The sequence below is a fragment of the Rathayibacter sp. AY2B9 genome (assembly GCF_002931595.1).
Classification (GTDB): domain Bacteria; phylum Actinomycetota; class Actinomycetes; order Actinomycetales; family Microbacteriaceae; genus Rathayibacter.
In genome coordinates this window covers 1-53,861 of sequence record NZ_PSUB01000012.1, presented here as the reverse complement: position 1 = coordinate 53,861, position 53,861 = coordinate 1, and the positions used below count along the sequence as shown (strand labels likewise).

Below are 53,861 nucleotides of genomic sequence, written 5' to 3'. Positions count from 1 at the left end.
TTGTCCGGCGCCCAGCAGATCGGGATCTGGCCGATCGTGCGCGAGGGGGCGGCGTCCGCACCGCGGACCGCGGTCCACTGCGAGATCAGATCCGCGTCGGGCTCGGTCGTGATGAGGTGGTCGCCGATCGGCGCGAAGCGGGCGATCGACTTCTCCCCCGAGACCGCCAGGCCGATCTCGACCGGCTTGTCCGGCAGGTCCCAGATGCGGGCGGAGTCGACGCGGAAGTACTCGCCCTCCCAGGTCACCAGCTCGCCGGTGTGCAGCTCGCGGATGAGGTGGACGGCCTCCTCGAGCATGTCCTGGCGCACGGCGACCGAGGGCCAGCCCTCGCCGACGACGTGCTCGTTGAGGTTCTCGCCCGAGCCGAGGCCGAGCGTGAAGCGGTCGTCGGAGAGGATCGCGAGCGTCGCGGCCTTCTGCGCGACCACGGCCGGGTGGTAGCGGATGGTCGGCGCGGTGACGTAGGTCGTGAGGTCGATGGTCGACGTGGCCTGCGCGACCGCTCCGAGCAGCGTCCAGGCGTAGGAGGCGTGCCCCTGCTCGGTCAGCCACGGCGAGTAGTGGTCGCTCGAGACCGCGAACTCGAAGCCGAGCCTCTCGGCGTCGACCGCGTAGCCCACCAGCTGCTTGGGTCCGCTCTGCTCGGTCATCAGGGTGTATCCGAATCGCACCATCGTCCGTCCTCGTTCCGCTCGTCGTGGATGCCCGGGGGCACGTCCCATGGTGGGCGGGGCGCCGGATGCGCGCTAACCCCTTGCCGCGGTCGCGAGCGGCGGCTAGCGCGGCGTCAGACGAAGCGGATGCGGTTCTGCACGCGGGTGCGGACCTCGAACGACTCGCCGTACCCGCCGAGCCGCGGGTCGTCCGTGCCGGAGCGCAGCAGCTGCGGCAGCAGCGAGCGGCGGATGACGACGGCGCCCTGGTGCCTGCCGCGCTCGACCTGCTCGAACGGCTGCTCCAGCGCGTCGTCCGGCACGACCACGACGCTCGTCGAGAAGCGGACGCCCAGCTCGCGGCCGAGACGGCGCGCGGCCTTCGCGAGCGAGGCGATCGGCTTCTCGTCCTCGGCGATTCCGGGGCCCTCGAGCTCGCCCTTCCTCAGACGGACCGGGTCGCCCCAGTCGGCGGAGGTCAGCGCGAGCAGGCCGGCCGGCCCGAGCACGAGGTGGTCGATCTTGAGCCCGCCGTCGCCGACCGCGACGTCGTTCCAGATCGTGTAGGCGATGCCGAGCGCGCCGACGAGCGCGGCCGTCGCCTCCTCGGCCTGAGCCTTCGCGAGCCAGGAGCGGACCTCGCGAGGAGCGGAGCGGACGATCGCCGGGTCGAAGGGGTCCTCGGTCTCGACGCCGCGGCCGAGCCACTCGCGCACCAGGCGCAGGTAGTACTCGCGCGCCGCGCCTCCCGGGTGACCGTAGGAGCGGGCGCGCACGGCCGAGGCGGTCTGCGGGCGCGGTGAGCCGGTGTACGGCGACTGCGGGGAGGACCTCCCGGGGGCGGGAGCGCCTCGGTCGTAGTCGCCGCGGGCGGAGGCGCTGCCGATCCGCTCCCAGGCGAGCTGCACCGCGTGGAACGACGCGGCGTCGCCTCCCGTGTCCGGATGGGTCTCGCGGAGGCGGAGCCGGTACGCCCGGCGGAGCTCGTCGTCGGACGCGGTGGCGGCGACGCCCAGCACCTCGTAGGGGGTGCGGGCGGCGTGGCTGTCGGGCATGTGCTTCCGGGAGGGTCGGGGCGGGGGGTTCCGAGTGTATCGACGCGGGCCGGGCGCCCGGTGGGAGCGCGCACCGCGTCGGCTCGGAACGCGCCGAGCGCCCAGCGGGGGAACGGGCGCCCGGCGGGGGTCAGTGCGCGAGCAGCTCGCGCACCCGCGGGATGACCTGCGTGCCGTAGAGCTCGATGTTGCGCATGATCGCCGGGTGCGGCAGCGTCCCGGCGCTGTACTTGAGGTCGAAGCGGTCGATGCCCAGGGCCTCGACCGTTCGCGCGATCTTCCGGGCGACCGTCTCGGGCGAGCCGAGGTGGATGGCGCCGTCGGGGCCGGCCTCCTCCTCGAAGCGCTCGCGGGTCATCGGGGACCAGCCGCGCTCGCGGCCGATGGCGTCCATCATCGCCTTGTGGTGCGGGAAGTACAGCTCGCGCGCCTCCTCGTCGGTGTCGGCGACGAAGCCGGGCGAGTGCACGGCGACCGGGAGGCGGGGCTGCTCGAGCTGGTCGAGCGCGCGGCCGAAGAGGTCGACGTAGGGGCGGAAGCGGGCCGGCGAGCCGCCGATGATCGCCAGGACGAGCGGGAAGCCGTACCGGGCGGCGCGGACGACCGACTCGGGGCTGCCGCCGACGCCGATCCAGGTGCGGAGGGTGCCGTTGTCGAGGGTCGGGTAGACGCTCTGCTCGGTGAGCGCGGGGCGGGTCGTGCCCTGCCAGGTGACCGGGCCGCCCTGGATCAGGGCGTGGAAGAGGTCGAGCTTCTCCTCGAAGAGGACCTCGTACTGCGCGAGGTCGTAGCCGAAGAGCGGGAAGGACTCGGTGAAGGAGCCGCGGCCGAGGATGACCTCGGCCCGGCCGCCGGAGAGTCCGTCGAGGGTGGCGAAGCGCTGGTAGACGCGCACCGGGTCGTCCGAGGAGAGGACCGTCACGGCGGAGCCGAGGTGGATGCGCTCGGTGCGGGCCGCGATGGCGGCGAGCACGACGTCCGGTGCGCTCACGGCGAAGTCGGCGCGGTGGTGCTCGCCGATCCCGAAGAAGTCGATGCCGACGCGGTCGGCCAGGACTCCCTCCTCGACCACGTCGCGGAGGACCTGGCCGTGCGGCAGCGGGGCGCCGTCCGGGCCGGCGGTGACGTCGCCGAACGTGTCGACGCCGAACTTGACTTCATGCATACTCATGGACTTCTGCAACCTCCGGGGGTCGACGGCTATTCCTGCGGGCGGGGTCCGACGTCCCCGGGCAGGAGCTCGTCGGAAGAGACGATCCCCGCCTCGAGCGCCGGCTCGCGGTAGGCGCGCCCGAGCGAGGCGACGGTGTCGTGCGCGTTCAGGCCGCTCGGGTTCGGCAGCACCCAGAGCGGCGCGCCCGCCACGTCCTCCTTCTGCCTGCCCTGCACCGCCCTGCGGCGTCCGAACGCGATCCGGTAGGCGGTGATGCCGACGACCGCGACGGCCCGGGGCCGCACCCGCTCCACGGTGGCGACCAGCCGCTGAGCGCCCTCGCGCAGCTCCTCCGCGGTCAGCTCGTCGGCACGGGCGGTCGCCCGGGAGGCGAGATTGGTGATGCCGACGCCGCGGGAGACGAGCTCCGCGCGGTCCGCGGCGCTCATCCCCTCGGACACGCGCGGCGCGCGCTCGAGGATCCCGGCCGCGACGAGCGCCGGGTAGAAGCGGTTGCCGGGGTGGGCGAAGTGCGCGCCGGTGGCGGCGGTCCACAGCCCCGGGTTGATGCCGACGAAGAGGAGCCGGACGTCGTCGCCCAGCAGGTCCTCGACGGTGCGGTCCTGGAACGCTGCGAGCTCGGCGCGGGTGAACGGCATGCGACCATCCTGCCGCGGCGCAAGTCCTCTCGGCTCGGGGTCGCCGGTGCCAGCATGGAGGTATGACGAACGCATCCCAGGACCACCCGATCCAGCACGGCAGCGACGACGCGCAGCTCGACGAGAAATTGCGCGGCGTGCTGCTGCAGGTCGCCGGCGACGCCGAGCTGCGACCGGAGGAGGACGTCGAGACCCTGCTGCGCCAGCGCCTGCGCGACACGCGGATCTCGATCTCGGACGAGGCGATCCCGGGGCTCGCCAAGCGCATCCCCGGCCTCATGCAGCGCGGGGGCGGCGACGTGAACCCCGGGGCGCACTAGCCCCGAGGGACGGGCGCGGGCCGAGCGGCCGCTCGGGCCCGCGCCGGCTCGCGCTACTCGGGGACCGCCGGGCCCTTGCGGTGGTGGTCGAACACCAGGCTCGTGCGCGTCGAGGCCACCGCCGGGTTCGCCGAGAGGTTCGAGACCACGAAGTCCCGCACGTCGCTGGAGTCGCGGACCGCGACGTGGATGATGAAGTCCTCCGACCCGCCGAGGAAGAACACCTGGACCACCTCGGGCAGCGCGCGGATCTCCTCCGCGAAGCGCGTGATCGCCTGGCGCTGGCCGACACGGATGCTGACGCTGATCAGCGCCTGCAGGGTCAGGCCGAGCGCCGCCGGGTCGAGCTCGGCGGTGAAGCCGGTGATGACGCCGCGCTCGACGAGGCCCCGGACGCGTGCGACACAGGTCGACGGGGCGATGCCGGCGCGCTCGGCGAGCCGGCTGTTGGGCGTCCGCGCGTCGGCGCGGAGGAGGCGCACCAGGGTCCGGTCGACCGGATCCAGGTCGTCGAGGTCGTGCAGATCCTTCGGTGGCATGCGCCCGCTCCCTCACTCCGGCGACGAACCTTCGGCCCGTGCGGTGACTTCCGACCGATCCTGCGGAGTTCCCCCGCTCCGGGCACGATCTTCGCACGATGGGGGCAGAGCCGGTGCAGGATCGGCGCCCACCGCCCGCCCCGCGGGCCGCAGCGAAGGAGCCGCCGTGCGCGTCGGGATCCCCACCGAGATCAAGAACAACGAGAACCGGGTCGCCGCCACTCCGGCCGGCGTCCACGAGCTGGTGCGCCGCGGCCACGAGGTCCTCGTCGAGGCCGGCGCGGGCCTGGGCTCGCGCGTGTCGGACGACGACTTCCGCCGCGCCGGCGCCCTCGTCGTCGACGGGCCCGATGAGGTCTGGGGCGAGTCCGAGCTGGTCCTCAAGGTCAAGGAGCCGATCGAGGCCGAGTACCCGCGGATGCGCCGTGACCAGGTGCTCTTCACCTACCTCCACCTCGCCGCCTCCCGCCCGTGCACCGATGCGCTGCTCGCGGCGGGGACGACCTCCATCGCCTACGAGACGGTCCAGCTGGACGACCGGCGGCTGCCGCTGCTCTCGCCGATGAGCGAGGTCGCCGGGCGCCTGTCGATCACGGTCGGCGCCTACCACCTCATGAGTGCCGTCGGCGGACGGGGCACGCTGCTCGGCGGGGTCCCCGGCACTCCGAAGGCGAAGGTCGTCGTGATCGGCGGCGGCACGGCCGGCGAGCACGCCGCGGCCAACGCCCTCGGCATGGGGGCCGACGTCACGATCGTCGACCTCTCGCTCCCCCGCCTCGCGCAGCTCGAGAACCGCTTCCAGGGCGCGATCCAGACCCGCGCCTCCTCGGCCTACGAGATCGCCGCGCAGCTGGCCGACGCCGACCTCGTGATCGGATCCGTCCTCATCCCGGGCGCCAAGGCGCCCAAGCTGGTGACCGACGAGATGGTCGCCACGATGAAGCCGGGCTCGGTGCTGGTCGACATCGCGATCGACCAGGGCGGCTGCTTCGAGGGCTCGCGTCCGACCACGCACGACGACCCGGTGTTCCCCGTGCACCGGAGCGTCTACTACTGCGTCGCGAACATGCCCGGCGCTGTCCCCGAGACCTCGACCCGCGCGCTCACCAACGCGACGCTCCCGTACGCGCTCGCGCTGGCCGACCGCGGGTGGCGTGCCGCCCTGGCCGCCGACCCGGCGCTCGCCCGCGGCCTGAGCACCCACGACGGCCGGGTGACGAACACCGCCGTCGCCGCGGCCTTCGACCTCCCGGCCGTGCCGGTGGAGTCGCTGCTGCTCTAGGCGCCCGCGGGCGCGAGGCCGAGCCCCCCGAGGATCTCGGCGATCTCCTCCTCCGGAGCGCCGCCCACGTCGACCGTGACGTGGAGCTCGTCGTCGCCGAGGGGCTCGAGCGCCTCGAACTGCGAGTCGAGCAGCGTGGTCGGCATGAAGTGGCCGACCCGCGAGGCGAGCCGCCCGGCGATACGGTCCCTCGATCCCGCGAGGTGCGCGAAGACGAGGTCGTCGCGGCGCAGGACGTCGCGGTAGCGGCGGCGCAGGGCCGAGCAGGTCACGACGACCGAGCCGCCCGCGGCGATCCGCTGGTCCACCACGCGGGCGATCTCGGCCAGCCAGGGCGCCCGGTCCTCGTCGGTCAGCGGGATGCCGGCGTGCATCTTGTCGACGTTCGCCTGCGGGTGCAGGTCGTCCCCCTCGAGGAACTCCCAGCCCAGTCGGCGCGCCAGGAGCGACGCGACGGTCGACTTGCCGCTGCCGGAGACGCCCATGACGACGACGGCGCGGACGGGGACGGTGGGAAGAGCGGTCATCAGATACCTCCTACGAAGAGACCGATCAGGAGGACCCCGGCGAGCCCGGTCACCGAGACCAGGCACTCCATCACGGTCCAGGTCTTGAGCGTCTGGCCGATGCTGAGCCCGAGGTACTCCTTCACCAGCCAGAACCCGGCGTCGTTGACGTGCGACAGGAACACCGAGCCGGCGCCGATCGCGAGCACCATGAGGGCGACCATCGGCCCGTCCATGGTCTCGGTCAGCGGCTGGAGGATCCCTGCGGCGGTCACGGTGGCGACGGTCGCGGAGCCGGTGGCGACGCGGATCACGACGGCCACGAGCCAGGCGAGCAGCAGCGCCGAGGCGCCGCTCCCCTCCGCGAGCTGGGCGACCACCCCGCCGATCCCGGTGTCGACGAGGACCTGCTTGAAACCGCCGCCCGCACCGACGATGAGCAGGATGCCCGCGATCGGCGGCAGCGAGCTCGAGAGCGAGGCCTGCAGCTCGGTGCGGTTCATCCGGCCGCCGTGGCCGAGCAGGACCAGACCGGCCAGGAGCGCGATCCCCAGCGCGATGGTCGGCGTGCCGAGGAAGTCGAGGGCGCCCTTCCAGGCGTCCGTGGAGCCCGGGGCCGCGATGTCGGCGATCGCCTTGCCCAGCATCAGCACGACCGGCAGCAGGATGCTCGCGACGGCGGCGGCGAAGCCCGGGCGGTGCTCGCGCGTCTCGCCCGCGCCCTCGCCGAAGAGCGGCGGCGTCTCCACCGGCGCCCAGCGGGCGGCGACCCGGCCGAAGAGCGGGCCGGCGACGACGACGGTGGGGACCGCGACCAGGACGCCGAACGCGAGGGTCACGCCGAGGTTCGCGCCGAGTGCGTCGATCGCGACCAGCGGTCCGGGGTGGGGCGGGACGAGGCCGTGCATCACCGAGAGGCCGGCGAGCGTCGGGATCGCCACCTTCATCAGCGGCAGACCGCTCCGGCGGGCGACCAGGATCACGACCGGGATCAGCAGCACGAGCCCGACCTCGAAGAACATCGGCAGCCCGATCAGCGCGCCGACGAAGCCCATCATCCAGGGCAGCGCGCGAGTGCTCGAGCGGGCGATGAGGGTGTCCACAATGCGGTCCGCGCCGCCCGAGTCGGCGAGGAGCTTGCCGTACATCGCGCCGAGGCCGATGAGGATGCCGACGCCGCCCATGGTGTTGCCGAACCCCAGCGCGAAGCTGGCGACCGCGTCCGCCGCCGCCAGCCCCGCGATCAGGCCCGTCGTCAGCGCTCCGATCAGCAGGGAGACGAAGGGGTGCAGCTTCAGCCAGGTGATCAGCACGACGATCACGGCGATGCCGACGACGGCGGCGAGGATCAGCTGCCCCTGCCCGGCGGTGGTGGCGGGGGCGTCCCCGGCGGCGGCGCGGAGGGCGGGGAGGAGGGTCGGTGTCATGAGCGTCCTTGGTCGAGCCGACGGCCAGCGGCCGGCTTTTGTCCGACATAACCTGCGTGTGTCCCGATCATGCCCGAAGATCGGCCGGGGCGCGACTCCGGCGATGGCAGGATGACCGCATGCCCGCGCCGACGCCCTCGCTGCACCACTCGGTGCTGGACGAGCTCGGTTCGCAGATCGTGCGCGGCGAGCTCGCGCCGGGCACCACCTTCAGCGCCGACGAGCGTGCGGAGCGGCGCGGGGTCTCCCGCTCGGTGATGCGGGAGGCGGTGCGCGTCCTCGAGACGCTCGGGCTCGTGACGTCCCGCCGCCGCGCGGGGACGCGGGTCCAGCCTCCGGAGTGCTGGAACGCCCTGGACACGCGAGTCGTCGCATGGGGACTGGACGGCCCGGACCGGCGGCGCCAGCTGCACCAGCTCAGCGAGCTCCGACTCGGGGTGGAGCCGCTCGCCGCCCGGCTCGCCGCGGCGAACGCGACCGAGGAGCAGCGGCGGGCGCTCACGGAGGCGGGCGACGCCCTCTCCACCCACTCCCGCGCAGCCGACCAGTCCGCCTACCTCGCCGCCGACACCGCCTTCCACCGCTCCCTCCTGGCCGCGTCCGGCAACCGGATGCTCGCGCAGCTGGGCGATCTGGTCGCCGAGGTCCTCGCCGGCCGCACCCGCAACGCGCTCATGCCGCGCGAGGCCGACTCCACCGCGGTGCGGCTGCACCGGGCGGTGGCCGCCGCCGTCGCCTCGGGCGACGCGGACGCTGCGGAGGCCGCGATGCGGGCGATCGTCGAGGAGTCGGACCGGGCGGTGCAGGAGAGCTGACGGGGTTGCACGCCCGCAGCGCCGCGCGCACAGTGGAGCGCATGGTCGAGGGATACACGTCCGCGCAGGTGCGGGCCGCCGAGGCTCCGCACCTGGCCCGGCGGGAGCCGCTGATGCAGCGCGCCGCCGACGGCCTCGCCCGCGAGCTGCGTCTCGTGCTCGCCGGGCGCTCCGACCGCTCCCGTCCGGCCTCGGTGCTCGTCCTGGTCGGTCCGGGCGACAACGGCGGTGACGCGCTCTACGCGGCCGCCGAGCTCTCCTCCTCCGGAACCGACGTCGTCCTCGTCCTCACGGCCGAGCGGGTGCACCGCCGGGGCCTCGCCGTGGCGCTCGACGAGGGCTGCGGGCAGGTGCCGGCCGACGACGCGCCCGGCCTCGCCGCGGCGGTGGCGCGGGCGGACGTCCTGGTCGACGGGATCCTCGGCATCGGAGCGACGGAGCCCGCGCTGCGGGGGCGGCCGCGCGTCGTCGTCGAGGCGGTGCTCGACGCGCTGGAGCGGCGGGCCGAGCGCCCGGTGGTCGTCGCGGTCGACCTGCCGAGCGGCATCCATCCCGACGACGGGTCGGTCCCCGATCCCACCGTGCTGCGCGCCGATGTGACGGTCGCCTTCGGCGCGATCAAGGCCGGTCTGCTGCTGCCTCCGGGCGACTCCTACGCGGGCCGTCTGCGCCTGGTCGACATCGGCCTCGGCCCGGACCTGGCCGGAGTGGAGCCCGCGGTCCGCGAGTGAGTGAGCGGCTCAGGAGGGAGCGAGGAGGTGCGCCTTCTCGGGGTGCTGCTCGAACCACTGTCCGACGTACCAGCACATCGGCACGACGCTCCGCCCGCCGGCGGCCTCGATGTCGTCGACGGCGAAGGAGACCAGCTCGCCGGCGAGCCCGCGGCCTCGGAAGGGCGGGGTCGTGAAGGAGCGGACGAGGGAGACGCTGCCGGGCGCCTCGCGGTAGTCGAGGACGCCCACCAGGGCGCCGTCGAGGTGGAGCTCGTAGCGCGACGCGTCGTCCGCCCGGCGGAAGTCCTTGGCCATGCCTCCAGAGTAGGACGGCCCGGACGGATCAGGCCTCGTCGCCGAGCATCTCGCCGTCGACGTAGAGCCAGCGACCGTCCTCGCGCAGGAAGCGGCTGCGCTCGTGCACGAGGCCGGGGCCGGCGGGCGAGCGGTAGGAGGCGCGGAACTCGACCAGGCCCTCCTCGTCGCCCTCCCCGCCGAACGAGGTGTCGACGATCTGGAGCCGGCGCCACTGCACGTCGGGATCGAGGTCGATGCGGCGCGGCCGGGTCGAGGGGTGCCAGCTCGCGAGCAGGTAGGGAGCGCTGCCGAGGACGTTCGCGCTGTAGCGGCTGCGCATCAGGCGCTCCGCCGTCGGCGAGGGCTCCTCGCCGAGGTGGGCGGGGCGGCAGCAGTCGGCGTAGTGGCGGCGGCTTCCGCAGGGGCAGGAGTCGGCGGGGTGCATCCGGCCAGTGTGGCAGGCGATGCGGCGCCCCCGGCCCGGCGCGGCTCCGGCGAGCGCCGCGACTCCCCGGGCCGTCCAGGTGTGCATCCCCTCCACATCCGCTCCGCCGCCTTGAGGGTGCCGCCGGATCCCGGCAACGTGGCCCCCTCATCGACCACGGACGGAAGGAACGACCCGATGCTCACGCTCACCGACAACGCCAGCACCGTCGTCAAGACCATCACCGGGCAGACCGAGACCCCCGTCGAGGGAGGCCTGCGCATCAGCGGCACCGATCTCGACGCCCGCAACTTCGCTGTCGCGGTCGCCGCGGCCCCCGAGACGACGGACGCCGTCGTGGAGCAGGACGGAGCGCGCGTGTTCCTCGACGTCGCCGCCTCCGTCGCTCTCGGCGACAAGGTCCTCGACGCGCAGGTGGACGAGGGCGGCTCCGTCAGCTTCGGGATCGCTCCCCAGGACTGACCCCGTCGACATCGGAGGCCGCCCCCACCGCAGTGCGGGAGGGCGGCCTCCGTCGTCCCAGGATCAGGAGAGGACGTCGCGGGTGGTGAAGCGGCCGATCGCGAGGGACCCGAACACGGCGACGTAGGCGAGCTGGAGCAGCGCGTTCTCGCCGAAGGAGCTCCACGCGATCGGGTCGCGCAGGAGGTCGGCGAAGTCGAACCACCGGTCGGTCAGCAGGAACGGGTGGAGGGCGTCCAGCTGCGAGAGCGAGCCGACGATCTGCGCCGCGATGGAGACGACGACGGTGGCCGCCATGGCGCCGACCGGCACATCGGTCAGCGTCGAGATGAAGAGGCCGATCGCCGAGAGCCCGACCAGCGAGAGCGCCGCGTACACGGCGATCGCCAGGGCCCGGCCGATCGCGTCGCCGAGCGGGACGGTGCTGCCGGAGAGCAGCGTCACCGGTCCCGCCGGGAAGAGCGCCAGGCCGATCAGGATCCCGACCACCATGACGGTGAGTGCTGCGGCGAGGCAGAAGGCGAGGGAGGCGGCGAACTTCACCGCGAGCAGCCGCACGCGGCCGACGGGGCTGACCAGCAGGTAGCGCAGCGTCCCGAGCGAGGCCTCGCCCGCGATCGCGTCGCCGGCGACGACCCCGACCGTGAGCGGGAGGAACAGCGGGACGGCGACCGTGATGGCCGCGAAGCCGGTGAAGAGGCCGTTGCCGGCGATCGCGCCCACGAAGGACGGCCCGCCTCCGTCACCGCCCGAGAGCCGCACTGCGACGGCGAGCAGGATCGGGATGGCGGCGAGGGCCGCGAGCAGCGCCCAGGTACGGCGCCGGCGGAAGAGCAGGGCGAGCTCGGAGGCGAGCAGGGACCCGATCCCCGCGCGGCGGACGGTCGCGTCAGCGCTCGACATCGAAGCCCTCCCCGGTCAGCTCGACGAAGCGCTCCTCGAGCGAGGGGCGGCGGACGGCGAACCCGCGGACGCGGACGTCGGCCCGCACGAGGTCGGCCACCAGCGTCTCGGCCGCGAGCCTGGGCGGCAGAGCGGCGACGACCAGCGGCGGATCGGCGGGGTGCGGGCCCGGCGCGGTGCGCGGCTCCAGACCCCGGGTGTGCAGGGCCACGATCGCGCGCTCGCGGTCGGGCGTCAGCAGCTCGACCGAGGCGGCGTCCCCGCGCAGCTCGTCCAGCCCGCCCTGGGCGACGAGGCGCCCTGTGCGCATGACGGCGGCGTGGGTGCAGAGCTGCTCGATCTCGGCGAGGAGGTGGCTGGAGACGAGGACGGTCGTTCCGTCCTGGTTCAGTCCGCGCACGAGGGCGCGGACCTCGCGGGTGCCCTGCGGGTCGAGGCCGTTCGTGGGCTCGTCCAGCACGATCAGGTCGCGCGGCGAGAGGAGGGCGACCGCGATGCCGAGCCGCTGCTTCATGCCCAGGGAGTAGGAGCCGACCTTCTTGCGCGCCGCGGCCGAGAGGCCGACGCGGGCGAGGGCCTCCTTCGCGCGGGTGTCGCGGGCGCGGGACGAGGTGCCCGCCTCCGCGGCGTCGAAGCGCCGGAGGTTGGCCGCTCCGGAGAGGAACGGGTAGAAGCCCGGCCCCTCGACCAGCGCCCCCACCCGGGGCAGGACCTCGGCCGCGCGCCGGGGCATGGCCTGCCCGAGGACGGTGATGCTGCCCGCGGTCGGCGCGGCGAGGGCGAGCAGCATCCGGATCGTCGTGGTCTTGCCCGAGCCGTTCGGGCCGAGGAAGCCGAAGACGGCGCCGCGGGGAACGGCGAGGTCGAGACCGGAGACCGCCTCCTGGCGCCCGAAGCGCTTGGTGAGGCCGCGCGTCTCGACGGCGAGCTCGCCCGCCGTCACCGAGCGGAGGCCGCGTCGCGGAGCGTCTCGGCCGGGACTGCGCCGGCGAGGACGCGTCCGTCGTCGGTGACGAGGACGGTCAGAAGGGCGGAGGAGAGGATGCGGCCGCCGTCGACCGGCGTGGTGACCGCGTCGAGCGAGGAGAGCGCGTCGGCGTCACCGGCGGGCAGCTCGACGACGCTCGTCCAGCCGGAGCCCGTGGTGACGACGTCGGAGTGCCCGGTGGTGTCCGCGGCGGGCGCGTCGGAGGCGTCCGCCTCGTCGTCGACCGGAGCGGCCTGCTCCGTCACCTCGGCGCCGGCCGGGGGCGTGAAGGAGAAGAGGGACGCGTCGGGTGTCGAGAAGTCGATGCTCGTGTACGCGACGCTGAACGCGGGCGCGGTGCCCCCGCGGGCGGTCACGGCTACCCCGAGCGGGAGGCCCGTCTCGCCGTCGACCGAGACGGTCACGGAGCCCACGAGGGTGCCGCCGTCGCGGGGCGTGAGCACGAGCTCGTACGCATCGCGCCCGGCGACGCTGACGTCCGAGCCGACCGCGACCGTGGTCGTCGGGTCGATCGCGGCGAGCAGCTGCTCGGCGGCGGACGACGGCGTCACGACCTGATCGCCCGGCGAGGCCTCGGGGGCTCCGCCGGCGGGAGGCACGAGGTGGGTGGCGGTGTTCGCGCTCGAGTCGTAGATCCAGACTCCGTCGGTCGTCGAGGCGACGACGTCGCGCTCGGCCAGCCGGTCGAGCACCTGGAGGCGCGCGCCCTTCTCGGCGTCGACGTACACGCGCGCCTGGTGCGAGCCGGTGGCGAGCTCGACGAGGGAGTCGGCGGGGTCGGCGGACGCCGAGCCGGCGGAGCCGCCGAGCGCCGAGAGGTCGGGCAGGCCGAGGTCCGAGGTCTGCTGGATCTCGCCGGAGAACGCCGTGGCGTCGCTCTCGGCGACGAAGGCGAGGAGGTCGGCGGCGGACTTCTCGGGGAGGTCCCCCGCGGCGCTCGCCGAGAGGGGGAGGGCGACGGCCGCGGCGACGACGACCGCGGGGACGACGGCGACGGGCGTCCAGCGCTTCCAGTCAATGCTCATGCCGGGAACGCTACGCCTCGAACCTCCGCGGCGGGCCCGGAACGTCCCGGTCCACAGCCTTCCAGAAGGGGGTGCGGTCCGAGACCGCGGCCGGGATGATCAGGGCATGGACCTCCCGTTCGCGCTCCCCGTCGCCCCGATGCTCGCCAAGGCCGTTCCTGCGGTGCCGGAGCAGACCGCCGTCGCGGGCGGATACTCCTACGAGCCGAAGTGGGACGGGTTCCGCGCGATCGTCTCGGTCTCCGGCGGGGAGTGCGAGATCGGGAGCCGCGGCTCCAAGCCGCTGACCCGGTACTTCCCCGAGCTCGTCGAGGCCTTCCTCCGGCTGCTCCCCGACGGCTGCGTGCTCGACGGCGAGATCGTCCTGGCGACCGGCGAGCCGGGAGCGCAGCGGCTCGACTGGGACCTGCTCTCGCAACGCATCCATCCGGCCGCGAGCCGCGTGACGATGCTGGCGGAGACCACCCCGGCGATGCTCGTCGCCTTCGACCTGCTCGCCGTGGACGGGCGCAGCATGCTCGAGGAGCCGTACTCGGCGCGGCGGGAGGCGCTCGCCGCGGTGATGGCCGGCGTCCCGCATCCGCTGCACCTCGGCCGCGCCACCGACGACGAGGCCCTGGCGCGCGACTGGCTCGAGCGCTTCGAGGGCGCAGGACTGGACGGCGTCGTGGCGAAGCCCCTGGCCGCGCCCTACTCCTCCGGGAAGCGCGCCGTGCTCAAGGTCAAGCACCACCGCACGGCCGACGTGATCGCGATCGGGTACCGCGAGCACGCCTCCAAGCCGGGCGTGGGCTCGATCCTGCTCGGCCTGCACGGCGACGACGGAGAGGTCCGCCAGGTCGGCGGGGCCTCGGCCTTCAGCGACGAGCGTCGCGTGCAGCTGGTGGAGGAGCTCGCACCCGCGGTCGAGCGCGACGCGGAGGGAGCACCGGTACGCGGCGAGGGCGAGCGGAGCCGGTTCTCGAGCGGCCGCGACACCTCCTTCGTGCGCCTGCGTCCCGAGCTCGTGCTCGAGGTCCGCTACGACCAGCGCGAGGGCGACCGCTTCCGGCACACCGTGCAGTTCGAGCGCTGGCGCCCTGACCGCGACGCCGCCTCCTGCACCATGGAGCAGCTGGAGCAGCCGACCGCGTACGACCTCGGCGACGTCCTCGGCTAGGCCTTCTTCGCGCGGCTGGGCTGCACGCGGGGCGGCTCGCCCGGCATCTTGGGGAAGTCGGGCGGGAACGGCAGCTCGCCGAGGCCGGCGGCGACATCGCGCTCCCACCAGCCGAGCAGGGCGTCGAGGTGACCGGGGGCGTCGTGCATCCGGGCCCACGGATCGCCGCGCTCGGCGAGGCGCACCGGGACCGTGCGGATCGTGAAGGCCCGCGGGTCGACGCCGTCGAGCTCGTCCCAGTCCAGCGGAGTGGAGACGGGAGCGTGCGCGAGCGGCCGCGGGCTGTAGGCACCGGCGATCGTCCGGTCGCGGTTGGCCTGGTTGAAGTCGACGAAGATCCGCTCGCCGCGCTCCTCCTTCCACCACGCCGTCGTGACCTTCTCGGGCATCCGCCGCTCCAGCTCGCGCGCCGCGGCGATCACCGCGTGGCGGACGTCGAGGAACTCGTGCTCGGCGACGATCGGCGCGAAGACGTGCAGGCCGCGGTTGCCGGACGTCTTCACGAACGGGTCGAGGCCGGCCTCCCGCAGGACCTCCCGCAGCGCGTGCGCGGCGACGACCGCGTCGGCGACGTCGGTGCCGGGCTGCGGGTCGAGGTCGATCCGGAGCTGGTCGGGCAGGTCGGGCGCATCGGCGCGGGACGCCCACGGGTGGAAGACGACGGTGTTCATCTGCGCCGCCCAGACGGCGGCCGCGGGCTCGTCGATCACGAGCTGCGGATGCACCCGCCCGCTCGGGTACGTCACCGGGACGGACCGGACGTACTCGGGCGCGCCCTTGGGCGGGTTCTTCGAGAAGAACTGCTCGCCCTCGATCCCGGAGGAGAAGCGCTGCAGCGAGACGGGGCGGCCGCCGTTCGCCGCGACGAACGGCTCGCCGACGGCGACCAGGTACTCCGCGACCTCGCGCTTGGTGATGCCCGGCTCCGGGAACAGCACGCGCTCGGGGCTCGAGATCCGCACCTCCCGGTCGCCGTGCGGTCCGGGGACGGTGAGGACGACGGCGTCGCTGCTGGGCATCTGCTGAGGCTAGCCCGCGGCGCCGCCCGGCGACAGGGGTCCTCCGGGGCGCCGCCGCAGCCGGATCGGGCCCTTCGCCCGCGAGGGGTCGACGACCTGTCCGCCCTGCACGATGTCGATCTCGCCCCGGTCGACCAGGCGGCGCGCGGCCCGGCGCACGGGCTCCATCAGCGGCCGCCACTCCTCGCCGCCGACCCGGCGCGCGACCTCGGACGGGCACGCCGTCGACGACGCCGCTCGCGCGAGCAGGACGGTGCGGATCTCCTCCTCGAGGCGCGCCTCCTCCGGTCCGACTCCGCGACGGCGGCAGGCGTCCGAGCAGTAGCGGACGTCGTCCCAGTCCCGTGCCCACTTCGCGCGCCACTCGATCTCGCGACCGCAGGAGGCGCAGGTCTTGCTCTCGGGATGCGCGGTGGACGTGCGCTGACGGTGGGCCATGCCCTCGAGTCTGCGCGCAGACCGCGGCCGCGGCGACGGGTTGCGCTGAGGGCGAGCGACGGGCGTGGACGCCGGCGCCGACGACGGGCACCCGATCCGGCGTGATCGGGAACAGGGAGCGGCGGATCGGCGTTCCCCGAGGTGGCGGCGTCATACTCCGCAATGGGGCGGCCCTCCCCCGGCCGGTGCGCCAGTCTGGAGGGGCCGTGCTGCGGCGCGACGGCGGGCCACCACCCCGTGCCGCACCCTCGATCGATCAGGAGTCTCCGATGAGCCGCGAGAACCTCGCCACCACCCCGGACCGCGAGCCGGAGCACCGCGCCTTCGCCGGACTCTCCCCGGAGGACTTCAAGCTCGCGTTCCGCAACCACGCCGCCGGAGTCGCGCTGATCACCGCCGACCCGGGCACCGGCCCGGTCGCCCTGACCGCGACCTCCGTCTTCTCGGTGAGCGCCGAGCCGCCGCTGTTCGTCTTCTCGCTCTCGTCCGCCTCGTCCAGCTCTCCGGCCATCCAGGCGTCCGAGACGCTGGTCGTGCACTTGCTCGGGGCGGAGCAGCTCGACCTGGCGCGCCTGGGCTCGACCAGCGGCATCGACCGCTTCGCCGACACGTCGCTCTGGTCCCGGCTGCCCACGGGCGAGCCGTTCTTCCCGGGCGCCGCCGCCTGGATCCGCGGCACGGTGATCAACCGCATGGAGGCGGGATCGTCCACGATCGTCGCCGTGCACGCCCTCGAGGCCCACGTGCCCGAGGACTCCGAGACCACGGCGCCGCTCGTCTACCACAACCGCACCTGGCACCACCTCGGCGAGCACTCCCGCCTCAGTTGAGCTCCGCGGGCGCTCCGGAGCAGGCGGTTCAGGCGTCCGGGCCGGTCGCCACCGTCCGGCCCGGCGTGCTCGACCACTGCGACCAGGAGCCCGGGTAGAGCGCCGGCGCGAAGCCCGCGAGCGTGAGCGCGACGACGTCGACCGCGGCCGAGACGCCGCTGCCGCAGTACACGCCGACGGGGGCGTCCTCCCGCACGCCGAGCGCCTCGAATCCCGCACGCAGGGCGGAGGCGGGCCGGAACCGCCCCGCGGAGTCGAGCGCCGCGGACGCGGGAGCGTTCCGAGCGCCGGGGATGTGGCCCGCCCGCGGGTCGATCGGCTCGACCTCGCCGCGGTACCGCTCAGGGGCGCGGGCGTCGAGCAGGACGCCCGCCGAGGGCAGCGCCGCCGCCTCGTCGATGTCCAGCACCGGGAGCCGACCGTAGGCCAGCTCGACGTCGCCCCGCTCGCGCAAGACGTCGCCCGTCTCGAGCTCCCGCCCCGAGCGGATCCAGCCGGCGAGCGACCCGTCGAGCAGGCGGACGTCCTCCACTCCCGTCGCCCGCAGCAGCCACCAGGCCCGCGCGGCCGGGACGCTACGCGCGTCGTCGTACACGACGACTGACCGGCCCCGGCGGAGCCCCCAGCCGCGCGCCGCCTCCTGCAGCACCTCGATCGGAGGCAGCGGGTGGCGCCCCTCCTCCGGCTCGCCGTGGGCGGCCAGCTCGTGATCGAGGTCGACGTGCACCGCGCCGGGCAGGTGGCCCGCGAGGTACTCCGGGCGGCCGTCGGGCCGGTCGAGGCGCCAGCGCACGTCGAGGACGAGCGGCGGCTCGGTGGAGGCCATGAGCTCGGCGAGCTCGTCAGGGGTGACCAGCAGGCTCTTGCGGCTGGAGGGGGTCGTCGGGGTCATGGCGTCCTTCCGATCCGCGTCGTCGGCGGAGTCCTGCCCCAGCATGCCGGGTCGCCCGGCGGCGCGGGAGCGGCCGGGGCACCGACCGGCCCCGACCGCCACAGAGGAGGGAAGGAGTGAGGCGGGACTCCCGCCCTCTCGATGGGAAGGGGTCAGTTCCGGCGGGGTGCGCCAGGAAGATCCTCGCAGGGGACGCCGTCCCCGTCTCCATCCAAGTTGCCGGCGTTGGCGTAGGTCTGGAACCAGGCGTTCGCTTCTGCCCAGTTCGAGAATGACGGGCACGTCCTGATCGGCCCATTCGGTCGCGGACCCGGCGCCGGTGCCGCGGCCTGCGTGCTCGCCCACATTGCGCGGCCCTGCGGCGAGTAGATCACCAGATTGCCGTCGTTCTGCATGACCATCCGGGAGCCCGGGCTGCCCGCCGTGCCGGACTGCCAGCGTGCTCCGCCGGAGCCCGCGTAGACCACGGCGTTGCCGTCGGACTGCATCTCGAGCCGGTTGCCGCCTCCGGACGTGCCGGCCGCCCAGCGGGCCGAGCCGCGCGAGTAGACGACGAGGTTGCCGTCGCCCTGCATGACCGCCTCGCTCCCTCCGTCGGAGGAGCGCAGCAGCTGTCCGGAGGTGAGCCGGCTCCCGGAGGAGAGGGTGTCCCGGACGGCGGGCGCGGGCGGCGCCGGAGGGGTGTCGCTCGCCCACAGCGCGCGGCCCGAGGCGGAGTAGACGACCAGGTTGCCGTCGTTCTGCATCTGCAGGCGGGATCCCGGGTTGCCCGCCGTTCCCGAGGCCCAGAGGGGTCGGCCCGAGGCGGAGGTGACCACGGCGTTGCCGTCCGACTGCATCGAGAGCGTCTCGCCCTCGCCCTGGGTGCCGGCGCCCCAGCGGACGTCCCCCCGCGAGTAGACCGCGAGATTGCCGTCGCCCTGCAGGGAGGCGCGGGACCGGCCGTCCGGCGAGGTGAGCTGCTGTCCCCGGCTGAGCCGCGAGCCGGAGGAGAGGACGTCGCGGATCTCGGGCGCGCGCGAGGTCGAGCTCGCCCAGAGCGGCCGTCCGGAGGCGGCGGTGATCACCAGGTTGCCGTCGTTCTGCATTTGCATCCGCGCGCCCGGGTTCCCGGGCGTTCCCGCCTGCCAGCGCACGCCGGACCCGGGGGCCGAGACCACCGCGTTCCCGTCGGTCTGCATCGCGAGGCGGTTGCCTGCTCCGGAGGTGACGGAGCTCCAGCGCGGCGATCCGTCCACGTAGACGACGAGATTGCCGTCGCTCTGCATCGCGGCGCGCGAGCGGCCGTCCGAGGCGGTCAGCTGCTGTCCCGGAGCGAGCTCGCGCCCGCTGTCGAGGACGTCGGCGATCGGCTCCGGCTCGGGCGCCTGCTCGTCGGCCGAGGACCAGGCCGTGTCCCCGTTCGGGCGGACGAGCACGAGCTGCCCGTCGTCCTGGATGAGGGCGAGCGCGCCGGTCTCTTCCGCGGTCCCGGACGCCCAGACGGGCATGCCGGAGCCGGTCACGACGACGAGGTTGCCGTCCTCCTGCATCCGCACCGTGGTCGCTCCGGTGCCCTGGGTCCTGGTGCTCCAGACGGGGCGGCGCCCGGCGTCGTAGATCACGGCGTTACCGTCCGCCTGCATCTCGAAGCTCGCGGAGTCTCCGTTCGAGAAGATGCGCTCGCCCGCATCGAGCGAGTCGCCGCCGAGGAGGGCGTTCGTGTAGGTCTGCGATCCGCGCGCCTCGGCGGGCGGAGTCTCCCCCGGGACGAAGGCGGTCGGAGTCTCGGCGACGGCCTGCGTCGCGAGGGCGGACGGCGCCAGAGCGGCGGAACCGCCCGCGGCGAGCAGGCAGGCGAGGGCCATCGCCGCGAGGCGATGAGGAGGTCGTGGCACGGAGAGCCCTTTCGGAGGCGGCGGCGGCGGAAGCCGGGGTCGAGCGGAGCCTGGCACGCGCTCGCCACGGCCGTCCATCCGGGCCGCGCGGAACTACTCAGCCGGAGCGGGCGATCCGCGCCGGCTGCGCGGGCGCCGCCTCCGGACCACGGAGCCTCCGGCCGGCTCGCGCGCCCCGGTCGGGGTTGTCGGCGATCGACGCGGATCGACGGAGGACGTGCTCCCACGGCCGGAGCGCACCCCGCGCGGGCGCCCCGGGAGGCGGCTCGGACCTCCCGCGGCTCGGAGGAGGTCCCCGTTCCTCCTAAAATCGGAGGCATGTCGAAAGTGTTGAGCAGTCTGCCCGTGGGCGAGCGTGTCGGAATCGCATTCTCGGGAGGCCTCGACACATCCGTCGCCGTCGCCTGGATGCGCGAGAAGGGCGCGGTGCCCTGCACGTACACGGCCGACATCGGCCAGTACGACGAGCCCGACATCGAGAGCGTCCCGTCCCGCGCGGCCCAGTACGGCGCCGAGATCTCGCGCCTCGTCGACGCGAAGAGCGCGCTGGTCGAGGAGGGGCTCGTCGCCCTGCAGTGCGGCGCCTTCCACATCCGCTCCGGCGGCAAGACCTACTTCAACACCACCCCCCTCGGCCGCGCCGTGACCGGCACCCTCCTCGTCCGCGCCATGCGCGAGGACGGCGTCGACATCTGGGGCGACGGCTCGACCTACAAGGGCAACGACATCGAGCGGTTCTACCGCTACGGCCTGCTCGCCAACCCCCGCCTGCGCATCTACAAGCCCTGGCTCGACGTGCAGTTCGTCAACGAGCTCGGCGGCCGCACCGAGATGTCGGAGTGGCTGGTCGCCCGCGGCTTCCCCTACCGCGACGCCACCGAGAAGGCCTACTCGACCGACGCCAACATCTGGGGCGCCACCCACGAGGCCAAGCGCCTCGAGGAGCTCTCCAGCGGCCTCGAGCTCGTCGAGCCGATCATGGGGGTCGCGTCGTGGCGCGACGAGGTCGAGATCGCCTCCGAGGTCGTCTCGGTGCGCTTCGAGGCCGGCCGTCCCGTCGCGCTGAACGGCGTCGAGTTCTCGGACGCCGTCGCGCTCGTGCTCGAGGCGAACGCGATCGGCGGACGCCACGGGCTCGGCGTCTCGGACCAGATCGAGAACCGGATCATCGAGGCCAAGAGCCGCGGCATCTACGAGGCCCCCGGCATGGCGCTGCTGCACATCGCCTACGAGCGCCTGCTGAACGCGATCCACAACGAGGACACCGTCGCCCAGTACCACTCGGAGGGCCGCCGTCTCGGCCGCCTGATGTACGAGGGCCGCTGGCTCGACCCGCAGTCGCTGATGCTGCGCGAGTCCATCCAGCGCTGGGTCGGCTCGGCCGTCTCCGGGGAGGTCACCCTGCGACTGCGCCGCGGCGACGACTACACGATCCTCGACACGACCGGCCCCGCGCTGAGCTACCACCCCGACAAGCTCTCGATGGAGCGCGTCGGCGACGCCGCCTTCGGCCCCGAGGACCGCATCGGGCAGCTCACGATGCGCAACCTCGACATCGCCGACTCCCGCTCGCGGCTCGAGCAGTACGCGGCCGCCGGCCTCGTCGGCGGTCCGACCGCCGAGCTCGTCGGCGAGCTCGAGATCGGCGAGGCCGATGCGATCACCGAGGGCGGCGGGTCCGCAGCGGCAGACGCGCTGGGACGCGCCACCGACCTGGCCTCGGAGGGTGCGGCGTTCGACGCCGGAACCGACTGACCCCGCCCGTCCGACGCCCCCGCGCGCATCCGTCCCACCGGGACGCGAGGCGCACGGGGGCGTCGTGCCGTGCGGGCCGACCCGGCGCGCCGGGTGCGAGGGCGGGCCCGGCGCGAGAGCGGTGCTCCGGCGTTCGTCGCGCCGGCCGTCAGGGCGCGGAGGATCGGACGAGCGCGAGCGCGGCGTCCACGGTGGCGAGCGACTGCGCCGGATCGACGCGGGCCAGCACGAGCGCGGCCACCAGGAGCGACACGAGGACGTCCGCCTGAGCCGACGCCCACGCCTGCGCGTCAGGCCAGCGGGCCAGCGCTCCGGCGCGCAGTGCGCCCAGCAGCTCGGCCCGGTAGTCGGCGATCACCTCGCGCACGGCGTCGTCGCGCGCGATCGGCGCGCCCGCGGCGTTGAGCAGCAGGCAGCCGCTCCTCGCGGAGAGCGTGCGGGAGTCGGCGAGCGCCGCCCGCAGCCCGGCGAAGTACTCCTCGAGCGCCGTCGGCGACGCCCCTCGCGGATCGACGAGCGGGGCGAGCCGGGGCCGCACCACCTCGTCGAGGTAGCTCTGCACGGCAGCGTCGAAGAGCCCGCGCTTGCTGCCGAAGGCGTGGTAGAGGCTGGAGCGGCGCAGTCCGGTCGCGGACTCCAGGTCCGGGAGCGACGCCTCCTCGAAGCCGCTCTCCCAGAAGACGGCGCGGGCGGCGCGGACGACCTGCTCGGTGTCGAAGCCCTGCGTGCGACCCACGGTGCTCCTCCTGAGGGGTGACAGCTGCGGCGCCGCACTGGCGCGGACCGCTCGCTCCAGTATATTGTGGACTGGTCGTTACACAATCGGTGCGGAGCCCTCCGCATCACGACCATCGCCTGGAGGCCCGCCGTGATCGTTCTCGGACTGGTGCTCGCCGCTCTCGCCGCGGCGCTGCACGTCTACATCTTCGTGCTCGAGTCGGTCCTCTGGACGACCTCGCGCGCCCGATCGACGTTCGGCACGACCGCCGGCGAGGCGGAGGCGACGAAGGAGATGGCCTACAACCAGGGCTTCTACAACCTCTTCCTCGCCGTCGTCACCGTGGCGGGCATCGTCGCCGTCGCGATCGGCGCCACCGCCGTCGGCGCGGCCCTCGTGTTCGCCGGCGCCGGATCGATGGTCGCCGCAGCACTCGTCCTGCTCCTCTCCGCTCCGACCAAGCGCCGCGCCGCGCTGACCCAGATGACCCCGGGTCTGCTCGCGGTGATCGCTCTCGCCGTCGGCCTCTCACTCTGATCCCCTCCGATCCACCACCACGAAAGGTCCTATGAGCACCGTCACCAGCACCCAGATCCAGCTCGTCCGCCGCCCCGACGGCTGGCCCGTCGCCGAGGACTTCCGGACCGCGACCGTGGAGTACGGCGATCCGGCCGCGGGCGAGATCCGCGTCGAGAACGCCTTCCTCTCGGTCGACCCCTACATGCGCGGCCGCATGAACGACGTGAAGAGCTACACCCCGCCCTTCGCCCTCGGCGAGACCATGACCGGCGGTGCCGTCGGCCGGGTGACCGTCTCCGACGACCCCGCGTTCCCCGTCGGCAGCGCGGTCCTGCACCAGCTCGGCTGGCGCGACGTCGTGCAGGCCGAGTCGTCGCAGTTCCGCGTCGTCCCCGAGATCCCCGGAGTGCCGCTCTCGCTCCGCCTCGGCATCCTCGGGATGACCGGACTCACCGCGTACGTCGGGCTCACCGCCATCGCGGGCATGAAGGAGGGCGACACCGTCTTCGTCTCGGGCGCCGCGGGAGCCGTCGGCTCGGCCGCCGGTCAGATCGCGCGCCTTCTCGGAGCCGAACGGGTCGTCGGATCCGCGGGCTCGGCCGAGAAGGTCGCCCTGCTCACCGAGAAGTACGGCTACGACGCCGCCTTCGACTACCACTCCGGCCCGGTCCGCGAGCAGCTGGCCGAGGCCGCGCCCGACGGGATCGACGTGTACTTCGACAACGTCGGCGGCGACCACCTCGAAGCGGCCCTCGACGCCTTCCGCGACGGCGGCCGCGCGGCGCTCTGCGGAGCGATCGCCGGCTACAACAGCACCGAGAAGACGCCCGGCCCCGACAACATGGCGAACATCATCACCCGCGGTCTCACGCTGCGCGGATTCACGCTGTCCGGCTACCTCGACCACGCGCCGGAGTTCAACCGGCTGATGGCCGGCTGGTTCGCCGACGGAGAGATCGCCTACGACGAGACCGTCGTCGACGGCATCGACCACGCCGTGGACGCGTTCCTCTCGATGATGCGCGGCGGCAACACCGGGAAGATGGTCGTCCGCGTCTAGCGCCGACCCCGTGCGGCGGGCGCGAGGAGGGGGCACCTCCGGACGCCCGCCGCACCCGTCCTCCGCCTCCCTGTCCGGGATCTCCGAGCATGCTCGCGGATCCGCGGGGCCGTTCGGTCCGGGCGGTGGCAGACTGCGGACATGAGCACGTTCTCGCACCGGACCGGCGCCTCCGCGCCGGCAGCAGCAGCACTCGTCCTCGTCCTCTCCGGCTGCGCGGGCAGCGGCGGAGCCCCGTCCGCGCGGACGCCGCTCCCGACGCCGACCGCGACCGCGACCCCGACGTCTTCGCCGACTCGCGCTGCGACGCCGACTCCCACCGTGACCGTGACGGTCACGGCGACCCCCGAGCCCTCGTCGACCGGTTCTCCCGCCGCGGATCCGGCGGCGGCGCGCTGCACGGGCTCCGACCTGACGATGGAGTACCGCCCCGACCCCGACGCGTCGGGTGCCGGGAACAGCGCCTTCGACCTCGTGCTCACCAGCACCTCCTCCTCGGACTGCGCTCTCGCGGGCATCCCCGGCGTCTACGCGACCGACGCCGACGGGAACCGGATCAGCGCGGTCGCCGACGCGTCCGGCCCGAACCCCGATGCTCCCGTGATCCTCGTCCCCGGCGCCCGGGCGGACGTCCGGGTCGCCTGGCACTCCCCCGGCGCCTACGGCTGCGCGGTCGGGACCTCCGCGTTCCTCGTCGCCGAGGTCCTCGACGCCCCGGACGGCGCGGTCCGCGCCCCCGCCGAGCTCCAGGTGTGCACCGACGGCACCGTGATGATGGACGCGTCCGCCTACACGCTGCTCTGAGCCCTCGCCGAGCGCGCACGCCTCCTGCGCGGCCCGCTCACCGGGCGCGACCCCTTGACCGGGCGCGGCGCAGCCGGGACCCTCGCACTACACGCCCCCACCCCACCCCGGAGGTCACCATGAAGGTCGGCTCACTCGTTCTCCGTCTCGCCGTCGGCGGGCTCTTCGTCGGACACGGTCTGCAGAAGCTGCGGGGCTCGTTCGACGGCCCCGGCCTCGACGGCACCGAGCAGATGATGTCGAGCCTGGAGATGCACCCGGCCCGGCGCAACGCCGTCGCCGCAGCGGTGACCGAGACGGCCGGAGGCGCCGCTCTCGCCCTCGGCGCCGCGACTCCGCTCGCCGCCGCCGGACTCGTCGCCACGATGGTCACCGCCGTGCGCAAGGTGCACTGGAGCAACGGCCTGTGGAACGCGGGCGGCGGGTGGGAGTACAACGCCGTCCTCGTCGCGGCGACGGCCGCGATCGTCGCGGACGGCCCCGGCGCGCTCTCGTTCGACGCCCTGATCGGCAAGCGCAAGTGGGGAGCCGGCTGGGCGCTGTTCGCCCTGATCGGCGGAGCGGCTGCGTCGACCGCCCTGATCGAGGCCGGCCGACGCGCCGCGCCGGTCGGAGCGGGCACCTCCGGCTCCGACGACGGCGGGTCGGACGACGACGGCGCCGACTCGACCGCCTCGTAGCCCCGCTCCCCGCACTGTGCGGGCGCGGTAGCGTCGGAGGCGTGACCGAGACACGCGCCTCCGACCCCGACCGCCCCGAGACCGACGCGCTCGCCCTCTGGCTCGCGGCGGTCGAGCGCCTCGACGCTCAGGACGACCCGGACGGCGTCGTCGAGCGGATGCGCGTCCTCGCAGCCCGCTACCCGGGACACGACGGAATCGCCGCTTTCGAGCTGGGCGGCGCCCTCGACAGCGCGGGACACGAGGCGGAGGCGGCGGTCGAGTACGAGCGCGCCCTCGCAGCCGGCCTGGATGACGAGCGGCGGGCGCGGTTGACGATCCAGTACGCCTCGACACTCCGGAACCTCGGCCGCACCGATGAGGCGATCGACCTCCTCGCCGGCGCCGCCGCGCACCCAGCGGTGGGCTCCGCGCGGGAGGTGTTCCTCGCGCTCGCCCTGCACAGCGCCGGGCGCGTCGACGAGGCCCTGCGGATCGCGCTGGAGGCGCTTGCTCCGGGGCTCCCCCGGTACCAGCGCTCCGTCCGCGCCTACGCCGCCGCCCTCACCGACCCCGAGCAGTAGCGCGGACGGCTCCTCCGCCCGGAGGCTCGGCGCGGCGAGCGCTGAGCCTCCATGGGCGCCGACTCAGTCCTCGAGCAGGATCGCGTCGATCTGCCCCATCGCCTGGCGGAGTCCCTCCTCCATGCCCATCTGGACCATCTGCTCGAGCTGCTCGACCGACTCGAAACGGCTGCTGAGGACCATCCGCGTGCGCCCCGGCTCGATCTCGTCGAGGGTGACCGTGGCCCGGGTGATCCCCAGCGCGTCGACCGGGTCGCCGCGCTCGTCGGCGAAGCCGTCCTCGAACTCGAACCGCGTCGGCTCCTCCACCCGGGTCACGCGCCACCAGCCGCGCGCCTGCTCGCCGTCCGGTCCCGTCATGACGTAGGCGCTCCGTCCGCCCTCGACCGGCTCGTGCCGCTCGAAGGTCGCCGGCCAGGTCGGCGGCCCCCACCAGCGCTCGAGGCGGCGCGGATCCGTCCAGAGGAGCCAGACGCGCTCGATCCCCGCGTCGAACTCGGCGGTCACGGTCAGGGTCAGTTCCTCGATGTCCTTCACGGACTGCAGCACGCTCATCGCGCCTCTCCCTCCAGCAGATCCCGCGCGCCGGTCGGCTCGCGGGTGTCACTCCTCGTCGAGGAGGTCCGACATGCGGTCGATCCTCCCCGCCCACAGCTGCTCGTAGGCGTCGAGCAGGCGCGACGCCCGCCGCACTGCGGCGACCTCGCCCTGCACCAGCTGCTCCCGCCCCCTCCTCCGCTTGCGGACGAGTGCCGCCCGCTCGAGGACGGCCACGTGCTTCTGCACCGCCGCGAACGACATCTCGTAGCGCGCCGCGAGTGCGGAGACGGACTGCTCGCCGACCAGGACCCGGGCGACGATGTCGCGGCGGGTGCTGTCGGCCAGCGCCCGGAAGAGCAGGTCGATGTCGGCGTCCATTCGTACAACCATGTGGTTGCACATTAGGGCCGTCCCCTCCCCCGCGCAAGAGCATCCGTCTCCGGGGCGAGCGCACCGACCGGCGCCCGACCTCAGGCGCTCGCGGCATCGAGGGCCTCGGCAGCGGCCGCGAGCACCCAGTCCGGCAGGGGGCGGGCCGCGAACAGCGAGGCGTAGAGCCGGGCCATCGAGTCGTCGGGGTCGAGCCGCAGCGCCTCGTCGAGGTGGAGCCCCGCGAGGCTCGAGACTCCCCTCGCCCACCAGCACCACGCGAGAACGGTGAGCACGGAGGAGCGCGCCTCCTCCGGCGCCAGCGCGGCGGCGCGGGCGAGGAGCCCGGTCGCCCGCGCCAGACGGCCGCGCTCCGGAGCACGCCCGCTGCCGAGCAGCAGGGCCGACAGCTCGAGGTCGTGGTCGTCGTCCGTTCCGGCGCGGGCGTCGCCCACCGCGCCGGGCGGCACTCCCACTCCTGCCTGCGGGCTCCGCGCGATCCGCACGGTCACGCGGTCGCGGAGGGGCGGCGACTGCAGGGTCCGCACGATCAGTCCTTCGCGGCGGACGTCCCGCGGTCCGCTGAGCCAGCGCTCGACGAGCCGTTCCGTGTCGCCGACCAGGGGCGGCCGGCGGAGCACCTCCGCGACGAGCGCGCGATCCTCCTCGGCGACCGGCGGCAGCACGGAGAGCGCGTCGATGTCCAGTGGCTCGTCGGCCACCGCTCGGGCGAGGACGCCGGTCTCGCTCCGCTCGATCTCGAGGAGCGGACGTGGCCTGCGGCACTCCTCGGCGTCCGTGTAGCGCCCCCATCCGTCGGCGGCGATGCAGGCCACGGCGATGATGTCCAGGCGCGTGCGCCCCAGGCGCCGGAGCACCGCGTGGCCGAGGTCAAGATGCGGGATCCCCCGCTCCTCGGCGTAGCCCGCACGGGTGCAGACCACCACCAGCACACCGGTGGCCCGCGGCATCGTCTCCATCATGGCCGCGCAGCCGCCCGCCAGCGCCTCCGCCTCCATCCCGCGCGGCGTCTCCGGGAGCGGGATCCGGAAGCCTCCCCCGGCGCGCGTGCCGAGGAACGGCACCACCACGACGGACTCCTCCGGACGGATGCCGATGATGGAGGGGACGGCCGCCAGGAGGTCCTGGATCGCGCTCGCCCGCAGGACTTCGGGATCGCGGCGGCGGGACGGAGGAGCAGGGGTTCGCTGTGTGGATGTCATGTCCGACACCCTGCTCGCGTCGCCGGCGGCGCGAGATCCCGCCGGCCCGGACCGGGGAGAACCGGAGCGGATCGGCGCCTGTGGAGGAGCGCTCGGGGCCGGCGGCTCAGCCGGCCGCGGGAGCCCGCAGCACCTTCGCCATCGGCCGTCCCTTCGCGATCTCGTCGATCAGCTTGTCGAGGTACCGGATGCGCTGCATCAGCGGATCCTCGATCGTCTCGACCCGCACGCCGCAGATCACCCCCGTGATCGCCGAGGCCTGCGGAGGCAGGCGCGCCGCCGCGAAGAACTCCTCGAAGGTCGTCCTGCTCTCGAGGTGCCGGGCCAGCTCCTCGTCCGAGAAGCCGGTGAGCCAGCGAACCGCCTCGTCGACCTCCTCCCTCGTCCGGCCCTTGCGCTCCGCCTTCGCCACGTAGGAGGGGGTGCACGTCGGCGAACGCCACGGAGAAGATCCTGCTCATGGCCGGGAAGCGTACTCGCGCGACGCCCGGCGCGGCAGAGGGGCCCGCCCCGCTATCCTCCCCAGTGGCCCTCGCGCCTCCATACCGCAGCCCACAGAGAGAACCACCGTGAGCCTCCTCCGCACCAAGTCCGTCGAGCAGTCGATCGCCGACACCGATGAACCCGAGTACAAGCTCAAGAAGTCGCTGACCGCGCTCGATCTCACGGTCTTCGGCGTCGGAGTCGTCATCGGCGCCGGCATCTTCACCCTCACCGGCCGCGCCGCCCATGACATCGCCGGGCCGGCGATCGTCCTGAGCTTCGTCGTCGCCGCCTTCGCCTGCGCCCTCGCGGCCATGTGCTACGCCGAGTTCGCCTCCACGGTCCCGGTGTCGGGCTCCGCCTACACCTTCTCCTACGCCTCCCTCGGCGAGCTCTTCGCCTGGATCATCGGCTGGGACCTGATCCTCGAGCTGTTCCTCGGAGCGAGCGTGGTCGCGCAGGGGTGGAGCGCGTACCTCGGGTCGCTGCTGCAGCAGCTGGGAGTGACCCTCCCGCCGGCGCTCACCTACGGCGGCGTGGTCGACGTGCCGGCGATCCTGCTCGTCCTCGTGCTCGGCGCGCTGATGACCTTCGGGATCAAGGAATCGCTGCGCGTCAACCTGGTGCTCGTCGCGATCAAGCTGTTCATCGTCCTGTTCGTCATCATCGCGGGCCTGCAGTTCATCAACACCGCCAACTACACGCCGTTCGTCCCCGCCGCCGAGCCCTCGCAGTCCGCGTCCGGTCTGACCCAGCCGCTGCTCCAGTTCCTCTCGGGCATCGAGCCGGCCACGTTCGGGGTCGGCGGCATCATCGCCGGCGCCTCCCTGGTGTTCTTCGCCTACATCGGGTTCGACGTCGTCGCGACGACCGCGGAGGAGACCCGCCGCCCCCAGCGCGACCTGCCCATCGGCATCATCGCCTCGCTGATCATCTGCACGGTCCTGTACTGCGCCGTCGCCCTCGTCGTGACCGGCATGGTCCCCTACCGCGAGCTCGACCCGTCGGCCGCGCTCGCCAACGCGTTCGCCTACCACGGGCAGACCTGGATGGCGACGGTCATCTCGGCCGGCGCCGTCGCGGGCCTGACCACCGTCGTGCTGACGCTGCTGATCGGAGCGACGCGCATCATCTTCGCGATGGCGCGCGACGGGCTCCTCCCCCGGCGCCTGGCCACCGTCCACCCGCGCCTGCGCACGCCGTGGTTCACCTCCGTGGTCGTGACGATCGTCGTCGCGCTGCTCGCCGGCCTCACTCCGATCGGCGTGCTCGAGGAGATGGTCAACATCGGAACGCTCTCGGCGTTCGTGCTGGTCTCGGTCGGCGTCGTGGTGCTGCGCCGCAAGCGGCCCGACCTGAAGCGCGGCTTCCGGGTCCCGCTGAACCCGTGGCTCCCGCTGCTCTCGGCCCTGATCTGCACCTACCTGATGCTCAACCTCTCGATCGAGACCTGGCTGCGCTTTCTGATCTGGCTGGCCGTGGGCTTCGCGATCTACTTCGCCTACTCGCGCAGCCACGCGAAGATCGGCACGAAGCCCTAGGGGGCCAGGCCCACCTTCGGCCTGGCCCAGGAGCGTCCGCGCGTGTCCTTGAGGATGTCGTACTCCACCTCGACGTGCGGCTCGATCGCGCTGTACTTGTCGTTCGGGGCGCCGATCACGAGCTGGAAGCCGAGACCGCGCCACGCACCGATCGCCCGCTTGGTGAAGTGGGCGTCGGCCTTGATCAGCGCCTCGTCCATGAAGACCGGGGCGTACCGGGGGCGGTCGGCTCCCGCGTCGCCGAGCTGGTAGCGCAGCGCCGCTCCGACGATGAAGGCGATCAGCTCCTGCGACTCCCCGCCGGACTTCTCGCCGATGTGGTCGTACAGCGCCACGTGCGCTCGGGTGACGGCGTCCACGCGCTCGGCGCTGACCCGGACGTGGTTGCGGACGTCGACGAGGTCGCCGAAGTCGGGCGCGGTGCGCCGCAGCCGCTGGATGAGCCGGGACATCCGCCGGTAGACCTGCTCGCGCTCCTCCTCCGCGGACACGGCCTGGATCTGCGCGCGCACCTCGCGGAGCTCGCGGCGGAAGCGACGGCGCACCTCCGACTGGTTCTCGCGCGTCGTGATCTGCAGGCGATGGCCGTCGTCGTAGAACGGCAGATCCTGCATGATCACGTTGATCGGCTCGATCCGCTCGCGGATCTCCCTCAGCGAGCGGCCGAGCGTGGAGTCGAAGCTCGTGAGGTCGTTGCCGGAGAGCGTGAGCAGGCTGTCGCGCCACTCGGTCTCGAGCCGGTGCAGGCCGCTGGTCTCGAGGGCGTCGAGCAGCCGCTCGAAGTCGCCCGCGGACGCCTCGGGGTCCGCGAGCAGGTTGGGGTTCGGCCAGCGGTCGAGGAAGCCGGCCATGATCCGGCCGGCGCTCTCGCGCTGCTGCTCGTGCGACTCGGCCGCGGAGCGGCGGTCCTCCGCCAGTCGCTGCGCCGCCGTGGCGAGCGCTGCGTCGAAGCGGACCAGGACGTCCGAGGCGCTGCCGGACGCTGCGGCCTCGGTCAGCGTGAACCGGGCGTCGAGGAAGGCGCGCTGGTCGTCGTCGAGCTCGCGTCCTGCGCGCTCCGCCGCATCGAGAACCGCCTGGCTCGCGTCGACGTCGTCGACCACGACGGCCCACTCCGCCTCGATCCGCTCGCGCTCCACACCGGCGCGCGCGATCTCCTGGCGGAGGCGCTCGAGGCGGCCGCGCAGCCCGTCGATCTGCTCCTGCAGGCCGGCGAGCTCGGGGTTCGCCTCCGCAGCCTCGGCGCCGACCGCCTCCCAGCGCTCCTGCTCGGCGAGCAGCGACTCGACGTCGACCGTCTCCCAGCTCACCAGCGCGAGGCGGGCGTGGCGCGTCATCCGGTCGTCGAGCGCATCGAGGGCCTCCTCCGCCGCCGACGCCGCCGAGACGGACGCCGCGCTGCGGGCCCGGGCCGCCTCGACCAGGGCGTTCAGCTCGCGGAGACGACGGGAGTTGGAGAAGCCGAGGACGTTCGCGGCACCGTGGCCGCCGTGCGCACCGCGCTGCCCCTGCGAGAGCTGACCGGTGAGGGTCAGGGCGAGCCGGTGGCGCCCGAGCTCCGCAGCGCTGTCGACGCACACGTAGCCGAAGCGGTCCTCGAGCCGGTCCTGCAGCCAGCCGGTGAAGGCGGTGGCGCGGTAGTCGAGGCGCCCGGGCAGCGTCTGCGGGTCGAGGCCCCGCACCTCCTCGAGCCCGGTCTCCACGCCCTCGTAGCGGAGCCGGACCGGGAGCCGGAGGGAGTCGATGGCGCGGCGGAAGCGGTCGAGGTGGGCGGAGTCGATCATCAGCGTCGTCGCGAAGCCGCCGAGGGCGAGCGTGAACGCCTCGCGCCAGGGCTCGAACTCGGCACGCACCTCGACCAGCTCGCCGACGAAGGGCAGGTCGTCGGCGGTGAGGCCGGCTGCCTCCGCGATCCGCTCGCGCGCCTCGTGCAGAGGCCGGGGGATGTTGTCCCGACGGTCCGAGGCCGAGCGCTGCTCCGCCTCGAGCTCGGCGAGCTCGCGCGCCGCGGCCTTCCGCTCGGCGACCGCGTCCGACCAGGCCGCACGGGTGCTGCGCTTGGCGTCGGCCGCGCTCGCCGCCCGGGCGAGCACCGCCTCAAACCGCTCGCGGGTGGTCTCCGGCTCGCCGAGAGCGCGCAGGTCCTCCTCGAGCCGGGCGCGGTTCTCGCGCGCCGCGCCCAGCCGCCGCTCCACCTCGCGGAGCTCGCGCTGGGCCGTCTCGAGGCGGTCGCCGCCGGAGGCCCGCAGCACCTCGGCGAGCCCGTCCCGCTCCGACTCCGCCGCCTCGGCGAGGGCCCGCTTCTCGCGGAGCACGGCGTCGACGGCGCGGGTGCGCTCGCGCAGCTCGGCCTCGACGTCGCGCAGCAGGCCGAGGCGCTGCTCAGCGCGCCACAGGGCCGCCGGCGACACCGGGGCATCGAACTCCCCGAGTGCGTCGATGAGGCGCACGCGCTCCGCGGACGCGGCGATGCGCAGGCGCAGGCCCCGCAACGGCTCGAGTGCCGCGACCTGCTGGCGCGCGGTGAGCATCCGCTGCCGGGTGCTCTCGAGCTCGTCGAAGTGGGCGACGACCGCGTCGGCGGAGGCCAGGGTCTCGGGCTCCTCGAGCACGAGCCGCTTGTAGAGGTCGTCGACGGTCGTGATCTGCTGACCGGCCTGGATGCGGGCGAGCAGGCTCATCGCCTTCGATCCGGCTCCCGCCGCTCCGATGCCGAGCACCGCGTGCAGACGCGCCGAGAACTCGCGATCGGTGCCGAGCGGATCCAGGCCCGCCGCGCGCAGCGACGCGTCGGAGAAGCGGTGCGCCGCCGCCCGGTCGAGCGCGGCGAGGTCGACCGGGCCCTCGGCGCTCGCGCGGATCCGCACGGTCTCCTCGAGCACCCGGGAGCCGGCCGGGACGTACCAGGCGCGGACCGCGCTGAAGCGCGAGCCGTCGTGGTCGACCCAGGTCATCGCGACGGCGGTCCAGGTGTCGACTCCGTCGCCGCGCAGGACGCGCATGGTCGTGCCCTCGTCCGTGCGCGACTCGTCGAGCTTGCCGCGCGCGTAGGAGAGGATGTTGCGCTGGTCCTCGCCGCGCGGACGGCCCGTCACTCCGCCGTTCGAGGCGCCGTTGAACGGCGTGGTGTGCGGCATCATCAGGGCGATGTAGGCGTCCATCAGCGTGGACTTGCCGGAGCCGGAACCGCCGCAGAGCAGTGTGGCCCCCGGCGAGAAGCGGACCCGGTGCGCGCCGTCGTAGCCGCCCCAGTTGACCAGCTGCAGGTCCTCGGCGAGCCACTGCTGACCGCGGGAGGCGGCGGGGATCAGGCCGAAGAGGGTGTCGAGCATCGTCATCGGGGGTCGTCCTCCGGGTCGGGGGTGTCGTCGTCGGTCGGGTCGTCGTCCAGCGGCTCGTCGTCCGCGACATCGGCTCCGGGCAGGACGCCGTCCGTGGGCGGGTCCGCGTCCTCGTCAAGGCCGTCGCCCTCGAGCGCGTCGTCGTCCGCCTGCGCCGGGTCGTCCGAGCCGGGCTCCTCGGCGAGCGCCGCGTCTGCGACCACCGAGGAAGCGGCCTCGCCCGCCCGCCCGCGCAGCCAGTCGCTCAGCTCCCGCAGCTTCGGCGCGCTCAGCACGATCTCCACGATCGGGCTGATCCGGTACCGCCCTGCGGACTCCTCGTCGACGATGCCGTCGCGCCCGAGCCGCTCCAGCGCCTTGCGGACCATGCGCTGCCGGCGGGCGGTGTCGCGCTCGGCGTCGGCGAAGTAGCTGAGCACCGTCTGCTCGACCTCCTCGACGTCCACGCGCGCCGACGCCTCGCCGGCCGCCGACTCCCGCTGATGGACCGTGCGCAGGTGCACCAGGACCAGCGTCTCGGCGCGGGTGTAGGGGAGGTCGCGCAGCAGCACCGGCATCTCCACCTCGTCGGAGCGCACCTGCTGCTTGTAGGCGACCCCGCGCTCGTGGTCGACGACGAGCCGCACGAACAGGTCGTTCAGCCGCGACTCGATCAGCTGCCGGTGCTCCTGGAGCACGGCCCACTGCTCGCGGTGGCGGTCGGCGAGGAGGAAGCGGCGCTGCAGCACGTGCACGAGCACCCGGCGCACCTCGGTGTCGAGGACGCCGCGGTCGCCGGGGAAGAGCTCGTCGGGGTCCTCCTCCATCGACACGGGCGCGATGAACGGATCGGCGGCGGGCCCGTCGGTCGCCAGGGTGTCACTCATCGTCGGTCTCCTCCTCGGTGCGGGCGGTCACGGATCCGAAGGCGAAGCGGCGCACGGTCCCGTCGGGTCGGCGCGTGCTCACGACGGAGTAGCCCTCGCGGTCGACGAGGCCCGTCCGGTGCGCGATCTCGAGCAGCCCGAGCAGGTCGACGGGCCGTCGCGTGTCCTCCGGAGCCGCGCTGAACGCGTCCGCCAGATCGAACTCGTCGCCGAGCTCCGCCACGTAGGCCTCCAGCTCCGCGTAGCGGGGACCGCCCCAGGCCCGGCTGTCGTCGCCGACGAACTCGGCGTCGCCGTCGTCTCCGGCCAGGGGCGCCGGCCCGCCGGCCGGACGCACGTCTCCCAGGGTCTGGCGCAGGTGGCCGATCCCGGCGACGGGCAGGTGCCGCAGCGGCGTGACCGGCGCGTCCGGCGAGATCCCGCCCGTCCACTCCTGGAGCCCCGCCATCACGTCGCGCAGCAGCTCGTCCACCTGGCGGTCGCGAGCGGGGTCGTGGGTGCGGACCTGGCCCGTGATGACGTGGGACGCGCGACGCTGCGCGGTCAGGACCTCCTGCACGCCCAGCTCCACCCGGCGGCCGATCGCGGCCAGCTCCCCGCGCTGGGCCGGGTCCATCAGGCGGGAGAACGGCTGCACGAGCACCGTGTGGAGCTGGTCGGCGAGCGCGTCGATCCGCTCGGGGTCGCCCAGGAGGCGGAGGGCTCCGGCGAACGCACGGCCCTCGCTGGTCGCCTGCATCACGTGCTGCCCGCGCTCGAGGTACTCCCGCAGCACCTCGCCGGTCGGGCGGACGTCGCGGCGCAGATCCGCGACCACGTCGCGCTGCATCGCCTTGATCGACTCCGCCACCCGCGCGAAGTCGGCCGGCAGCTCGCGGGCGAGGTGCACCACGTTCTCGGCCTCCTCCAGGAGCTGCTCGTCGTCGGCCGGCTCGAGACCGGCGCCCTCCTCGAGGGCGGCGATCTCGACGTCCAGGCGCGCCCGCTCCTCGCGGAGCCGCGAGAGCCGGGCCTCCGGGTCGGGCTCGACGTCCGCGGCCAGCCGCTCGACCGCCTCCAGCAGAGTGCGCACCCGCGAGTTCGAGACGCGCGTGCGTCCGCCTCCGGTGCGCCCGGTGATCTCGAGGGCGCTCACGGCGTGGGCGCTCAGCCGGTAGACCTCGGCCTCGCCCTCGATCTGCGGCACGAGCCAGCCGACGCGGACCCAGTAGCGGCACACCTCGCGCGCCGTGCCGCTCGGCAGAGCGCGCTCGCCCTCGTCGTACCCGGCCGAGCGCAGCTCCTCGAGCAGCTCCCCCACCTCGGCGTGCGCGTCGGCGACCGCCACGGCCTGCCGGTCGACGGTGAACACGAGCGACAGGGCGGCGACGACGAACGGCGCGTAGCGGCCGTGGAGGAGATCGAGTGTCGGCGTCCGGAAAGCGCCGAGGGAGCGCAGGTAGGCGGCCTCGGCGCGGGAGTTCGACATCGCCCTCAAGGATAGGCGGCGGGCCGGCATCGCGCGGACGAGGCGCCAGGGGCCGTCCCGCTCGCGGACCCGACCTCCTCGGCCCGCCCCGATCCTGCGAGCGGCAGGACGACGGCAGCCGCTCCTCGCCGTTCCGCCGGGGTCGCGATCGCATCGACGCGAGATTCGCCCGACGCCGTCACCGGCCGACAGCCGCCACCCCGCCCGCCGAGCTCTGCGGCACCGGTCCGCACCTCCACAGAGAGAACCCGGTGACCGCGGAGGCGTGCTCCCCCGACTCCGTCGCCGCCGGCCCCCACTCCTGCAGCTCGGTGCACCCGTCAGCCACCACGGCCTTCCGCACCGACTCGGTCGGCGGAGCGGAGTTCTTCAGCACCAGCAGAGGCGTGCGTCCTGCCGCGATCATCCGGGTGACGTCCTGCTCGGTGAAGACCCGCGCCTGGCCGGAGTAGCCGCCGTCGGTGAGCACGCTCGCGCCGGTCGCCGTGATGATCGGCGCCGAGATCGCCCAGGAGTCGGTGAGGAACAGGGGCGCGCCGTCCACCCCGCCGCCGGCGGCACGAGCGGCGGCGACCAGGCCGGTCTCGTCGGCGGTCATCGAGTCGTGCCCGCCGACCGCGTCCGGCGATGAGACCGCGAACGGAGCCGAGGTCTCGGCCCGCTGCGGGAAGCGCAGGCCGACGAGCGCGTCGCCGCCCGACCCGTCGAGGGACGCGTCGAGCACCTGCAGGCTGAACGCGACCGGCCCGGCCAGGATCACGACCGCTGCCGCGAGCGCGACGGGACGACGGCGGGCCGCTTCCCTCCGGCTCCCGACCGCTCGCTCCACCGCACCGCCCCTCCGTCGCCGCGCCGCCACCGCGACCACGACGAGCCCTGCTCCGGCGAGCGCCGCGAACGGCAGGCCCAGCACCGCGGGCAGCTGCCCGCCCACGGCGAGCACCGCGCTCCACGCCGTCTGCGCGACGAGGAGGAGCGGCAGCACCAGCCGCGCGACGACCCGGGTCGACGCGAGCAGCCGCACCGCTTCCGCCCAGCCCAGCGCCGCGAGGAGCGCCAGCTGCACTCCGATCGCCGCGACGTAGGCGGTGTGCGGCACCGTCGCCACCGAGAGCACCGCCGCCGCCGTCGCCAGCCACACCGCGGTCAGGACCAGGAGGGCGAACGGACCGCGGGTGCTCCCCCGCCGCGGCCGCCAGCGCACCGCCCCCAGGATCAGCCCCGCGAGCGCCGCGGGATACAGCCAGCCGACCTGCGTCGCGTACTGCGCGAGCAGAAGCTTCACCGGCGACGATCCCGCCGCTCCGCCCATCGCCGCGACGTGGGCGGACGCGACGACGGCGCCGGGCACCGCGCCCGAGATCAGCCGGTCGAGCCCGTTGAACCCGAACACCATCGCGAACACGTCGTTCCCCGTCGACCCGTCGATGTACGGCCGGCCGCCCGCAGGCACCGCCTGGATCGCGACCGTCCACGCCACGGAGGCGCCCACCGCGACGGCCAGGAGCCCGCCCGCCCAGGCGAGGGCTCGGCGCCACCCGCGCACCCCGACGAGAGTCGCCACCACGAGCGCCGGCAGGACGAACCAGGCCTGCATCATCTTCGCCTGGAAGCCGATCCCGATGGACAGCCCGGTCATCAGGAGCGGCCACCACCGCCCGGTCAGCACCGCGCGCTGCCACCACACCAGCGCCACGGCGAGTGCCGCCGTGAGCAGCCCGTCCTCCATCGGGTGCCCGAACATCGACACGAAGATCGGCGTGCTCGCCGCCGCTGCCGCCGCGACCAGCCCGAGCCCCCGGCCGCCCCACCGGAGCCCGAGGACCGAGCACGCCGCGACCGTGATCAGCCCCTCGATCAGCTGCGGCAGCGCGATCGACGACGTCGACATGCCGAACAGCCGGATGCTCAGCGCCTGCGGCACCGCGAACCCCGCCAGCTTGTCCAGCGTCACCGTGGCAGCGGGATCGAAGGCTCCGAACGCCAGCGCGTGCCACGACTCCGACATCGACCGTGCCGCCGCCTCGTAGAAGACGGCGTCTCCGCCCCGGGCGAGATTCCAGCCGGTGAGGACCGTCGAACCGCACAGGATCGCGAGGAGGGTGAGCCGCGCCCACCGGGGTTCGCGCCACCAGCGGGCGAGCGGAGCGGAGTGGGTCACGTCCACCGACGCTAGGGAGCCGGCCTGCCGCCGCCCTTGCGGGCGGTCGGGGAGACGCCGTGCATGCCGCTCCGGCTTCTCAGTCCGGACGCCGCCGGCACGGCCGACGACCAGGAAGGGTGCCGCGCCGCCCCGGTGACCCTCTAGGGTGCGGACATGCCCCGCTCCATGGCCGACCTCTCCTTCCGCCGCGCCCAGTGGGAGCAGCGCTATGCACCGCACGTGGCTCCCGTGAACCGCTGGGTCGACGAGCTGCGGAACCCCTACGGACGCGGCTGGCTGCCCTACGTCGCTCCCCTGCACGGCGGAGTGGAGGCGCGCGTCCTCAGCGTCCTCCGCGATCCCGGCCCCGCCACCCAGGACGGCGTCGGAAGCGGCTTCCTCTGCACCGAGAACGACGACCCGACGGCGGAGCTCATGGCCGGGCTGATGGACGAGGTGGGCCTCGCCCCCGCCGACCTGCTGCCGTGGAACGCCTACCCCTGGTACATCAACCAGGCGCCGAACGCCGAGCAGCTCGACGCCGGCGTCGAGACCGTCCTGCATCTGCTCGCGCTCGCCCCCGACGTCGAGGTGGTCCTCCTGCAGGGCGGCGACGCCGATCACGGCTGGCGGCGCCTCCTCAGGCGGCACCCGGCGATCGAGCGCGAGCGCGGCCTCACGGTGATCCGCACCTTCCACCCGTCGCGACAGGCACTCTGGGCACGAGATCCCGCCGAGCGGGAGGCGCGCTCCGCCCGACGTCGCGAGGCCTTCGCCGAGGTCGCCGCAGCGCTCCGGTGAGCGGCCCGCAGCCTCACGACGAGGCCCGGAAACGACGGAAGCCCTGACGACGACCAGTGGTCTCATCAGGGCTTTCCGTCGGGCTGACAGGATTTGAACCTGCGACCCCTTGACCCCCAGTCAAGTGCGCTACCAAGCTGCGCCACAGCCCGTGGCAGACCGGGCCGAGGCCCGGGCAACTCGACTACCTTAGCGGATGCCGACGCCGGAAGTGAAAACGAGCGGGCCCCGTAGACTCGCTGCGCGGAACGCGTCGGCACGGGTCGACGCGCCGTCGGCAGCTCGGGAGGCGTCAGCAGTGGATGCGCGGCAGAAGCGATCACAGGTGGCCCTGCACCGGGCCATCATCGAACTCGCGACCGGCCGCGACGTCGCCACCCTCACCGTCTCCGAGATCACGGATCTCGCCGGCGTGAACCGCTCCACCTTCTACGCCCACGCCTCCTCCGCCGCAGAACTGCTCTGCGCCGCCCTGCGGGACGAGCTCGACGCGATCCGCGAGGGCTACCTGCAGCAGCTCCGGAGCGGCGCCGCGACCGACGCCAGCATCCGCGAGGGCACCTCCCGCGTCCTCGGCCACCTGGACGGCCACCGCGACCTCTACCTCCGCGCCTTCGACGCCCCCGGCGGCGACTCGGGCCTCCGCGCGATGCTCGCGGGGCACTTCCGCACCGCCGTCTCCGCGACGCTCGACACCGGGATCCTCGACGTCCCGGCCGCGGACGCACCGCTCGGGTTCCTCGAGAACGCGACGGCCTCGTTCCTCGCGGCGGGCTCCGTCGGCCTGATGGAGCAGTGGCTCCGCCTGCCCGCGCCCCGCGATCCCGGCAGCTACCTCGCCGCCTACCGACGGCTCCTGCCGCCGTGGTGGCCCTTCGCCACCGGCGACTGACCGACCTCCCGGCCCTGCCGACGCCCGCTCGGAGAGACGACCGCCCGGTTCGAGGGAAGCCGCTGGGCCTCCGGCAGCGCCGCGCCGCCCGTCACTCCCGCTCGAGACGAGTGCGATCTGCTCGACCGAGACGCACCGGAGCGGCATCCGCCCCCGCGACTCGACGACCGCTCCTCCCGGAGACGCGGACGGCCCGCGGGAGGAGCTCCCACGGGCCGGACACGGTGCGGCTGCGCTCAGCGCGCGCGCTTCTCGCGGACGCGCATGTTGACGTTCACCGGCGACCCCTGGAAGCCGTAGATCTCGCGCAGGCGGCGCGCGATGTAGCGGCGGTAGCCCGGGTCGAGGAACCCGGTCGTGAAGAGGACGAATGTCGGCGGGCGCGACGAGGCCTGCGTGCCGAAGAGCACGCGGGGCTGCTTGCCTCCGCGGAGGGGGTGCGGGTGCGCCGCGGTGAGCTCGGCGAGGAACGCGTTGAACTTGCCCGTCGGGATGCGCGTGTCCCACGACTCGAGGGCGAGCTCGAGCGCCGGCACGAGCTTCTCGAGGTGGCGGCCGGTGCGGGCCGAGATGTTGACGCGGGGCGCCCACGCCACGTGGGCGAGGTCGGTCTCGATCTCGCGCTCGAGGTAGCGGCGGCGCTCGTCGTCGAGGAGGTCCCACTTGTTGAAGGCGAGCACGAGCGCCCGGCCCGACTCCAGCACCAGGTCGATGATGCGGACGTCCTGCTCCGAGATCGGCTGCGAGACGTCGAGGACGACGACGGCGACCTCGGCCTTCTCGAGCGCGGTCGAGGTGCGCAGCGACGCGTAGAAGTCGGCGCCCTGCTGGAGGTGCACGCGGCGGCGGATGCCCGCGGTGTCGACGAAGCGCCAGACCTTGCCGGCGATCTCGACCTGCTCGTCGACCGGGTCGCGCGTGGTGCCGGCGAGCTCGTTGACGACGACCCGCTCCTCCCCCGCCGCCTTGTTGAGCAGGCTGGACTTGCCGACGTTCGGGCGGCCGAGGATCGCGACGCGGCGCGGTCCGCCGACCTCGCGCTTGGCGACGGCCGACTCCAGAGGGAGCTTCTCGAGCACCGCGTCGAGCAGGTCGGCGACGCCGCGGCCGTGGACGGCCGAGACGGGGCGGGGCTCGCCCAGGCCGAGCGACCACAGCGAGGCGGCGTTCGGCTCCTGGCGGGCGTCGTCCACCTTGTTGGCGGCGAGGAAGACCGGCTTCTTCGTCTTGCGCAGCAGCTTCACGACGTGCTCGTCGGTCGCGGTCGCGCCGACGTTCGCGTCGACGACGAAGATGACGGCGTCGGCGAGGTCGATGGCGATCTCGGCCTGCATGGCGACGGAGGCGTCGATGCCGCGGGCGTCGGGCTCCCAGCCGCCGGTGTCGACGATGGTGAACGCCCGGTCGATCCACTCCGCCTTGTAGGACACGCGGTCGCGCGTGACGCCCGGGGTGTCCTCGACGACGGCCTCGCGGCGGCCGAGGATGCGGTTCACCAGCGCGGACTTGCCGACGTTGGGGCGGCCCACGATCGCCACGACCGGGAGGGCGGGGAGGTAGCGGACCTCGTCCGAGTCCTCCCCGGCGAACTCGAGGAGGTCGAGGTCCTCCTCGTCGAGGTCGTAGTCCTCGAGTCCGCTCCGGAGCGCCTGCGCGCGTGAGGAGGCGAGCTGCTCGTCGAGGTCGCCGAGGCGCTCGACGAGGTCGTCGTCTCCGAAGTTCAGCTCGTCGTCACCGACGTGCGTGTCCTGTGCCATGACCGGCCCTTGCTCTCGAAGTTCGGACCTCGGCGACGACCGCGTCGACGGTCTGCTCGAAGTCGAGATGAGTGGAGTCGAGAAGAGTGACTCCTTCTGCGGCGTTCATGAAGTCGACCACCTGCAAGTCGGCGCGGTCCCTCGACCGCAGCGCCTGACCTGTCGCCTCGGCGGATTCCGTGGTGACCTCGCGCGAACGCCTAGCCATTCTAGCCTCTTCGCTCGCCGTCAGCAGGATCCGGACCGGAGCGGTCGGTGCGACGACCGTCGTGATGTCGCGGCCCTCGACGATGATGCCCTCCCGACGCGTCTCGCCGATGATCCTCCGGAACAGCAGTGTGATCCTCCGACGGACCTCGGGAACCTTCGCCACGGCCGAGACGCGCGCGGTCACCCGGGGCTCGCGGATGGCGGCGGTCACCTCGGTCGGACCGACCCACACCGAGTACGACTCGGGGTCGGTGCCGATGGAGTAGTCGAAGCCGTCGAGCGCGTCGACGACCGCGTCCTGGTCCTCGAAGTCGAGGCCGCGGTCGAGCCCGTGCCAGGCGAGCGCGCGGTAGGCCGCTCCCGTGTCGAGGAACTCGAAGTCGAGGCGGCGGGCGGCAGCCCTCGACACGCTGGACTTGCCGCTGCCGGCCGGGCCGTCGATGGCGACCACGACGGCCTCGCCGAAGTCGCCCTGCTCGGCGGCCTCGGAGCGCGCCTCGCGCTCGGGAGCCGCGCCCCCGTCCTCCGGGATGCTCTGCTGTGCCCGGCGGGCGGGCGTCATCCTGTTCAGGCCGCCCTCCTGCCTGTTCTGCTCGGTGCTCATCCGGCGATCCTCCAGCCGCGTAAGGTCAGTTCTTCGGTCAGCGGCGCGACCGCCTCGGGCACGACCGAGATCTCGGCGAGACCCACTCGACGCCCCTGCGCGTGCTCGAGGCGCACGTCCTCGAGGTTGACGCCCGCCTCGCCGATCTCCACCAGGAGCCGCGCGAGGGTTCCGGGAGAGTCGTCGACGAGGACGATCAGGGTCGAGAAGCGCTGGTCCTGGCCGTGCTTGCCGGGCAGGCGCGCCACTCCGGCGTTGCCCGCGGCCAGGTGCTCGGCGAGCACGCGGCGCGAGCCGGGCGCCTCGAGGTCGCGGAGCGCGTCGGCGACCGCGGCGACGTCGTCGCGGAAGGCGTCGAGCACCGCGACGACGTGCTCGCGGTTCGCGGCCAGGATCTGCATCCAGAGCTCGGGGGCCGATGCCGCCAGGCGCGAGACGTCGCGGACGCCCTGCCCGGCGAGGCGGAGCGCCGCGTTCGGGGCGTCGAGGAGGCGCTGGCCGAGCAGTGACGAGATCACCTGCGGGGCGTGCGAGACGAGGCCGACCGACAGGTCGTGCTCCTCCGGGTCCATCTCGACGATGGTGCCGCCGAGGTCGAGAGCGAGGCCCTCCACCCTTGCGAGCGCGTCGGGCGCGGTCTCGCCGTCGCGGCAGATCACCCAGGGTCTGCCGACGAAGAGGTCTCCCCGCGCGGCGACCGGTCCGCCGCGCTCGCGGCCGGCCATCGGGTGCGAGCCGATGTAGCGGGCGAGGTCGACGCCTCGGGAGCGCAGCTCGCGCAGCGGCTGGGTCTTGACGCTCGCCACGTCGGTGACGACGGCTCCGGGGTGCGCCGCGAGCTCGCGCTCGACGACGCTCGCGGTGACGTCAGGGGGGACGCAGACGACGACGACGGAGGGCCGGTCGTCGGCGGAGGCGGCGCGGCCGGCCCCGTAGTCGATGGCGAGGGAGAGGCTCGCGGGCGAGGCGTCGTCGAGGACGACGTCGATCCCGCGGGAGGCGAGGCCGAGGCCGATGGAGGCGCCGAGCAGTCCGGAGCCGACCACCCGCACCGTCCCGGTCGTCCGCATCGCGGGCGGCGCGGGGTGCAGGAGCTCGTTCACCCCGACAGCCTAGCGATCGGCGCGGCGCTGCTTGTCGGCGCCGGACCGGCGCGGAGGACCGTCGCTCCGCCCGCCGCCGGCGGAGGAGCCGCCGCGATCGGACGACCGTCCCGCCGAGCCGCCGCGGTCGGACGACCGTCCGGACGATCCGCCGCGATCCGAGGATCGCCCGGCCGAGCCGCGCTCCGCCGGGGCGACGTGCTCGCCGCTGTCAGGCCGGGGCCGCCGCGCACCCGCGCTCGCCTTCTTCGAGGGGACCGCGGGAGCGGCCGCCACCGCCTCGCCGCCCTGCCGCGCGATCGTGAGCAGCGCGCCCAGCTCCTCCCGGGTCAGGTCGCGCAGATCGCCCGAGCGCAGGGTGCCCAGGTGCAGCGGCCCGAACTGGCGCCGGACGAGCTCGATCACCGGGTGGCCGACAGCCGCCATCATCCGGCGGACGACCCGGTTGCGACCGGAGTGCAGGGTGATCTCGACGAGCGAGGCGTTCGAGCGGCCCTCCGGCCGGCCGAGGAGACGCGCCTTGTCGGCGGCCACCGGTCCGTCGTCGAGCTCGATCCCGGAGGTCAGCGTCGCGATCGTCTGCGGGAGGACCTGCCCGTGCACCTTCGCGATGTAGGTCTTCGTCACTCCGAACGACGGGTGCGCGAGGACGTGGGCGAGCTCGCCGTCGTTGGTCAGCACCAGCAGTCCCGAGGTCTCGGCGTCGAGGCGCCCGACGTTGAACAGCCGCTCCTCGAAGTTCTTCGTGTAGAGGCTGAGGTCGGTGCGTCCGTTCTCGTCCGCCAGCGAGCTGACGACGCCGATCGGCTTGTTGAGCATGACGTAGCGGCGCGAGGTGTCCAGCTGCACCGCGACCCCGTCGACCTCGATCCGGTCGGTCGCCGGATCGATGCGGCGGCCGAGCTCGTCCGCCACCTCGCCGTTGACGCGGATCCGCCGCGCCACGATCATCTCCTCGACCACTCGTCGGGAGGCGACCCCCGCTGCCGCGAGGACCTTCTGCAGTCGTTCGCCGTCGGGGCCGCTGTCAGGCGCGCTCATCGAATCCGTCTCTTCCGTCGCTCAGTAGGGGGGAGATCTTCGGCAGCTCGTCGAGCGAGGTGAGGCCGAGGTGCACGAGCAGCTGCTCGGTGGTGCCGTAGAGGACCGCGCCCGTCTCGGGGTCGTGGCCGACCTCCGCGATGAGGCCGCGGCCGAGGAGGGTGCGCGCGACGGAGTCGACGTTGACCGCGCGGATCTGCGCGACCTGACCGCGCGAGACCGGCTGCTTGTAGGCGATCACGGCGAGCGTCTCGAGCGCCGCCTGCGAGAGCCGCGTCGGGTTCTGCGTCAGGACGAAGTCCTTGACCACCGGGTCGTACTCGCGGCGCACGTAGATCCGCCAGCCGGCACCGACCTCGCGCAGCTCGAAGCCCCGGCGGATCGCCCCGTCGGCGCCATCGTAGTCGGCGACCAGGCGCTCGATCGACTGGCGGACCACGGCGATCGGCCTCGACAGCGCGGTCGCGAGGGAGGCGAGCGGCTGCGGCTCGTCCGCGACCATCAGGATCGCCTCGATCGCCCGGTCGATCTCGAACGCGACGGTCCCGGGGCCGGCGTCAGGAGTCATAGTCGGCTCCGAGCGCGGCGAGGCTCGCATCGCTCCACTGCTCGGCGACCCAGCGCAGCGTGAGCTCGCCGAGCGGCTCCGGCTGGTCGAACGAGATCGCGGCGTGCCGGTAGAGCTCGAGCACGGCCAGGAAGCGCGCGACGATCACGCCCTTCTCGTCGGCGTCCGCGATCAGCTCGCCGAAGGTGGCCCTCCCGCGGGCGCGCAGCATCGCCACGACGTGCGCGGCCTGCTCCCGGATGCTGATCTGCGGGGCGTGCAGGTGGTCCAGGCCCACCGTCGGCAGCTCGCGCGGAGCGAGGGCGACGGTCGCGAGGGCGGCGAAGTCGGCGGGCGACAGGGTCCAGACGAGCTCCGGCTGCGCGGACCGGTACTCCTCCTCCAGAGGCACGTCCCGCACGTGGCGGGCGGTCTCGATCGCGATCCGCTCGGCGAACCACGACGACACCTGCTTGAAGGCGCGGTACTGCAGGAGCCGAGCGAACAGCAGGTCTCGCGCCTCCAGCAGCGCCGCGTCCTCGGCGTCCACGAGCTCGCCCTGGGGCAGGAGTCCGGCGATCTTCAGGTCGAGGAGCGTCGCGGCGACGACGAGGAACTCCGACGCGCGGTCCAGCCCCTCGAGCGAGTCGATCCCGTGCAGGTACGAGAGGAACTCGTCCGTCACGGCGCTCAGCGCGATCTCGGTGATGTCGACCTGCTGCTTCGCGATGAGGCTCAGCAGGAGGTCGAACGGACCCTCGAAGTTGGTCAGCGCGAGGTGGAACCCGGTGGGAGCGGCGCGCTCCTCGAGGAGGACCTCAGGCGACCGCGCCACGCGAGATCAGCTCCCTGGCGAGCTTGCGGTACGCCTTCGCGGCGTTGTGCTCGGGCGCGAACTGGGTGATCGGGACGCCGGACACGCTGGCGTCCGGGAACTTCACCGTGCGGCCGATCACCGTCTCGAGCACGCTGTCGCCGAAGGCGTCGACCACCCGGTCGAGCACCTCCCGCGAGTGCAGGGTGCGGGAGTCGTACATCGTGGGCAGGATGCCGTCGAGCTCGATCACCGGGTTGAGCCGGTCGCGGACCTTGTCGATCGTCTCGATCAGCAGGGCGACGCCGCGCAGCGCGAAGAACTCGCACTCGAGCGGGATGAGGACGCCGTGGCTCGCGGTGAGCGCGTTGACCGTGAGCAGACCCAGCGAGGGCTGGCAGTCGATCAGGATGACGTCGTAGTCCGCGCTCACCTTGCGGAGCACGCGAGCGAGGATCTGCTCGCGCGCGACCTCGTTGACGAGATGGACCTCGGCGGCGGAGAGGTCGATGTTGGCCGGGATGACGTCCAGGCCCGGCACGCGGGTCCTCCGGATCGCCTCGGCCGGGTCCTTCACGGTGCCGAGGAGCAGGTCGTAGATCGTGATGGCGTCGTAGGTCGTGACCCCGAGGCCGGCCGAGAGGGCGCCCTGCGGGTCGAAGTCGATGGCCAGCACGCGGCGGCCGTACTCGGCGAGGGTCGCGCCCAGGTTGATGGTCGTCGTCGTCTTGCCGACGCCGCCCTTCTGGTTGCAGAGCGAGATGATCCGAGCGGGGCCGTGACCGGTGAGCTCCACCGGCAGCGGGAAGTCGCGCAGGGGGCGGCCGGTCGGGCCGAGCGTCGGGGCTTCGAGACCGGTGAGCTCGGCCTTGTCGTCCGTCTTGCGTGTCACCTGCGTCGTCCTCGCTTCCGTGGCGGCGTGCGCTCCCGCGCGGCCTCCGACGAGTGTACCGGCGCCCCGCTCCCCGGCCGCCGCGCCCCGCCGCGCGGGGCCGCGGCTCTAGCGCCGCGCTCGCGGGTGCGCGGACGTGTAGACGTCCCGGAGCGTGTCCGCCGTCACCAGCGTGTAGATCTGCGTCGTCGCCACCGAGGCGTGCCCGAGGAGCTCCTGCACCACGCGGACGTCGGCACCGCCCGCGAGCAGGTGGGTCGCGAAGGAGTGCCGGAAGGTGTGCGGCGAGATCTCCCGGTCCAGCCCGGCCTTCTCGGCGACGGCGCGGATGACCAGCCAGGCGCTCTGCCGCGACAGGCGGCTCCCGCGGACCCCCAGGAAGAGCGCCGGCGTCGCGCGCCCCCTCCGCGAGAGCTCGGGCCGCGCACGCACGAGGTACTCGTAGACCGCCTCGCGGGCGAAGCGGCCGAGCGGCACCATCCGCTGCTTGGACCCCTTGCCCGTCAGCCGCACCACCTCCGCGGCGACCACGTCGTCGACGTTCAGGTCCACCGCCTCCGAGATGCGCGCGCCCGTCGCGTAGAGCAGCTCCAGCAGGGCCCGGTCCCGCAGGTCCGCGAGCTCCTCGCCGCGCGCCGCGTCGAGCAGCGCCGCCATCTGCTCGACCGTGACCGCCTTCGGCAGGGTCATCGGGATCTTCGGCGGCACCACGTCCCGGGCAACGTCGTCCGCGACGACCCCCTCCTCGAGGGCGAAGCGGTGCAGCCCTCGGACGCTCGAGAGGATCCGTGCGCGCGAGCTCGCCGCGAGCGGCCGCTCCGGGCGTGCGGCCAGCCAGGAGGAGAACTCCCCCACGTCGACCCGTCCGAGCTGCGCCAGATCGACGGTCCCGCGCTCCTCGAGCCAGCCGAGGTAGAGCTCCAGGTCGCGCCGGTAGGCCGCGAGCGTGTGCGCCGAGAGCCCGCGCTCCACGCTCGCCTGCCGGAGGTACGCCTCGGCGCAGGCGCGGGGACTCACCCCCGGGGGTGGCGGACCCGCGGGTGGCGCGTCCACGGCGAGGACGCGTCGCCCAGCCCGTCCCAGCCGCGCGAGCGGAACGCGTGCGCCGCGAGCACCGCGATCGTCAGCGAGGGGTTCTGCACCCGGCGGGCGAGGACCGCCTCGACCGCCTCGTCCAGCGGCACCCACCGCAGCTCCATGTCGGCCTCCTCCGCCTCGCGGTCGAAGGCGGAGCCTGTGGACGAGAGCCCGCGGGCCAGGTAGATCCGGATGACCTCGTCGCTGCCGCCCGGCGAGGTCGCGAACTCCGAGAGCAGGTCCCAGCGCTCGGCCTGCAGGTCCGTCTCCTCGCCCAGCTCCCGCTGAGCGGCGACCAGCGGATCCTCGCCCTCGACGTCGAGCAGGCCGGCCGGGATCTCCCACTCGCGGGTGCGGACCGGGTGCCGGTACTGCTTGATCAGGGCGACGCGGTCCTCGTCGTCGAGGGCCAGCACCGCGACGGCTCCCGTGTGATCGAGGAACTCCCGGCGCAGCTCGCCGCCGCCGTAGCGGAACGTCTCCGCGCGGACGCCCCAGACCATCCCGTCGAAGACGCGCTCACTGGTCAGGACCTCCGGCTCGACGAGCTCGTCCGACAGCGGCTCACTCATCGGCGCCCGCCTCCGATGCCGGGAAGAGGCGCGAGGCCTCCTGGCGCTCGAGGGCGGCGGTCACGAGGCCGCGGAAGAGCGGGTGCGCGGCGTTCGGGCGCGAGCGGAGCTCCGGGTGCGCCTGCGTGCCCACGTAGTAGGGGTGCTTCTCGCGGGGCAGCTCGACGTACTCCACGAGGTGGCCGTCGGGCGAGAGGCCGGAGAACCAGAGCCCCGCCTCGGCGATCCGGTCGCGGTAGCGGTTGTTGACCTCGTAGCGGTGCCGGTGGCGCTCGGCCGCCTCAGGTGCGCCGTACACCTCGGCGACGATCGAGCCCTCGGCGAGCTCGGCCGTGTAGAGGCCGAGGCGCATCGTGCCGCCCATGTCCCCGGACGCGAGGATCTCGACCTGCTCGGCCATCGTCGCGATGACGGGGAACTCCGTCTCCGGGTCGAACTCCGACGACGAGGCCCCCTCGAGGCCGGCCTCGTTGCGGGCGTACTCGATGACCATGCACTGCAGGCCGAGGCAGAGCCCGAGGGTCGGTATCCCGTTCTCCCGCGCGAAGCGCAGCGCGCCGAGCTTGCCCTCGATGCCGCGGATGCCGAAGCCGCCGGGCACGCAGATGCCGTCGAGCTCGGAGAGCGCCTTGGCCGCAGCCTCGGGGTCCTCGAGCCCGTCGGAGGCGATCCAGCGGATGGCGACCTTCGTCTGCTGCGCGAAGCCGCCGGCCCGCAGAGCCTCCGTCACGGAGAGGTAGGCGTCGGGCAGGTCGATGTACTTCCCGACCAGGCCGATGGTGACCTCGTGCTTGGGCTCGTGCACGGCCTCGAGCAGTCGCGACCAGCCGTCCCAGACGACCTCGCCGGCCGGGAGGCCCAGCTGGTCGATGATGTAGGCGTCGAGGCCCTGCTCGTTGAGCATCTGCGGGATCTCGTAGATCGACGCGACGTCCTTGGCGTTGACCACGGCCTGCTCGTCGACGTCGCACATCAGCGCGATCTTGCGCTTGTTCGACTCCGACACGGGCCGGTCGCTCCGCAGCACCAGCGCGTCCGGCTGGATGCCGATCGAGCGCAGCGCCGCGACGGAGTGCTGGGTGGGCTTGGTCTTCTGCTCGCCGGAGGCGCCCATGAAGGGCACCAGCGAGACGTGCACGAAGAAGACGTTGCGGCGGCCGAGCTCGTGGCGGACCTGGCGGGCCGACTCGATGAACGGCTGGCTCTCGATGTCGCCGACGGTGCCGCCGATCTCGGTGATGATGACGTCCGGCTGCGGGTCGTCCTCCGACTGGAGGCGCATGCGCCGCTTAATCTCGTCCGTGATGTGCGGGATGACCTGGACCGTGTCGCCGAGGTACTCGCCGGCGCGCTCCCGCGCGATGACCCGCGAGTAGATCTGGCCGGTCGTGACGTTCGCGGCCTGGTTCAGGTTGATGTCGAGGAAGCGCTCGTAGTGGCCGATGTCGAGATCGGTCTCGGCGCCGTCGTCGGTCACGAAGACCTCGCCGTGCTGGAACGGGTTCATCGTCCCCGGGTCCACGTTGAGGTACGGGTCGAGCTTCTGCATGACGACGCGCAGCCCGCGCGCGGTCAGCAGGTTGCCCAGGCTCGCGGCAGTGAGTCCCTTGCCGAGCGAGGAGACGACACCGCCGGTGACGAAGATGTGCTTCGTGATCTTCGAGGGGGCGTCCTGCCCGGCCGTCGAAGCGTTCCGGGTCGAGGACCCGGAGGAGCCCTCGGGATCCGAGGGAGAAGAAGAGGAAAGGCCCGCGTTCGTAAAGTCCACCACGGGGTTCCACCGTAACAGCAGAACGGCGGCGGCGGACCGCCCCGGACGGATCGATGTCGTCCCGGGCCGCTCGCGATCAGCCCCGCCGACTCGATTCGAGGAGCTCCCGCGCATGAGCGAGAGCGTTGGCGGAGTCGGTGAGCCCCGAGAGCAGGCGCGCCATCTCGGACACCCGCTCCTCGGAGTCGAGCTGCGTCACGGCGCTCGAGGTCACCGCGCCGTCCGAGCCCTTCTCGACGCGGAGGTGGTTCGTGGCGAATGCGGCGACCTGCGCGAGGTGGGTCACCACGATGACCTGCGACGTCTCGGCGAGCCGCGCGAGCCGTCGGCCGATCTCGATCGCCGCCGCTCCGCCGACCCCTGCGTCGACCTCGTCGAAGACGAACGTCGGCACGGGGTCGTTGGCGGCGACCACGACCTCGATCGCGAGCATCACCCGCGAGAGCTCGCCTCCCGAGGCTCCGCGGGCGAGGGGCCGGGGTGCGGCCCCGGTGTGCGGCTGGAGCAGCATCTCGACGGAGTCGCGCCCGTGGACGCTCGGCTCCCCCGCGGCCGTCACCTTCACGTGCAGGCGCGCATCCGCCATGGCCAGCGCGGTGAGCTCGTCGCTGACCCGCTCCCCCAGCTCGGCGGCCGCCGCGGTCCGCAGCTCGGTCAGCCGGGTCGCGAGGCGGTCGACGAGGTCCGCGTCGGCCGCGGTGTCGGCCTCGAGAGCCGCGATCCTCTCGTCGTCGCCGTCGAGCTCGAGCAGGCGGAGTCCGGAGGAGTCCACCAGGTCGAGCACGTCGTCCAGCGTCGGTCCGTAGGTGCGGGCGAGCAGAGACAGCTCCGCCCGCCGGTTCTCGATCAGCTCCAGGTCGTGCGCGCCGTCGAGGTCGAGCTCCGCCAGGTACGAGGAGAGCCCGCCGGCGGCGTCGACGAGGAGCACCGCCGCCTCGCCGAGCGTCTGGACCGTCGGCTGCAGGGCGGCGTCGTGCTCGGCCGCCCGCTCCAGCACGCGCCGCGCCGTCTCGAGGAGCCCGAGCGCGTCCCGCCCGTCCAGCTCCTCGGACGAGATCGCCTCGCGGGCCTCGCCGGCGGCGAGCCGGAGCTGCTCGATGCTCCCGAGCCGGGCGGACTGCGCCGCGAGCTCGACGTCCTCCCCGCGCTGGGGGGCGACCACCTCGATCTCGGCGAGGGCGGAGCGGAGCCGTTCGGCTTCGCGGGCGCGCGTCTCCCGGGCCTCGGTGAGCGAGTCGAGCTCCTCCCGGTTGGCCCGCCAGCGCTCGAAGGCGCTCGCGTAGTCGCGGAGGGCGTCGGCGAGACCGGGTCCGCCGAACCGGTCGAGCGCCTCGCGCTGCGCCGCGGCGGAGCGGAGGCGGATCTGGTCCGACTGCCCGTGCACGACGACCAGCTGATCGGCGAGCTCGCTCAGCACGCTGACCGGTGCGCTCCGGCCGCCGACGACGGCTCGCCCGCGTCCCTCCGCCGAGACCGAGCGCGCGAGGAGCAGCTCCGGGCCGTCGAGATCACCGCCGGCGTCGTGGACCCGCTCGGCGACCGGGCCCTGCTCTGGGACCAGCCAGCGCCCCGACACCCAGGCCTGCTTCGCTCCCGAGCGCACCGCGGACGCGTCAGAGCGCGCGCCCAGCACGAGGCCGAGCGCCGTGACCACCATCGTCTTGCCGGCGCCGGTCTCGCCGGTGACCGCGGTGAAGCCCGGTCCGAGCGGGAGCGTCGCCTCGGCGATCACTCCGAGGTCGCGGATCTGCAGCTCTTCGAGCATCGGGCCTTACTCCGTCTCCGCCGACCCCCGCCATCCGCGGATGGGGAGACCGAACTTGTGCACGAGTCGATCGGTGAAGGGGGCGTCGTGGAGGCGCGCGAAGCGCACCGGCACGGGCGAGCGCCGGTAGACGACGCGCGCTCCCGGCGGCAGCTCGTAGGCGCGCCGGCCGTCGGCCCAGAGGACGCCGACGCCGTCGGTCCTCTCCTTGACCTCGACGGCGAGGCTCGACGACGGGCCCACGACGAGGGGCCGCGCGAAGAGAGCATGGGCACTGAGCGGAACGAGGAGCATCGCCTCGACGGTCGGCCACACGACGGGGCCGCCCCCGGAGAAGGCGTAAGCGGTGGAACCGGTCGGAGTGGACACGACGATGCCGTCGCAGCCGAAGCTCGACAGCGGACGTCCGTCGACGCCCACCATGACCTCGAGCATCCGCTCGCGGCTGCCCTTCTCGACCGTGGCCTCGTTGAGCGCCCAGGTCTCGTAGACGACGGCCTCGTCGATCTTGACGCGCACCTGCAGGGTCATCCGCTCCTCGACCGCGTAGTCGCCGTCGAGCGCACGGGCGACCGCGTCGTCGAGATCGTCCCGCTCGCTCTCGGCGAGGAACCCGACGTGGCCGAGGTTCACGCCGAGCAGAGGGGCCGTCCCCGACCGGACGATCTCCGCTGCGCGGAGGATGGTGCCGTCCCCGCCGAGCACGAACACGAGCTCGATGGACTCGAGCGGCACGTCGGACCCGAGCACGGCGACGTCGCTCAGATCCGGAGCGACCGCGACGATGTCGCCCTTGTCGTCGGCGCAGAGGACGGGGTGGGCGCCGGAGTTCCGGAGACGCTCGACGACGAGGACCGCCGCATCGAGGGAGTCCGTCCGTCCGGTGTGGGCGACGACGAGGATGTTGCGCTCGTCACGAGGGGACTGCATCGAGGGTGTGTCCTTCTGGTCGGTCGACAGCGGCGGACACGATCGCGTCATCCGGTGGTGAGCGCGGTGACCGCGTCCCTCCATTCTGTCGGAATCGTTCCGCGGTCGCGGTGGAGGTGCGCCAGATACTCGCGATTCCCAGCGCCCCCCGGGAGTGGCGACTCGGCCAGCCCGACGACGCCGAGCCCCAGGTCCCACGCCGACCACAGGACGTCCGAGAGGGCCTCGCGACGCAGCTCCGGATCCCGGACGATCCCCTCCCGCACTCCCAAGCGGCCGACCTCGAACTGCGGCTTCACCAGCACCACGAAGTCGGCGAGCGGATCCACGGAGGCGGCGACCGGAGGCAGAACCATCCGCAGGGAGATGAAGGACACGTCGGACACGACCAGGTCCGGCACGATCTCGGTCCTGGCGGCTTCGGCGAGCCGGGCGGCGGTGAGATCCCGCGCATTGAACCCCTCCACCACGTGGACGCGATCGTCGGACCGGATCCGGGGAGCGAGCTGCGCGTGCCCCACGTCGAGGGCGATCACCGAGGCGGCGCCGCGCTCGAGCAGGACCTGCGAGAACCCGCCCGTCGACGCCCCGACGTCGAGAGCGTTCCGGCCGGCGACTCGCACCGTCGCGAAGGTGTCGAGGGCGGCGAGCAGCTTGTGGGCGGCCCGGCTGACGTAGTGGTCGAGGCCGGCGACCGCGACGTCCTGATCGTCGCGGACGCGGATCGAGGGCTTCAGTGCAGGGACGCCGTCCACCGTCACCAGACCGTCGGCGATCATCCGAGCGGCATGGGTGCGGGACCGGGCGATGCCCCGTTCCGCGAGAGCCGAGTCGAGTCGCGAGTCGTCGGTCATCGGTCGCGGTCCGCGTTCTCGAGTCGGATGCGCAGCTGCTCCTGCAGCTGGACGTATCCGGCTGCCCTTTTGTCGAGCGGAGTCTGCTCGATCCGGAGGAGCTCGTCTGACAGGACGTGTTCCTCCACGGGGTCGAAGCCGTTCTGGAGCGGCCTCGATTCCGGAGAGGGCGTCGGGTCGTGCTGAGTCATCGCTGCTCCTCGTTACGGAGTCGGGCGACGACGGTCATCGTCGCTCCGGCCGGCCCTGTTCGTCCTCGAACAGAGACCGACCGGTTAAACAGCGATGGCCACCCATCTCTGGGTGGCCATCGTGAATGGTGTCCGGCGGTGTCCTACTCTCCCACAGGGTCCCCCCTGCAGTACCATCGGCGCTGAGAGTCTTAGCTTCCGGGTTCGGAATGTGACCGGGCGTTTCCCTCTCGCTATGGCCGCCGTAACCCTGGCGACACACGCACCCGAGGGCACGTGGTCAAATCTGGGTTACACGCCGTGCGTGTATTCAATTGTTCCGCTCCTCCCGAAGGAGGATGCGGGGTGCCCGTCTTCTGGGAACCACAAAGTGGACGCAAGCAATCTCTGGCCACTCCTACCAGCCTCTACAACGGTATGAGTGTAGTGATTATCAAGTTATCGGCTTATTAGTACCGGTCAGCTCCGACAGTCTTTAGTCCTGTCTTCCACATCCGGCCTATCAAC

At 73.4% G+C, this 53,861-nt stretch carries 53 protein-coding genes, 1 tRNA gene, 1 rRNA gene and 2 pseudogenes (1 of these 57 running past the window's edge); 16 read left to right on the top strand and 41 right to left on the bottom strand.

Annotated features, from left to right (window positions below):
* The 4 genes from C5C25_RS12035 to C5C25_RS12020 form a co-directional block, all read right to left on the bottom strand.
* Nucleotides 1–677, bottom strand: the 5' portion of a protein-coding gene (locus C5C25_RS12035) for a TIGR03557 family F420-dependent LLM class oxidoreductase (RefSeq protein WP_104250740.1). 304 nt of this gene lie to the left of the window's left edge; only the first 677 of its 981 coding nucleotides appear in the window; its start codon is at nt 675–677; its stop codon lies beyond the left edge, outside the window.
* 113 nt (nt 678–790) lie between these two features.
* Nucleotides 791–1,711, bottom strand: a complete 921-nt coding sequence (locus C5C25_RS12030) for a J domain-containing protein (RefSeq protein WP_104222564.1) — start codon at nt 1,709–1,711, stop codon at nt 791–793.
* A gap of 130 nt (nt 1,712–1,841) precedes the next feature.
* Nucleotides 1,842–2,876, bottom strand: a complete 1,035-nt coding sequence (locus C5C25_RS12025; RefSeq protein ID WP_104225389.1) for an LLM class flavin-dependent oxidoreductase — start codon at nt 2,874–2,876, stop codon at nt 1,842–1,844.
* 35 nt (nt 2,877–2,911) lie between these two features.
* Nucleotides 2,912–3,523, bottom strand: coding sequence for a mismatch-specific DNA-glycosylase (locus C5C25_RS12020; RefSeq protein WP_104250739.1), 612 nt, complete (start codon nt 3,521–3,523; stop codon nt 2,912–2,914).
* 62 nt (nt 3,524–3,585) lie between these two features.
* Here C5C25_RS12020 and C5C25_RS12015 point away from each other — a divergent pair, with 62 nt between their 5' ends.
* Nucleotides 3,586–3,843, top strand: a complete 258-nt coding sequence (locus C5C25_RS12015; RefSeq protein WP_104222561.1) for a hypothetical protein — start codon at nt 3,586–3,588, stop codon at nt 3,841–3,843.
* 53 nt (nt 3,844–3,896) lie between these two features.
* On the opposite strand, the gene C5C25_RS12010 is transcribed toward C5C25_RS12015, so the two are convergent.
* Nucleotides 3,897–4,382: an Lrp/AsnC family transcriptional regulator gene (locus tag C5C25_RS12010; protein ID WP_104222560.1), complete on the bottom strand. Its 486-nt coding sequence runs from the start codon at nt 4,380–4,382 to the stop codon at nt 3,897–3,899.
* 166 nt (nt 4,383–4,548) lie between these two features.
* On the opposite strand from C5C25_RS12010, the gene ald reads away from it, so the two are divergent.
* Entirely contained in the window at nt 4,549–5,664 is a 1,116-nt protein-coding gene (ald, locus tag C5C25_RS12005; RefSeq protein WP_104250738.1) for an alanine dehydrogenase, read from the top strand.
* On the opposite strand, the gene C5C25_RS12000 is transcribed toward ald, so the two are convergent.
* Entirely contained in the window at nt 5,661–6,191 is a 531-nt protein-coding gene (locus tag C5C25_RS12000; protein ID WP_104225392.1) for a gluconokinase, read from the bottom strand. The two genes, ald and C5C25_RS12000, sit on opposite strands and share 4 nt — an antisense overlap.
* A complete protein-coding gene (locus C5C25_RS11995; protein ID WP_104250737.1) occupies nt 6,191–7,597 on the bottom strand; it encodes a GntP family permease in 1,407 nt (468 codons plus the stop codon). Before C5C25_RS11995 ends, C5C25_RS12000 begins: the two co-directional genes overlap by 1 nt.
* A 119-nt stretch (nt 7,598–7,716) precedes the next feature.
* Here C5C25_RS11995 and C5C25_RS11990 point away from each other — a divergent pair, with 119 nt between their 5' ends.
* Nucleotides 7,717–8,412 carry a FadR/GntR family transcriptional regulator gene (locus tag C5C25_RS11990; RefSeq protein ID WP_104225394.1) on the top strand — a complete coding sequence of 232 codons (696 nt, stop codon included), beginning with the start codon at nt 7,717–7,719 and terminating at the stop codon, nt 8,410–8,412.
* A gap of 41 nt (nt 8,413–8,453) precedes the next feature.
* Nucleotides 8,454–9,143: an NAD(P)H-hydrate epimerase gene (locus C5C25_RS11985; protein WP_104225395.1), complete on the top strand. Its 690-nt coding sequence runs from the start codon at nt 8,454–8,456 to the stop codon at nt 9,141–9,143.
* A 9-nt stretch (nt 9,144–9,152) separates the two neighbouring features.
* On the opposite strand, the gene C5C25_RS11980 is transcribed toward C5C25_RS11985, so the two are convergent.
* Both C5C25_RS11980 and C5C25_RS11975 read right to left on the bottom strand, forming a co-directional pair.
* Nucleotides 9,153–9,440: a GNAT family N-acetyltransferase gene (locus C5C25_RS11980; RefSeq protein WP_104222554.1), complete on the bottom strand. Its 288-nt coding sequence runs from the start codon at nt 9,438–9,440 to the stop codon at nt 9,153–9,155.
* 28 nt (nt 9,441–9,468) lie between these two features.
* Nucleotides 9,469–9,954, bottom strand: a complete 486-nt coding sequence (locus C5C25_RS11975; protein WP_258069404.1) for a YchJ family protein — start codon at nt 9,952–9,954, stop codon at nt 9,469–9,471.
* A gap of 90 nt (nt 9,955–10,044) precedes the next feature.
* Between C5C25_RS11975 and C5C25_RS11970 the strand changes: the two genes are divergently transcribed.
* A complete protein-coding gene (locus tag C5C25_RS11970) occupies nt 10,045–10,329 on the top strand; it encodes a hypothetical protein (protein ID WP_104222553.1) in 285 nt (94 codons plus the stop codon).
* 63 nt (nt 10,330–10,392) lie between these two features.
* Here C5C25_RS11970 and C5C25_RS11965 read toward each other — a convergent pair whose 3' ends face one another.
* The 3 genes from C5C25_RS11965 to C5C25_RS11955 are packed head-to-tail and all read right to left on the bottom strand — an operon-like array spanning nt 10,393 to nt 13,245.
* Nucleotides 10,393–11,232, bottom strand: a complete 840-nt coding sequence (locus C5C25_RS11965) for an ABC transporter permease (protein WP_104250736.1) — start codon at nt 11,230–11,232, stop codon at nt 10,393–10,395.
* The gene (locus C5C25_RS11960) at nt 11,219–12,175 is read right to left on the bottom strand and encodes an ABC transporter ATP-binding protein (protein ID WP_104250735.1); all 957 of its coding nucleotides are present in this window, start codon (nt 12,173–12,175) and stop codon (nt 11,219–11,221) included. The genes C5C25_RS11965 and C5C25_RS11960 overlap by 14 nt, the downstream gene beginning before the upstream one ends.
* On the bottom strand, nt 12,172–13,245 hold the full coding sequence (locus tag C5C25_RS11955; protein ID WP_104250734.1) for a DUF2092 domain-containing protein: 1,074 nt from the start codon (nt 13,243–13,245) through the stop codon (nt 12,172–12,174). The genes C5C25_RS11960 and C5C25_RS11955 overlap by 4 nt, the downstream gene beginning before the upstream one ends.
* Before the next feature lie 106 nt (nt 13,246–13,351).
* Between C5C25_RS11955 and C5C25_RS11950 the strand changes: the two genes are divergently transcribed.
* Nucleotides 13,352–14,404, top strand: a complete 1,053-nt coding sequence (locus tag C5C25_RS11950) for an ATP-dependent DNA ligase (RefSeq protein WP_104250733.1) — start codon at nt 13,352–13,354, stop codon at nt 14,402–14,404.
* Here C5C25_RS11950 and ligD read toward each other — a convergent pair.
* Together ligD and C5C25_RS11940 are read right to left on the bottom strand one after the other, a co-directional pair.
* On the bottom strand, nt 14,401–15,423 hold the full coding sequence (ligD, locus tag C5C25_RS11945) for a non-homologous end-joining DNA ligase (protein ID WP_181133693.1): 1,023 nt from the start codon (nt 15,421–15,423) through the stop codon (nt 14,401–14,403). The two genes, C5C25_RS11950 and ligD, sit on opposite strands and share 4 nt — an antisense overlap.
* 9 nt (nt 15,424–15,432) lie before the next feature.
* On the bottom strand, nt 15,433–15,861 hold the full coding sequence (locus C5C25_RS11940; RefSeq protein ID WP_104225402.1) for a DUF2256 and DUF3253 domain-containing protein: 429 nt from the start codon (nt 15,859–15,861) through the stop codon (nt 15,433–15,435).
* A gap of 269 nt (nt 15,862–16,130) precedes the next feature.
* On the opposite strand from C5C25_RS11940, the gene C5C25_RS11935 reads away from it, so the two are divergent.
* Entirely contained in the window at nt 16,131–16,691 is a 561-nt protein-coding gene (locus C5C25_RS11935) for a flavin reductase family protein (RefSeq protein ID WP_104222547.1), read from the top strand.
* Between the two features lie 28 nt (nt 16,692–16,719).
* Here the strand turns inward: C5C25_RS11935 and C5C25_RS11930 are convergent, their stop codons facing one another.
* Together C5C25_RS11930 and C5C25_RS16870 are read right to left on the bottom strand one after the other, a co-directional pair.
* Nucleotides 16,720–17,583: a sulfurtransferase gene (locus tag C5C25_RS11930; RefSeq protein ID WP_104250766.1), complete on the bottom strand. Its 864-nt coding sequence runs from the start codon at nt 17,581–17,583 to the stop codon at nt 16,720–16,722.
* A gap of 152 nt (nt 17,584–17,735) precedes the next feature.
* Nucleotides 17,736–19,430, bottom strand: a complete 1,695-nt coding sequence (locus tag C5C25_RS16870) for an excalibur calcium-binding domain-containing protein (RefSeq protein ID WP_181133692.1) — start codon at nt 19,428–19,430, stop codon at nt 17,736–17,738.
* A gap of 348 nt (nt 19,431–19,778) precedes the next feature.
* Here C5C25_RS16870 and argG point away from each other — a divergent pair, with 348 nt between their 5' ends.
* Nucleotides 19,779–21,215, top strand: a complete 1,437-nt coding sequence (gene argG / locus C5C25_RS11920) for an argininosuccinate synthase (protein ID WP_104222545.1) — start codon at nt 19,779–19,781, stop codon at nt 21,213–21,215.
* 148 nt (nt 21,216–21,363) lie between these two features.
* Here argG and C5C25_RS11915 read toward each other — a convergent pair whose 3' ends face one another.
* The gene (locus C5C25_RS11915; RefSeq protein ID WP_104238589.1) at nt 21,364–21,951 is read right to left on the bottom strand and encodes a TetR/AcrR family transcriptional regulator; all 588 of its coding nucleotides are present in this window, start codon (nt 21,949–21,951) and stop codon (nt 21,364–21,366) included.
* 132 nt (nt 21,952–22,083) lie between these two features.
* Here C5C25_RS11915 and C5C25_RS11910 point away from each other — a divergent pair, with 132 nt between their 5' ends.
* The 5 genes from C5C25_RS11910 (at nt 22,084) to C5C25_RS11890 (ending at nt 25,559) form a co-directional block, all read left to right on the top strand.
* Nucleotides 22,084–22,470, top strand: coding sequence for a DUF1304 domain-containing protein (locus C5C25_RS11910; RefSeq protein WP_104222543.1), 387 nt, complete (start codon nt 22,084–22,086; stop codon nt 22,468–22,470).
* 31 nt (nt 22,471–22,501) lie between these two features.
* Nucleotides 22,502–23,512, top strand: coding sequence for an NADP-dependent oxidoreductase (locus tag C5C25_RS11905; RefSeq protein WP_104222542.1), 1,011 nt, complete (start codon nt 22,502–22,504; stop codon nt 23,510–23,512).
* Between the two features lie 141 nt (nt 23,513–23,653).
* A complete protein-coding gene (locus C5C25_RS11900; RefSeq protein WP_104250731.1) occupies nt 23,654–24,316 on the top strand; it encodes a DUF4232 domain-containing protein in 663 nt (220 codons plus the stop codon).
* Between the two features lie 119 nt (nt 24,317–24,435).
* The gene (locus C5C25_RS11895; RefSeq protein WP_104222539.1) at nt 24,436–24,996 is read left to right on the top strand and encodes a DoxX family protein; all 561 of its coding nucleotides are present in this window, start codon (nt 24,436–24,438) and stop codon (nt 24,994–24,996) included.
* A 41-nt stretch (nt 24,997–25,037) separates the two neighbouring features.
* A complete protein-coding gene (locus C5C25_RS11890; protein ID WP_258059938.1) occupies nt 25,038–25,559 on the top strand; it encodes a tetratricopeptide repeat protein in 522 nt (173 codons plus the stop codon).
* A gap of 63 nt (nt 25,560–25,622) precedes the next feature.
* Here the strand turns inward: C5C25_RS11890 and C5C25_RS11885 are convergent, their stop codons facing one another.
* The 4 genes and pseudogenes from C5C25_RS11885 to C5C25_RS11870 all read right to left on the bottom strand — a co-directional run bounded on the left by C5C25_RS11885 (nt 25,623) and on the right by C5C25_RS11870 (nt 28,152).
* On the bottom strand, nt 25,623–26,114 hold the full coding sequence (locus tag C5C25_RS11885) for an SRPBCC domain-containing protein (protein ID WP_104222538.1): 492 nt from the start codon (nt 26,112–26,114) through the stop codon (nt 25,623–25,625).
* A gap of 48 nt (nt 26,115–26,162) precedes the next feature.
* On the bottom strand, nt 26,163–26,489 hold the full coding sequence (locus C5C25_RS11880; RefSeq protein WP_104222609.1) for a metalloregulator ArsR/SmtB family transcription factor: 327 nt from the start codon (nt 26,487–26,489) through the stop codon (nt 26,163–26,165).
* Nucleotides 26,490–26,569: 80 nt separating this feature from the next.
* Nucleotides 26,570–27,691, bottom strand: coding sequence for a DUF4192 family protein (locus C5C25_RS11875; protein WP_104250730.1), 1,122 nt, complete (start codon nt 27,689–27,691; stop codon nt 26,570–26,572).
* Nucleotides 27,692–27,797: 106 nt separating this feature from the next.
* Nucleotides 27,798–28,152 (bottom strand): annotated as a pseudogene (locus tag C5C25_RS11870) (DUF2200 domain-containing protein).
* Between the two features lie 108 nt (nt 28,153–28,260).
* Here C5C25_RS11870 and C5C25_RS11865 point away from each other — a divergent pair.
* A complete protein-coding gene (locus C5C25_RS11865; protein WP_104250729.1) occupies nt 28,261–29,715 on the top strand; it encodes an amino acid permease in 1,455 nt (484 codons plus the stop codon).
* Here the strand turns inward: C5C25_RS11865 and C5C25_RS11860 are convergent.
* The 4 genes from C5C25_RS11860 to C5C25_RS11845 all read right to left on the bottom strand — a co-directional run bounded on the left by C5C25_RS11860 (nt 29,712) and on the right by C5C25_RS11845 (nt 37,551).
* Entirely contained in the window at nt 29,712–33,053 is a 3,342-nt protein-coding gene (locus C5C25_RS11860) for an ATP-binding protein (protein WP_104250728.1), read from the bottom strand. The genes C5C25_RS11865 and C5C25_RS11860 overlap by 4 nt on opposite strands.
* The gene (locus C5C25_RS11855) at nt 33,050–33,922 is read right to left on the bottom strand and encodes a DUF4194 domain-containing protein (RefSeq protein WP_104250727.1); all 873 of its coding nucleotides are present in this window, start codon (nt 33,920–33,922) and stop codon (nt 33,050–33,052) included. The genes C5C25_RS11860 and C5C25_RS11855 overlap by 4 nt, the downstream gene beginning before the upstream one ends.
* Entirely contained in the window at nt 33,915–35,390 is a 1,476-nt protein-coding gene (locus tag C5C25_RS11850) for a DUF3375 domain-containing protein (protein WP_104250726.1), read from the bottom strand. Before C5C25_RS11850 ends, C5C25_RS11855 begins: the two co-directional genes overlap by 8 nt.
* Before the next feature lie 178 nt (nt 35,391–35,568).
* Nucleotides 35,569–37,551 (bottom strand): glycosyltransferase family 39 protein, encoded by a 1,983-nt coding sequence (locus tag C5C25_RS11845; protein WP_104250725.1) that lies wholly within the window; start codon nt 37,549–37,551, stop codon nt 35,569–35,571.
* A gap of 156 nt (nt 37,552–37,707) precedes the next feature.
* On the opposite strand from C5C25_RS11845, the gene C5C25_RS16865 reads away from it, so the two are divergent.
* Nucleotides 37,708–38,334 carry a uracil-DNA glycosylase gene (locus C5C25_RS16865; protein ID WP_104250724.1) on the top strand — a complete coding sequence of 209 codons (627 nt, stop codon included), beginning with the start codon at nt 37,708–37,710 and terminating at the stop codon, nt 38,332–38,334.
* 78 nt (nt 38,335–38,412) lie between these two features.
* Here C5C25_RS16865 and C5C25_RS11835 read toward each other — a convergent pair.
* Nucleotides 38,413–38,486 (bottom strand) — tRNA-Pro (locus C5C25_RS11835).
* Between the two features lie 173 nt (nt 38,487–38,659).
* Between C5C25_RS11835 and C5C25_RS11830 the strand changes: the two genes are divergently transcribed.
* Nucleotides 38,660–39,226: a TetR/AcrR family transcriptional regulator gene (locus C5C25_RS11830; RefSeq protein ID WP_104250723.1), complete on the top strand. Its 567-nt coding sequence runs from the start codon at nt 38,660–38,662 to the stop codon at nt 39,224–39,226.
* Between the two features lie 236 nt (nt 39,227–39,462).
* Here C5C25_RS11830 and der read toward each other — a convergent pair whose 3' ends face one another.
* The 15 genes and pseudogenes from der to rrf form a co-directional block, all read right to left on the bottom strand.
* Nucleotides 39,463–40,983, bottom strand: a complete 1,521-nt coding sequence (der, locus tag C5C25_RS11825) for a ribosome biogenesis GTPase Der (RefSeq protein ID WP_104222506.1) — start codon at nt 40,981–40,983, stop codon at nt 39,463–39,465.
* The gene (gene cmk / locus C5C25_RS11820; RefSeq protein ID WP_258069403.1) at nt 40,958–41,797 is read right to left on the bottom strand and encodes a (d)CMP kinase; all 840 of its coding nucleotides are present in this window, start codon (nt 41,795–41,797) and stop codon (nt 40,958–40,960) included. The genes der and cmk overlap by 26 nt, the downstream gene beginning before the upstream one ends.
* Nucleotides 41,794–42,867 (bottom strand): prephenate dehydrogenase, encoded by a 1,074-nt coding sequence (locus tag C5C25_RS11815; protein WP_104233408.1) that lies wholly within the window; start codon nt 42,865–42,867, stop codon nt 41,794–41,796. The genes cmk and C5C25_RS11815 overlap by 4 nt, the downstream gene beginning before the upstream one ends.
* A 315-nt stretch (nt 42,868–43,182) precedes the next feature.
* Nucleotides 43,183–43,941: pseudogene (locus tag C5C25_RS11810) on the bottom strand (pseudouridine synthase); the annotation flags it as partial.
* On the bottom strand, nt 43,928–44,509 hold the full coding sequence (gene scpB, locus C5C25_RS11805) for an SMC-Scp complex subunit ScpB (RefSeq protein ID WP_104238575.1): 582 nt from the start codon (nt 44,507–44,509) through the stop codon (nt 43,928–43,930). The gene scpB and the pseudogene C5C25_RS11810, both read right to left, overlap by 14 nt.
* On the bottom strand, nt 44,499–45,323 hold the full coding sequence (locus tag C5C25_RS11800; protein ID WP_104250721.1) for a ScpA family protein: 825 nt from the start codon (nt 45,321–45,323) through the stop codon (nt 44,499–44,501). Before C5C25_RS11800 ends, scpB begins: the two co-directional genes overlap by 11 nt.
* On the bottom strand, nt 45,307–46,194 hold the full coding sequence (locus C5C25_RS11795; RefSeq protein WP_104222502.1) for a ParA family protein: 888 nt from the start codon (nt 46,192–46,194) through the stop codon (nt 45,307–45,309). Before C5C25_RS11795 ends, C5C25_RS11800 begins: the two co-directional genes overlap by 17 nt.
* 108 nt (nt 46,195–46,302) lie before the next feature.
* On the bottom strand, nt 46,303–47,211 hold the full coding sequence (xerD, locus tag C5C25_RS11790; RefSeq protein ID WP_104250720.1) for a site-specific tyrosine recombinase XerD: 909 nt from the start codon (nt 47,209–47,211) through the stop codon (nt 46,303–46,305).
* Nucleotides 47,208–47,843 (bottom strand): NUDIX hydrolase, encoded by a 636-nt coding sequence (locus C5C25_RS11785; protein WP_104250719.1) that lies wholly within the window; start codon nt 47,841–47,843, stop codon nt 47,208–47,210. The genes xerD and C5C25_RS11785 overlap by 4 nt, the downstream gene beginning before the upstream one ends.
* Nucleotides 47,836–49,500: a CTP synthase gene (locus tag C5C25_RS11780; protein WP_104222604.1), complete on the bottom strand. Its 1,665-nt coding sequence runs from the start codon at nt 49,498–49,500 to the stop codon at nt 47,836–47,838. Before C5C25_RS11780 ends, C5C25_RS11785 begins: the two co-directional genes overlap by 8 nt.
* A 190-nt stretch (nt 49,501–49,690) precedes the next feature.
* A complete protein-coding gene (recN, locus tag C5C25_RS11775) occupies nt 49,691–51,379 on the bottom strand; it encodes a DNA repair protein RecN (protein ID WP_104250718.1) in 1,689 nt (562 codons plus the stop codon).
* A 6-nt stretch (nt 51,380–51,385) separates the two neighbouring features.
* A complete protein-coding gene (locus C5C25_RS11770; RefSeq protein WP_104222498.1) occupies nt 51,386–52,309 on the bottom strand; it encodes an NAD kinase in 924 nt (307 codons plus the stop codon).
* Between the two features lie 47 nt (nt 52,310–52,356).
* On the bottom strand, nt 52,357–53,163 hold the full coding sequence (locus C5C25_RS11765) for a TlyA family RNA methyltransferase (protein ID WP_104250717.1): 807 nt from the start codon (nt 53,161–53,163) through the stop codon (nt 52,357–52,359).
* Nucleotides 53,160–53,354, bottom strand: coding sequence for a hypothetical protein (locus tag C5C25_RS11760; protein WP_104250716.1), 195 nt, complete (start codon nt 53,352–53,354; stop codon nt 53,160–53,162). Before C5C25_RS11760 ends, C5C25_RS11765 begins: the two co-directional genes overlap by 4 nt.
* 130 nt (nt 53,355–53,484) lie before the next feature.
* Nucleotides 53,485–53,601: ribosomal RNA gene (gene rrf / locus C5C25_RS11755) — 5S ribosomal RNA — on the bottom strand.
* Nucleotides 53,602–53,861 lie beyond the last annotated feature (260 nt).

What these genes read in the sequence shown, in the direction of transcription:
- C5C25_RS12030 (WP_104222564.1), bottom strand. Translation starts at nt 1,711, where the DNA reads ATGCCCGACAGCCACGCCGCCCGCACCCCCTACGAGGTGCTGGGCGTC.
- C5C25_RS12025 (WP_104225389.1), bottom strand. Translation starts at nt 2,876, where the DNA reads ATGCATGAAGTCAAGTTCGGCGTCGACACGTTCGGCGACGTCACCGCC.
- C5C25_RS12020 (WP_104250739.1), bottom strand. Translation starts at nt 3,523, where the DNA reads ATGCCGTTCACCCGCGCCGAGCTCGCAGCGTTCCAGGACCGCACCGTC.
- C5C25_RS12015 (WP_104222561.1), top strand. Translation starts at nt 3,586, where the DNA reads ATGACGAACGCATCCCAGGACCACCCGATCCAGCACGGCAGCGACGAC.
- C5C25_RS12010 (WP_104222560.1), bottom strand. Translation starts at nt 4,382, where the DNA reads ATGCCACCGAAGGATCTGCACGACCTCGACGACCTGGATCCGGTCGAC.
- C5C25_RS12000 (WP_104225392.1), bottom strand. Translation starts at nt 6,191, where the DNA reads ATGACCGCTCTTCCCACCGTCCCCGTCCGCGCCGTCGTCGTCATGGGC.
- C5C25_RS11995 (WP_104250737.1), bottom strand. Translation starts at nt 7,597, where the DNA reads ATGACACCGACCCTCCTCCCCGCCCTCCGCGCCGCCGCCGGGGACGCC.
- C5C25_RS11990 (WP_104225394.1), top strand. Translation starts at nt 7,717, where the DNA reads ATGCCCGCGCCGACGCCCTCGCTGCACCACTCGGTGCTGGACGAGCTC.
- C5C25_RS11985 (WP_104225395.1), top strand. Translation starts at nt 8,454, where the DNA reads ATGGTCGAGGGATACACGTCCGCGCAGGTGCGGGCCGCCGAGGCTCCG.
- C5C25_RS11980 (WP_104222554.1), bottom strand. Translation starts at nt 9,440, where the DNA reads ATGGCCAAGGACTTCCGCCGGGCGGACGACGCGTCGCGCTACGAGCTC.
- C5C25_RS11975 (WP_258069404.1), bottom strand. Translation starts at nt 9,954, where the DNA reads ATGCACACCTGGACGGCCCGGGGAGTCGCGGCGCTCGCCGGAGCCGCG.
- C5C25_RS11970 (WP_104222553.1), top strand. Translation starts at nt 10,045, where the DNA reads ATGCTCACGCTCACCGACAACGCCAGCACCGTCGTCAAGACCATCACC.
- C5C25_RS11965 (WP_104250736.1), bottom strand. Translation starts at nt 11,232, where the DNA reads ATGTCGAGCGCTGACGCGACCGTCCGCCGCGCGGGGATCGGGTCCCTG.
- C5C25_RS11955 (WP_104250734.1), bottom strand. Translation starts at nt 13,245, where the DNA reads ATGAGCATTGACTGGAAGCGCTGGACGCCCGTCGCCGTCGTCCCCGCG.
- C5C25_RS11950 (WP_104250733.1), top strand. Translation starts at nt 13,352, where the DNA reads ATGGACCTCCCGTTCGCGCTCCCCGTCGCCCCGATGCTCGCCAAGGCC.
- ligD (WP_181133693.1), bottom strand. Translation starts at nt 15,423, where the DNA reads ATGCCCAGCAGCGACGCCGTCGTCCTCACCGTCCCCGGACCGCACGGC.
- C5C25_RS11940 (WP_104225402.1), bottom strand. Translation starts at nt 15,861, where the DNA reads ATGGCCCACCGTCAGCGCACGTCCACCGCGCATCCCGAGAGCAAGACC.
- C5C25_RS11935 (WP_104222547.1), top strand. Translation starts at nt 16,131, where the DNA reads ATGAGCCGCGAGAACCTCGCCACCACCCCGGACCGCGAGCCGGAGCAC.
- C5C25_RS11930 (WP_104250766.1), bottom strand. Translation starts at nt 17,583, where the DNA reads ATGACCCCGACGACCCCCTCCAGCCGCAAGAGCCTGCTGGTCACCCCT.
- C5C25_RS16870 (WP_181133692.1), bottom strand. Translation starts at nt 19,430, where the DNA reads ATGGCCCTCGCCTGCCTGCTCGCCGCGGGCGGTTCCGCCGCTCTGGCG.
- argG (WP_104222545.1), top strand. Translation starts at nt 19,779, where the DNA reads ATGTCGAAAGTGTTGAGCAGTCTGCCCGTGGGCGAGCGTGTCGGAATC.
- C5C25_RS11905 (WP_104222542.1), top strand. Translation starts at nt 22,502, where the DNA reads ATGAGCACCGTCACCAGCACCCAGATCCAGCTCGTCCGCCGCCCCGAC.
- C5C25_RS11900 (WP_104250731.1), top strand. Translation starts at nt 23,654, where the DNA reads ATGAGCACGTTCTCGCACCGGACCGGCGCCTCCGCGCCGGCAGCAGCA.
- C5C25_RS11895 (WP_104222539.1), top strand. Translation starts at nt 24,436, where the DNA reads ATGAAGGTCGGCTCACTCGTTCTCCGTCTCGCCGTCGGCGGGCTCTTC.
- C5C25_RS11885 (WP_104222538.1), bottom strand. Translation starts at nt 26,114, where the DNA reads ATGAGCGTGCTGCAGTCCGTGAAGGACATCGAGGAACTGACCCTGACC.
- C5C25_RS11880 (WP_104222609.1), bottom strand. Translation starts at nt 26,489, where the DNA reads ATGGTTGTACGAATGGACGCCGACATCGACCTGCTCTTCCGGGCGCTG.
- C5C25_RS11875 (WP_104250730.1), bottom strand. Translation starts at nt 27,691, where the DNA reads ATGACATCCACACAGCGAACCCCTGCTCCTCCGTCCCGCCGCCGCGAT.
- C5C25_RS11860 (WP_104250728.1), bottom strand. Translation starts at nt 33,053, where the DNA reads ATGACGATGCTCGACACCCTCTTCGGCCTGATCCCCGCCGCCTCCCGC.
- C5C25_RS11855 (WP_104250727.1), bottom strand. Translation starts at nt 33,922, where the DNA reads ATGAGTGACACCCTGGCGACCGACGGGCCCGCCGCCGATCCGTTCATC.
- C5C25_RS11850 (WP_104250726.1), bottom strand. Translation starts at nt 35,390, where the DNA reads ATGTCGAACTCCCGCGCCGAGGCCGCCTACCTGCGCTCCCTCGGCGCT.
- C5C25_RS16865 (WP_104250724.1), top strand. Translation starts at nt 37,708, where the DNA reads ATGCCCCGCTCCATGGCCGACCTCTCCTTCCGCCGCGCCCAGTGGGAG.
- der (WP_104222506.1), bottom strand. Translation starts at nt 40,983, where the DNA reads ATGGCACAGGACACGCACGTCGGTGACGACGAGCTGAACTTCGGAGAC.
- cmk (WP_258069403.1), bottom strand. Translation starts at nt 41,797, where the DNA reads ATGAGCACCGAGCAGAACAGGCAGGAGGGCGGCCTGAACAGGATGACG.
- C5C25_RS11815 (WP_104233408.1), bottom strand. Translation starts at nt 42,867, where the DNA reads ATGCGGACGACCGGGACGGTGCGGGTGGTCGGCTCCGGACTGCTCGGC.
- scpB (WP_104238575.1), bottom strand. Translation starts at nt 44,509, where the DNA reads ATGACTCCTGACGCCGGCCCCGGGACCGTCGCGTTCGAGATCGACCGG.
- C5C25_RS11785 (WP_104250719.1), bottom strand. Translation starts at nt 47,843, where the DNA reads ATGAGTGAGCCGCTGTCGGACGAGCTCGTCGAGCCGGAGGTCCTGACC.
- recN (WP_104250718.1), bottom strand. Translation starts at nt 51,379, where the DNA reads ATGCTCGAAGAGCTGCAGATCCGCGACCTCGGAGTGATCGCCGAGGCG.
- C5C25_RS11770 (WP_104222498.1), bottom strand. Translation starts at nt 52,309, where the DNA reads ATGCAGTCCCCTCGTGACGAGCGCAACATCCTCGTCGTCGCCCACACC.
- C5C25_RS11765 (WP_104250717.1), bottom strand. Translation starts at nt 53,163, where the DNA reads ATGACCGACGACTCGCGACTCGACTCGGCTCTCGCGGAACGGGGCATC.
- C5C25_RS11760 (WP_104250716.1), bottom strand. Translation starts at nt 53,354, where the DNA reads ATGACTCAGCACGACCCGACGCCCTCTCCGGAATCGAGGCCGCTCCAG.